The 57470-nt window shown below is 74.6% G+C and carries 47 protein-coding genes and 1 pseudogene (1 of these 48 running past the window's edge); 20 read left to right on the forward strand and 28 right to left on the reverse strand.

Features of this window, described 5'->3' with window-relative positions; all coding sequences use genetic code 11:
* The first annotated feature begins 293 nt into the window (after positions 1-293).
* Complete coding sequence (locus tag C2142_RS14420) at positions 294-1382, forward strand: ThiF family adenylyltransferase (protein WP_162002471.1); 1089 nt, start codon at positions 294-296, stop codon at positions 1380-1382.
* A gap of 424 nt (positions 1383-1806) precedes the next feature.
* Here C2142_RS14420 and C2142_RS14425 read toward each other — a convergent pair whose 3' ends face one another.
* Positions 1807-2403 carry a dihydrofolate reductase family protein gene (locus tag C2142_RS14425; RefSeq protein WP_148643014.1) on the reverse strand — a complete coding sequence of 199 codons (597 nt, stop codon included), beginning with the start codon at positions 2401-2403 and terminating at the stop codon, positions 1807-1809.
* A 327-nt stretch (positions 2404-2730) separates the two neighbouring features.
* On the opposite strand from C2142_RS14425, the gene C2142_RS14430 reads away from it, so the two are divergent.
* A complete protein-coding gene (locus tag C2142_RS14430) occupies positions 2731-4191 on the forward strand; it encodes an AarF/ABC1/UbiB kinase family protein (RefSeq protein WP_148643015.1) in 1461 nt (486 codons plus the stop codon).
* A gap of 117 nt (positions 4192-4308) precedes the next feature.
* Here the strand turns inward: C2142_RS14430 and C2142_RS14435 are convergent, their stop codons facing one another.
* The 4 genes from C2142_RS14435 to C2142_RS14450 all read right to left on the reverse strand — a co-directional run bounded on the left by C2142_RS14435 (position 4309) and on the right by C2142_RS14450 (position 8263).
* Positions 4309-4707 carry a hypothetical protein gene (locus C2142_RS14435; RefSeq protein WP_148643016.1) on the reverse strand — a complete coding sequence of 133 codons (399 nt, stop codon included), beginning with the start codon at positions 4705-4707 and terminating at the stop codon, positions 4309-4311.
* Entirely contained in the window at positions 4704-5072 is a 369-nt protein-coding gene (locus C2142_RS14440) for a WhiB family transcriptional regulator (RefSeq protein WP_174315646.1), read from the reverse strand. The genes C2142_RS14435 and C2142_RS14440 overlap by 4 nt, the downstream gene beginning before the upstream one ends.
* 169 nt (positions 5073-5241) lie before the next feature.
* Positions 5242-5721 (reverse strand): hypothetical protein, encoded by a 480-nt coding sequence (locus C2142_RS14445; RefSeq protein WP_148643017.1) that lies wholly within the window; start codon positions 5719-5721, stop codon positions 5242-5244.
* Between the two features lie 307 nt (positions 5722-6028).
* Positions 6029-8263, reverse strand: coding sequence for an ATP-dependent DNA helicase UvrD2 (locus tag C2142_RS14450; protein WP_241002574.1), 2235 nt, complete (start codon positions 8261-8263; stop codon positions 6029-6031).
* A gap of 190 nt (positions 8264-8453) precedes the next feature.
* Between C2142_RS14450 and C2142_RS14455 the strand changes: the two genes are divergently transcribed.
* Entirely contained in the window at positions 8454-8711 is a 258-nt protein-coding gene (locus C2142_RS14455) for a mycoredoxin (RefSeq protein ID WP_148643019.1), read from the forward strand.
* Between the two features lie 74 nt (positions 8712-8785).
* Here C2142_RS14455 and C2142_RS14460 read toward each other — a convergent pair whose 3' ends face one another.
* The 6 genes and pseudogenes from C2142_RS14460 to C2142_RS14485 form a co-directional block, all read right to left on the reverse strand.
* Positions 8786-9646 carry a GntR family transcriptional regulator gene (locus C2142_RS14460; RefSeq protein WP_148643020.1) on the reverse strand — a complete coding sequence of 287 codons (861 nt, stop codon included), beginning with the start codon at positions 9644-9646 and terminating at the stop codon, positions 8786-8788.
* Between the two features lie 291 nt (positions 9647-9937).
* A complete protein-coding gene (gene nudC / locus C2142_RS14465) occupies positions 9938-10879 on the reverse strand; it encodes an NAD(+) diphosphatase (protein ID WP_148643021.1) in 942 nt (313 codons plus the stop codon).
* 69 nt (positions 10880-10948) lie between these two features.
* A complete protein-coding gene (locus C2142_RS14470) occupies positions 10949-12385 on the reverse strand; it encodes a dipeptidase (protein ID WP_148643022.1) in 1437 nt (478 codons plus the stop codon).
* Between the two features lie 157 nt (positions 12386-12542).
* The gene (locus C2142_RS14475; RefSeq protein WP_346766436.1) at positions 12543-15341 is read right to left on the reverse strand and encodes an ABC transporter permease; all 2799 of its coding nucleotides are present in this window, start codon (positions 15339-15341) and stop codon (positions 12543-12545) included.
* 83 nt (positions 15342-15424) lie between these two features.
* Positions 15425-16193: pseudogene (locus tag C2142_RS14480) on the reverse strand (ABC transporter ATP-binding protein).
* Positions 16194-16266: 73 nt separating this feature from the next.
* Positions 16267-16920 carry a PadR family transcriptional regulator gene (locus tag C2142_RS14485; RefSeq protein WP_148643024.1) on the reverse strand — a complete coding sequence of 218 codons (654 nt, stop codon included), beginning with the start codon at positions 16918-16920 and terminating at the stop codon, positions 16267-16269.
* Positions 16921-16998: 78 nt separating this feature from the next.
* Here C2142_RS14485 and C2142_RS14490 point away from each other — a divergent pair, with 78 nt between their 5' ends.
* Positions 16999-17970, forward strand: coding sequence for an endonuclease/exonuclease/phosphatase family protein (locus C2142_RS14490; RefSeq protein ID WP_148643025.1), 972 nt, complete (start codon positions 16999-17001; stop codon positions 17968-17970).
* A gap of 90 nt (positions 17971-18060) precedes the next feature.
* On the opposite strand, the gene C2142_RS14495 is transcribed toward C2142_RS14490, so the two are convergent.
* The 4 genes from C2142_RS14495 to C2142_RS14510 form a co-directional block, all read right to left on the reverse strand.
* Positions 18061-19272 carry a PP2C family protein-serine/threonine phosphatase gene (locus C2142_RS14495; protein WP_148643026.1) on the reverse strand — a complete coding sequence of 404 codons (1212 nt, stop codon included), beginning with the start codon at positions 19270-19272 and terminating at the stop codon, positions 18061-18063.
* A 191-nt stretch (positions 19273-19463) separates the two neighbouring features.
* Positions 19464-22724 carry an ATP-dependent DNA helicase gene (locus C2142_RS14500; protein ID WP_241002575.1) on the reverse strand — a complete coding sequence of 1087 codons (3261 nt, stop codon included), beginning with the start codon at positions 22722-22724 and terminating at the stop codon, positions 19464-19466.
* 57 nt (positions 22725-22781) lie between these two features.
* Entirely contained in the window at positions 22782-26120 is a 3339-nt protein-coding gene (locus C2142_RS14505) for an ATP-dependent DNA helicase (protein WP_148643027.1), read from the reverse strand.
* A gap of 113 nt (positions 26121-26233) precedes the next feature.
* Positions 26234-26590, reverse strand: coding sequence for an MGMT family protein (locus C2142_RS14510; protein ID WP_148643028.1), 357 nt, complete (start codon positions 26588-26590; stop codon positions 26234-26236).
* Positions 26591-26724: 134 nt separating this feature from the next.
* Here C2142_RS14510 and C2142_RS14515 point away from each other — a divergent pair, with 134 nt between their 5' ends.
* Entirely contained in the window at positions 26725-29517 is a 2793-nt protein-coding gene (locus C2142_RS14515) for a lysylphosphatidylglycerol synthase transmembrane domain-containing protein (RefSeq protein ID WP_241002577.1), read from the forward strand.
* Positions 29518-29638: 121 nt separating this feature from the next.
* Here C2142_RS14515 and moeZ read toward each other — a convergent pair whose 3' ends face one another.
* From moeZ to C2142_RS14540, 5 genes are all read right to left on the reverse strand, one after another.
* Complete coding sequence (gene moeZ / locus C2142_RS14520) at positions 29639-30817, reverse strand: adenylyltransferase/sulfurtransferase MoeZ (RefSeq protein WP_148643029.1); 1179 nt, start codon at positions 30815-30817, stop codon at positions 29639-29641.
* A gap of 282 nt (positions 30818-31099) precedes the next feature.
* Complete coding sequence (locus C2142_RS14525) at positions 31100-32101, reverse strand: NAD-dependent epimerase/dehydratase family protein (RefSeq protein WP_148643030.1); 1002 nt, start codon at positions 32099-32101, stop codon at positions 31100-31102.
* 94 nt (positions 32102-32195) lie between these two features.
* The gene (locus tag C2142_RS14530) at positions 32196-33371 is read right to left on the reverse strand and encodes a hypothetical protein (RefSeq protein WP_162002472.1); all 1176 of its coding nucleotides are present in this window, start codon (positions 33369-33371) and stop codon (positions 32196-32198) included.
* On the reverse strand, positions 33371-35005 hold the full coding sequence (locus C2142_RS14535; RefSeq protein ID WP_162002473.1) for a DUF3492 domain-containing protein: 1635 nt from the start codon (positions 35003-35005) through the stop codon (positions 33371-33373). Before C2142_RS14535 ends, C2142_RS14530 begins: the two co-directional genes overlap by 1 nt.
* Before the next feature lie 375 nt (positions 35006-35380).
* Positions 35381-36304 carry an alpha/beta hydrolase gene (locus C2142_RS14540; protein ID WP_148643033.1) on the reverse strand — a complete coding sequence of 308 codons (924 nt, stop codon included), beginning with the start codon at positions 36302-36304 and terminating at the stop codon, positions 35381-35383.
* A gap of 208 nt (positions 36305-36512) precedes the next feature.
* Here C2142_RS14540 and C2142_RS14545 point away from each other — a divergent pair, with 208 nt between their 5' ends.
* The 3 genes from C2142_RS14545 to C2142_RS14555 all read left to right on the forward strand — a co-directional run bounded on the left by C2142_RS14545 (position 36513) and on the right by C2142_RS14555 (position 37997).
* A complete protein-coding gene (locus C2142_RS14545; protein WP_174315647.1) occupies positions 36513-37175 on the forward strand; it encodes a TetR/AcrR family transcriptional regulator in 663 nt (220 codons plus the stop codon).
* A 131-nt stretch (positions 37176-37306) separates the two neighbouring features.
* Positions 37307-37534 carry a DUF3107 domain-containing protein gene (locus C2142_RS14550; protein WP_148643034.1) on the forward strand — a complete coding sequence of 76 codons (228 nt, stop codon included), beginning with the start codon at positions 37307-37309 and terminating at the stop codon, positions 37532-37534.
* Positions 37535-37679: 145 nt separating this feature from the next.
* Positions 37680-37997, forward strand: coding sequence for a hypothetical protein (locus C2142_RS14555; protein WP_153882780.1), 318 nt, complete (start codon positions 37680-37682; stop codon positions 37995-37997).
* Between the two features lie 6 nt (positions 37998-38003).
* Here the strand turns inward: C2142_RS14555 and C2142_RS14560 are convergent, their stop codons facing one another.
* Positions 38004-38732, reverse strand: coding sequence for a ferritin-like fold-containing protein (locus C2142_RS14560; RefSeq protein ID WP_148643035.1), 729 nt, complete (start codon positions 38730-38732; stop codon positions 38004-38006).
* Between the two features lie 716 nt (positions 38733-39448).
* Here C2142_RS14560 and C2142_RS14565 point away from each other — a divergent pair.
* The 5 genes from C2142_RS14565 to C2142_RS14585 all read left to right on the forward strand — a co-directional run bounded on the left by C2142_RS14565 (position 39449) and on the right by C2142_RS14585 (position 44649).
* The gene (locus C2142_RS14565) at positions 39449-41191 is read left to right on the forward strand and encodes a DEAD/DEAH box helicase (RefSeq protein WP_241003192.1); all 1743 of its coding nucleotides are present in this window, start codon (positions 39449-39451) and stop codon (positions 41189-41191) included.
* A 189-nt stretch (positions 41192-41380) separates the two neighbouring features.
* Positions 41381-42262, forward strand: coding sequence for an alpha/beta fold hydrolase (locus tag C2142_RS14570; RefSeq protein WP_148643036.1), 882 nt, complete (start codon positions 41381-41383; stop codon positions 42260-42262).
* A 371-nt stretch (positions 42263-42633) separates the two neighbouring features.
* Entirely contained in the window at positions 42634-42780 is a 147-nt protein-coding gene (locus tag C2142_RS14575) for a hypothetical protein (RefSeq protein ID WP_153882781.1), read from the forward strand.
* Positions 42781-43096: 316 nt separating this feature from the next.
* Entirely contained in the window at positions 43097-43735 is a 639-nt protein-coding gene (locus tag C2142_RS14580) for a DUF6758 family protein (protein ID WP_148643037.1), read from the forward strand.
* A 53-nt stretch (positions 43736-43788) separates the two neighbouring features.
* Positions 43789-44649, forward strand: a complete 861-nt coding sequence (locus C2142_RS14585) for a PHP domain-containing protein (RefSeq protein WP_148643038.1) — start codon at positions 43789-43791, stop codon at positions 44647-44649.
* A gap of 94 nt (positions 44650-44743) precedes the next feature.
* Here C2142_RS14585 and C2142_RS14590 read toward each other — a convergent pair whose 3' ends face one another.
* Positions 44744-45403, reverse strand: coding sequence for a suppressor of fused domain protein (locus C2142_RS14590; protein ID WP_148643039.1), 660 nt, complete (start codon positions 45401-45403; stop codon positions 44744-44746).
* 458 nt (positions 45404-45861) lie between these two features.
* On the opposite strand from C2142_RS14590, the gene corA reads away from it, so the two are divergent.
* The gene (gene corA, locus C2142_RS14595; RefSeq protein ID WP_148643040.1) at positions 45862-46986 is read left to right on the forward strand and encodes a magnesium/cobalt transporter CorA; all 1125 of its coding nucleotides are present in this window, start codon (positions 45862-45864) and stop codon (positions 46984-46986) included.
* A gap of 69 nt (positions 46987-47055) precedes the next feature.
* On the opposite strand, the gene C2142_RS14600 is transcribed toward corA, so the two are convergent.
* Positions 47056-47931: a DMT family transporter gene (locus C2142_RS14600; RefSeq protein ID WP_241003193.1), complete on the reverse strand. Its 876-nt coding sequence runs from the start codon at positions 47929-47931 to the stop codon at positions 47056-47058.
* Between the two features lie 201 nt (positions 47932-48132).
* Here C2142_RS14600 and C2142_RS14605 point away from each other — a divergent pair, with 201 nt between their 5' ends.
* From C2142_RS14605 to C2142_RS14620, 4 genes are all read left to right on the forward strand, one after another.
* Positions 48133-48681: a hypothetical protein gene (locus C2142_RS14605; RefSeq protein ID WP_148643042.1), complete on the forward strand. Its 549-nt coding sequence runs from the start codon at positions 48133-48135 to the stop codon at positions 48679-48681.
* Positions 48682-48888: 207 nt separating this feature from the next.
* Positions 48889-50175 (forward strand): CBS domain-containing protein, encoded by a 1287-nt coding sequence (locus C2142_RS14610; protein ID WP_148643043.1) that lies wholly within the window; start codon positions 48889-48891, stop codon positions 50173-50175.
* A 67-nt stretch (positions 50176-50242) separates the two neighbouring features.
* On the forward strand, positions 50243-50788 hold the full coding sequence (locus tag C2142_RS14615) for a DUF1003 domain-containing protein (RefSeq protein ID WP_241003194.1): 546 nt from the start codon (positions 50243-50245) through the stop codon (positions 50786-50788).
* A gap of 56 nt (positions 50789-50844) precedes the next feature.
* Positions 50845-52005: an Mrp/NBP35 family ATP-binding protein gene (locus tag C2142_RS14620; RefSeq protein WP_148643045.1), complete on the forward strand. Its 1161-nt coding sequence runs from the start codon at positions 50845-50847 to the stop codon at positions 52003-52005.
* A gap of 102 nt (positions 52006-52107) precedes the next feature.
* Here the strand turns inward: C2142_RS14620 and C2142_RS14625 are convergent, their stop codons facing one another.
* From C2142_RS14625 to sigE, 4 genes are all read right to left on the reverse strand, one after another.
* Complete coding sequence (locus C2142_RS14625; protein ID WP_148643046.1) at positions 52108-52782, reverse strand: hypothetical protein; 675 nt, start codon at positions 52780-52782, stop codon at positions 52108-52110.
* A 229-nt stretch (positions 52783-53011) separates the two neighbouring features.
* Positions 53012-53461: a sec-independent translocase gene (locus tag C2142_RS14630; RefSeq protein ID WP_148643047.1), complete on the reverse strand. Its 450-nt coding sequence runs from the start codon at positions 53459-53461 to the stop codon at positions 53012-53014.
* Positions 53462-53611: 150 nt separating this feature from the next.
* Positions 53612-54625 carry a zf-HC2 domain-containing protein gene (locus tag C2142_RS39785; RefSeq protein ID WP_241002578.1) on the reverse strand — a complete coding sequence of 338 codons (1014 nt, stop codon included), beginning with the start codon at positions 54623-54625 and terminating at the stop codon, positions 53612-53614.
* The gene (gene sigE, locus C2142_RS14640; RefSeq protein ID WP_241003195.1) at positions 54622-55470 is read right to left on the reverse strand and encodes an RNA polymerase sigma factor SigE; all 849 of its coding nucleotides are present in this window, start codon (positions 55468-55470) and stop codon (positions 54622-54624) included. The genes C2142_RS39785 and sigE overlap by 4 nt, the downstream gene beginning before the upstream one ends.
* 240 nt (positions 55471-55710) lie before the next feature.
* Between sigE and C2142_RS14645 the strand changes: the two genes are divergently transcribed.
* Positions 55711-56319: an O-methyltransferase gene (locus tag C2142_RS14645; protein WP_241002579.1), complete on the forward strand. Its 609-nt coding sequence runs from the start codon at positions 55711-55713 to the stop codon at positions 56317-56319.
* Positions 56320-56470: 151 nt separating this feature from the next.
* Here the strand turns inward: C2142_RS14645 and C2142_RS14650 are convergent, their stop codons facing one another.
* Positions 56471-56638, reverse strand: coding sequence for a DUF3117 domain-containing protein (locus C2142_RS14650; RefSeq protein ID WP_014137929.1), 168 nt, complete (start codon positions 56636-56638; stop codon positions 56471-56473).
* A gap of 297 nt (positions 56639-56935) precedes the next feature.
* Between C2142_RS14650 and C2142_RS14655 the strand changes: the two genes are divergently transcribed.
* Positions 56936-57470, forward strand: partial view of an enoyl-CoA hydratase-related protein gene (locus C2142_RS14655; protein WP_148643048.1) — the 5' portion only. It continues 266 nt past the right edge of the window; only the first 535 of its 801 coding nucleotides appear in the window; the start codon lies at positions 56936-56938; the stop codon falls past the right edge of the window.

The following is a 57470-nucleotide window of genomic DNA, read 5'->3' on the forward strand; positions in this document are numbered from 1 at the left end:
CGCGACGCCGGGGGATGGGAGTCCCGTTCGGCTGCCATGGCACACGACGTTACCCGGTAGCGCTGACAGAAGTCCGCTGCCGTGGCCGAAATCTTTCGTGGAGTGATCGGGAACGAAAGGCCGACAAGAGGTGTCCGGAATACGACCCCGGGCCGGACTCCAGGTTATCCACAGGGCGTGCGAACAGATCTTCTGATCATGAGGCCGCGCCTGTGGACAACGCGGCGCACGACGTCGGGGTGATCGGGCATGCTGCCGTCAGCCGTCCGGAAACCGTCGGAAGGAAATCCGCCGTGCGCCTGCTGCTGAAGCCCGCCCTCTCCCGCGGCTGGCGGGACTCCGAGACCCTGCAGTTCGGTACCGTCCAGCGCTACGCCGGTGTGCTGGAACACGTGGACCGACCACTGCGCGACTTCCTCGGACTGATCGACGGAACGCGCGACCGACCCGCCCTGCTGGCCGCCGGCGAGCGGGCCGGCCTCGGACGCGAGCCCACCGAGGAGCTGCTCGACACACTGGAACGGACCGGGCTGCTCGACGACGCCGACGCCGCCGGCGCGGCGCTCACCCGCTTCCCGCGGCCGCACCGCGAGCTGCTCGGGCCCGACCTCGCCTCGCTCTCCCTGGTCCACTCCGGTCCGGGCGCCGGGCCCGCCGTCCTGGCCCGGCGGGCCGGCCAACGCGTGGAGGTCCGCGGCGCCGGCCGGGTCGGGGCCGCGATCGCCGCCGTCCTCTCCGCGGGTGGCACGGGCACGGTCACGGTGACCGACAACGGCCGGGTCGGCCCGGCGGACTGCTCCCCCGCCGGGCTGCCGCCCTCCGACCTCGGGCGACTGCGCGCCACCGCCGCCCGCGAGGCCGTCCAACGGGCGTCCGGACGGCGTCCCGGGCCCGACGCGCGCCGCAGCCAGGACCAGAGGCCGCCCGACCTGGTGGTACTGGCGCCCCGGGACGGCAGCGGCGCCTTCGCCGGCGGCACGCAGGCGGCCAGGGAACTGCTGCGCGCCGGGACGCCCCACCTGTACGTCGGGGTGGTCGAGGAGATCGGGGTGGTCGGACCTCTGGTCACGCCCGGGGTCTCGGCGTGCGGCCACTGCCTGGTGCTCGCGCGGGAGGACGAGGACGCCGGCTGGCCCCGGCTGCTCGCCCAGATCGCCGACGAGGGCCCCGGCCGGGCCCGCACCCCGGCGTGCGACACCGCCCTGGCCACGGCGGTCGCCGGCCTCGCCGCCCTCCACGTCCAGCTCCACCTCGACGGCGTCCGGCCGCCCAGCGTGGACGGCTGGTGCGAGCTCTCGGCCACGGACGGCATGTCGCGGCGGCTGAGGCTGCGGGGGCACCCGGACTGCGGGTGCCTGTGGCAGCCGATGCCACCGGCGTGAGGGGAGGCCGGTAACCGGCCGGGCGAGGCCGGGCGAGGCACTGATCGGTCGACGCGCTGCCCGTGCAGGGCTCTGCGCAGGCTGCGGCCCGCTCGGACGCCGCGCTGCCGACGCGCGGGGCTGCGCAACGCGAGGGTCTGGCCTGCACAGCGCAAGGACCGGGCCTGCGCAGCGCGAGGGTCTGGTCGTCGCGCGGGCCGGCTCACAAGGCGCTGCCCACGCCTGCCGTGAGGCAGGCGTGGGCAGTCGAAAAGGTGCCCTGAGCGACTCTCAGGCGGTGGAGGTGGGGCGGGGCGGGGGCCCCGGAAGACCGGGCAAGCGGCGGGCCTCGGCGCCCCTCCGCGCCAAGGCCCGCGAGCGACACGGCCGATCCCCCGCTCAGCCCCAGCCCCAGCCCCCTGCCGGGCCTTCCGCTCCCGTCCGGTTACGCAGTCGTCGCCGGCCGGTAGGTGCAGATGTTGACGCCGGTCTTGCTGGTCACGGTGGAGACCAGCTCGAACGTGCGCAGGGCGCCGTCCGCAGGGAAGATCGTCTTCCCGCCGCCGAGCACGACCGGCATGACCATGAGGCAGAGCTCGTCGACCAGGCCCTCGCTCAGCAGGGTGCGCGCGAGGGTGGGGCTGCCCATGACCGCCAGGTCTCCGCCCTCGGTCGCGCGCAGCTCGCGGAGGCGGGCGACGGCCTCGGCGCCGGGGATGCGGGTGGTGTTGTTCCAGGCCAGCTCGGAGTCGGCGAGCGTACCGGTCACCACGTACTTGCGGACGGCGTTCATGTGGTCGGCGAACGGGTCGCCGGCACGCTCGGGCCACGCCGCCGCCATCGTCTGCCAGGTGCGGCGGCCGAAGAGCAGCGCCTCGGTCCTGCCCATGGCCTCGCCGATGGCGCCGCCCATCACCTCCGGGTCGAAGAACGGGTGCGTCCAACCGCCGTGGGCGAAGCCGCCGTCGGTGTCCTCCTGCGGGCCGCCGGGCGCCTGGACGACGCCGTCGAGGCTGATGAACTCGTTGATCACGATGCGCATGGGGTGCTCGCTTCTCTTCCGCTTCGGGTTTACGGCAATAGAGACCGTCGCGCGGCCCGGAACTCATCGCTCCCACCCGACCCATTTGCCGTGATCTGGATCACACCGGGGGCCGTCGGGCCGCCCCCCGGCCGGGGGAACGATCAGGGGACCAGTCCACACCGAACGGGGAGGCCCATCGATGCCGGCCGAGACCGCCACCTCCGGGGGCCCGGCCGGGCGGGTCGGGAAATGCGGCCGGGACCGGGGTGGCGAGCGGGCACAATGGCGTAGTGACGGTCGGCCCCCGACGGCGGGGTGCCGGGGGCGTGTGAAATGGAGACCCGGGTGAGCGATCTTCCGCGCAAGGCAGTGACCCGCACGGCGCGACTCGCCGCCCTGCCGCTGGGGATCGCGGGCCGGGCCACGCTCGGGCTGGGGAAGCGGATCGGCGGGCGGTCGGCCGACGTGGTGACGGCCGAGCTCCAGCAGGCCACCGCGGACCAGCTGTTCAAGGTCCTGGGCGAACTCAAGGGCGGGGCGATGAAGTTCGGGCAGGTGCTGTCCGTCTTCGAGGCCGCGCTGCCCGAGGAGGTCGCCGGCCCGTACCGGGCGGCGCTGACCAAGCTTCAGGACGCCGCGCCCCCGATGCCGGCCGCCAAGGTGCACACGGCGCTCGCCCAGCGGCTCGGCGAGGACTGGCGCGGGCTCTTCCTGGAGTTCGACGACCGGCCGGCCGCCGCCGCGTCGATCGGCCAGGTGCACCGGGCGGTGTGGCACGACGGGCGCGCGGTGGCGGTCAAGGTCCAGTACCCGGGCGCGGGCGACGCGCTGCTGGCGGACCTCTCGCAGCTGAGCCGGGTGGCCTGGCTGCTCGGCCCGCTCATCCCCGGCCTCGACATCAAGCCGCTGATCACCGAGCTGCGCGAGCGGGTCTCGGAGGAGCTGGACTACGAGCTGGAGGCGCAGGCCCAGCGCAGACACGCCGAGGAGTTCGCGGGCGATCCGGACATCGTGGTGCCCGGCGTGGTGGCGCAGGCCGACCAGGTGCTGGTCACCGAGTGGATGGACGGGACCCCGCTGGCCGAGGTGATCGCGGGCGGCACCCAGGAGGAGCGCGACCGGGCCGGGAAGCTGCTGGCCCGCTTCCTCTTCGCGGGCCCGTCCCGGACCGGCCTGCTGCACGCCGATCCGCACCCGGGCAACTTCCGGCTGCTGAAGGACGACGGGCCGGCGTCCGGCTGGCGGCTGGGCGTGCTGGACTTCGGCACCGTCGACCGGCTGCCGGACGGGCTGCCCGCGCCGATCGGGGCCTCCCTGCGGATGGCGCTGGCCGGAGACGCGGCGGGCGTGCTGGAGATGCTGCGCGAGGAGGGCTTCGTCAAGCCCTCGATCGAGCTGGACCCGGACGCGGTGCTGGACTACCTGGTGCCGATCATCGAGCCGGCCGCAGTGGACACCTTCCACTTCACCCGGGCCTGGATGCGGGCGCAGGCGGCCCGGATCGCCGATCCGCGCTCGCCCGCCTACAACCTGGGCAAGCAGCTCAACCTGCCCCCGGCGTACCTGCTGATCCACCGGGTCACCCTGAGCACCATCGGGGTGCTCTGCCAGCTGGGCGCGAAGGCGCCGTTCCGGGCGGAGATGCTGCGCTGGCTCCCGGAGTTCGCCGACCGGCCAACGCCGCGGGAGCGGCCCGCCGAGCAGGAGCAGCCCGCGTCGCCGAAGAACCGCGCGGCGGGCACGACGACGAAGCCGGCGGCCGGGAAGACCCCGGCGGCGACCGCCAGGAAGGCCGCGAAGAGCTGACGTGGAGCCGGCGAACAGCCGGCAGGGCCGCCGCAACGGCCGCCAACGGCCGCAGGCCGCTCCCCGGATCGGGGGGCGGCCTGCGGCACGACGGGGGTGAAGCGGTGGAGCGGGCGGCTACATCAGCGCGACGGCGATGGCCTTGCGGGCCCGCAGCGAGGCCCGCTCGGCCTTCTGCTTGAGCCGCTGGGCCCTGGCGACCCGGGAGACCAGCCGTTCGTGCTCGGCCTCCTGGAGGCGCTCTTGCATATGCGCCCGGGCCAGGGATTCGTGGAGAAGTTGCATTTCGAGGGTCCTGTTCTGGATCTGAAGTTCGTGGGTCTGCTCGGCGCGGACGGTCGGATCGATGGCGGCGGCGGTCATGTGGTGGTCCTGCTCGTGGTGCGACGAAGGGAAGTGGACGGTGCGGGCCGCGTCGGCCCTGGCGGCGGCGGTTCGCACGGAGCGGCGAAGGGCGCTGTCCAGCGGGGGCTGCTCTCCCCGGCGGACGGCCTCGGCTCCGAGCGCGGAGTTCACGCTGCGACCTCGGTCTTGCGCGGACGGCCACGCGGCCGCTTGCGGGCCACGACGACGCCCTGGACGAAGAGCTCGCCACCCCAGACGCCCCACGGCTCACGCCGCTCCAGCGCGCCGGTCAGGCAGGCGTCCTTGACCGGGCAGGTGCCGCAGAGGGACTTCGCGTACTCGACGTCGGCGGGCGTCTCGGCGAAGAAGACCTCGGGGTCGAAGGCGCGGCACGGGATGGGGAGACCGAGCGCCTCGGCCTGGTCGATCGAGGTGATCTGCATCTGGGAAACCTCCGGGGGGTCGGCCTGGTCGGCCTTGGTGGTCTGGTCTGTCGGCGGTACGGACGGGATGGGCGGTGTGATGACCGTGGACACTGTGGGCGTCTTCTCTCGTCTTCTCAGTGGGTCCGGCCCAGCTGACTGGTGGGGCTGGGCCGGAGGCCCCGGGGGGCCTGGGTGGTCTTGCGTACCGGACAAAACAGAAGGGCCGCGGATCCCGGTGTGACGGGTTCCGCGGCCCTGGAGGTGCCGACCTGAGGCTGACTCAGGTTCGTTCTCTCCAGGGTTCAGGCCCGCGGAAGGCCCGCATCCGGATGGCCGTGGCGGCGCCCGTAAAGGCGGCCTTGGCCTGGTTGATCTGCTGCTCGTTCTGCCTCTGGGCGTTTCCGGCACCGATGACCTGCTCATAGCCGCCGTGCACGGGCGCGGCTACTGCTGCCTTCGGTGCCTGGGTCGGTCGCTCATCACGCGGGGAGCGCGACGTGCCGACCGACGCCCAGTCACGGGACAGACCGGTCTCGACAGAGGTGCCGTCGATACCGCCCTTGAGACCCGTGCCGCTGAGATCAGTGTGTCCAAGACCACTGACAGCGGAGCCCAGGGAGGCGGGGACGACGGAGACACCGGTGGCGTCGAGACCCAGACCGGTTCCGCCCAGTCCGGCGAGAGCCCGCAGGTGGGCGGCACGCAGGGAGGCAGCGACGACGGTCTGGCCAGTCAGTTTGGTGATCATGATGGTTTCCACTGTCTTCGCCTCCTCTCGGCGTCTCGCGGAGCCTGGTTTCCCCGGCTCCGAACTGTTCGGATGTCTGTCTCGGTGATGCAGGTGAAGCGTGGTTCGGTGAAGCGTGGTTCGGATGAAGCTGGTGGTGCGTTGCACGCTTCGGGCGCAGAAAAGCACGGCACAGGTGTCACCCCGTGCGATCGCGTCCCCTTGACCGCTCCGGCAGGCTATTGCGCTCCTGGTACAGCGCGCAAACTATTTTTCCGGCGAGTTCCCCGACGAGTTCCGAAGCGCCTCGAAGCGCCTGCTCCCACCGCCCCGGACCGGCTCAGGCCGGTTCGCCCGGCTCGCCGTCCTCGACGTCGACCGGATCCCCCTCGGGCTCCTCCCCCGCACACAACGAGAGCACGGTGGCCCCGTACTTGTCCAGCTTCATCGCGCCGACCCCCGAGATCACCGCCAGCTCCTGCCGGGTCGCGGGGACGTCCTCGGCGATCGCCATCAGCGTCGCGTCGGTGAAGACGACGTAGGCCGGCGCACCCTGCTTCTTCGCCTGCCCGGCCCGCCACTCGCGCAGCCGCTCGTACAGCGCCTCGTCCATCGAGGACGGGCAGCTCTCGCAGCGGCGCAGCTTGCGCTCGACCGCCTCGGTGAGCACCCGATCGCAGACCCGGCACTTGACCGGCCCGCGCACCCGGCGGCCGGCGGAGCGCTCGCCCGGCTCGACGCCGCCGCGCCCGCCCCGGCTCCCGGCGCGCGCTCCCGGCGCGCTGGAGCCCGGGCGCAGCCCGTCCAGGAAGCGGGTGGGCTTGCGGCTGGCCCGGCCGCCCGGGGAGCGGGAGAGCGCCCAGGAGAGCGAGAGGTGCCTGCGGGCCCGGGTGACCCCGACGTACAGCAGCCGGCGCTCCTCCTCGACCTGTTCGTCGGTCTTGGCGTAGATGATCGGCATGGTGCCCTCGGTGAGGCCGACCAGGAAGACGGCGTCCCACTCCAGGCCCTTGGCGGCGTGCAGCGAGGCCAGCGTGACGCCCTCGACGGCGGGGGCGTGCTGCGCGGCGGCGCGGGCGTCCAGCTCGGCGACGTACGCGGCGAGGTCGGCGCCCTCCCCGGCCGCGGTGCGGGTGCGCTCGAACTCCTCGGCGAGCCGGACCAGCGCGGCCAGCGACTCCCAGCGCTCGCGGACCGCCCCGGAACCGGCCGGGGGCTCGGGGGTGAAGCCGCGGGTGGCGAGCACCGCGCGGACCTGTGCGGCGAGGCCCGGGGCGCCGTCGGTGAGCGGGTCGGAGCCGGCCCGGGCGGCGCCGCGCAGCAGCACCCCGGCGTCGCGCACCTCGGGCCGCTCGAAGAACCGCTCGGCGCCCTTGAGCTGGTAGGAGACGCCGAGGTCGGCGAGCGCCTGCTCGTAGACCTCGGACTGGCCGTTGGTGCGGAACAGCACGGCGACCTCGCTGGCGCGGACGCCGGCCGCCAGCAGCTCCTGGATCCGGCGGGCGGTGGTCTCGGCCTCCGTCGGCTCGTCCTCGTACTCGGTGTAGACGGGCTCGGGGCCGGCCTCGCGCTGGGAGACCAGTTCGAGCCGGTGCCGGGCGGCCTCGCCGCGGGCCTGGGCGAGCAGCCCGTTGGCGAGGTGGACGACCTGCGGGGTGGAGCGGTAGTCGCGGACCAGCTTGACGACCGTCGCCTCGGGGTGGCGGCTGCGGAAGTTCAGCAGGTAGTCGGGGGTGGCCCCGGTGAAGGAGTAGATGGTCTGGCTGGCGTCGCCGACCACGCAGAGGCTGGCGCCGCCGCCGGGGCCGGTCCACTGGTCGAGCAGCCGCTGCTGGAGCGGCGAGACGTCCTGGTACTCGTCGACGGTGAAGTGCCGGTACTGGGCGCGGACCTGGTCGGCGATGTCCGGCCGGTCCTCCAGGATCGCGGCGGTCAGCAGTAGGACGTCCTCGAAGTCGATGACCCCGCGGCGGCTCTTGGCCTCCTCGTAGACGCGGTAGACCTGGGCGGTCTCGGCCGGGTCGCGCGGGGCCTCGCGGCCGGACTTCAGGACGGCGGCCGGGTAGTCGTCGGGGCCGATCTGGGTGACCTTGGCCCACTCGATCTCGGCGGTGAGGTCGCGCAGCTCGGTGCGCTGGACCCGCAGCCCGCAGCGCGCGGCGGACTCGGCGACCAGCTGGACCTTGCGCTCCACCAGCTGCGGCACCGGCCCGCCGACGGCGCGCGGCCAGAAGTACTGGAGCTGGCGCAGTGCGGCGGAGTGGAAGGTCCGGGCCTGGACGCCCTCGGCGCCGAGCTGGCGCAGCCGGCCGCGCATCTCGCCGGCGGCCCGGGCGGTGAAGGTGACGGCGAGGACCTGGGCGGGCTGGTAGACGCCGCTGCGCACGCCGTAGGCGATCCGGTGGGTGATGGCGCGCGTCTTGCCCGTGCCGGCGCCGGCGAGGACGCAGACGGGCCCGTGCAGGGCGGTGGCGACGGCCCGCTGCTCGGGGTCGAGCCCGGCAAGCACCGCGTCGGGGCCCGAGGCGGCGTGGTGGCTGTCGAACGGGCTGCCGCTCAAGAGGTCTTCCTGCATGCGTTCCATCTTCTCAGCCCGGTGCGACAACCCGGACGGAGTTGTCCACAGGCACGGTGTGATCGCAGGATGATCGCTGCGCGGCCGGGCGCGCGGGGTCGCCCTCGCGCCGGGCGGCCGCGGAATGACCGACGAACGGCGCGCGTTCTCCCCCGAGACCGCACGCCCCCTTCCCGAAGGAGCCCCCTCGATGTCCGGCAGCGTCACGATGTACAGCACGACCTGGTGCGGCTACTGCAACCGGCTCAAGAGCCAGCTGGACCGTGAGGGCATCGGCTACACCGAGATCAACATCGAGGAGGACCCGGCGTCGGCGTCCTTCGTCGAGTCCGTCAACAACGGCAACCAGACGGTGCCGACGGTGCTGGTGAAGCCGGAGGGCGGCGGCGAGCAGGTCGTGATGACCAACCCGAGCCTGATCCAGGTCAAGAAGGCCCTGGCGGCCTGACCCGCGGCGCACGCCCGGCCCCCGGCGACCGCCCGGGCCCCGCACCGGGGCCCGGGCCGGCGCGTCACGGCGCGTCACGGCGCGTCGGCCCGGGCCGGGTCGACGGGCGTGGCGGGGGCGGGCACCAGCGCCCGGGCGGTGAGGTCCCCGACGCCGTAGACCAGCCGGCTGCGGTCGGCGGAGTAGCGGGTCTCGATGACCCGGACCGGCCCGCGCCGGTCGTACGTCACCCGGGTCTGGACCATCAGCGGCACCCCGGGGCCGCCCTGGAACCACTGCGCCTCCTCGGGGCCGGGCATCCGGGCCACCAGGTGGTCGACGGCGCCGATCTCGGTGCGGCCGAGCGCGGCCAGCACCGCCTCGTCGCCGCCGTCGATCGGGTCGGGCTCCATCAGCGGGGTGCCGGCTGCGAGGCCGGCCCGGTAGTGGCTCTCCTCGATCGAGTACGGCTCGCGGTCCAGCAGCCGCAGCTGGCGGCGGACCACGATGGCCTCGCCGGGCCGCAGCCCGAGCCGCTCGGCGATGTCGACCCTGGCCCGGACGATCATCATCTCGAAGTCGGTGGCGAGCTCCCGGCCGGCCTCGGCGGCCTCGCCGAGGTAGACGGCGGTGGGCACGGCCAGGCAGTCCCGCGTCCCGGTCTGCGGGTCGCGCGGCAGGGGCCGCAGGGTGGGGCCGTAGGCACGGTGGTCCAGGACGGGGTGTTCCCGGAGGTAGGTGCCCTTGCCCTGGAGGCGGACCAGCCGGCCCTCGTTGACCAGGACGTCGACGGCCAGCCGGACGGTGTTGCGGGCGACTCCGTACTGGCGTTCCAGTTCGCTCTCGACCGGCAGCGCGGCCTGGGCGGTGAACTCGCCCTCGGCGATCCGGCGGCGCAGATCGGCGGCGAGTCGCTGGTACTTGGGGGATTGGGCGGTGCCCCGTGGGATTGTCACCCGAGTGAATGTAGCGAGGGCGGTGACACCGTTTCAGCCGATTCGGGCAATGTCGGCCAGGATCGGCGGCGGCCGCCCCGATCAGGCCGTCGGCAACTCCGCCCGGACGGCCGCAGGGGCTTCCGGGCAAGGCCCCTCCGGATACGAACACAAGAGCGCCCGACCTGCGGGAAATCGGCTCTGATCACCCGTTCGGCCCATCGACGCCTCCGGAAAGCGGGAGCGAACGACGGCACGAACGGGAAATAGGGGGCGCACGGCAATATGCCGCACGCCCCCTATTTGACGGAATTACCAGCGCGCCGCCGACGGCAGCGGACCGCCGTACCAGAGTTCGACCAGGTGACGCGCGATCGAAATCCCGGACGGCGGCAGGATCTCGCCCGCCGCCATCCCGGCCTTCAGCTCCTCCCGGGAGAACCAGCGGGCCTCCGCCAGCTCCTCGCCGTCCACCGTGATCGCCGTGCCGTCCGGGTGGGCCTTGCCCATGAAGCCGAGCATCAGGCTGGACGGGAACGGCCACGGCTGGCTGGCCACGTAGGAGACCTCGGCGACCCGCACCCCGGCCTCCTCGAAGACCTCGCGGACCACCGCCTGCTCGATCGACTCCCCCGGCTCGACGAAGCCGGCCAGGGTCGACCAGCGGCCCTCCGGCCAGAGCGCCTGGCGCCCGAGCAGGCAGCGGTCCTGCTCGTCGGTGATCATCATGATCACCGCCGGGTCGGTGCGCGGGTAGTGCTCGGCCGCACAGGAGGTGCAGCGCCGCACGTGGCCGGCGCCGGCCTTCTCGGTCGGGTGCCCGCACCGCGAGCAGAAGCTGTGCAGCCGGTGCCAGTGCTCCAGCGCCACGGCGTGCACCAGCAGCCCGGCCTCCCGGTCGGAGAGCAGCCCGCCGACCTCGCGCAGCCCGGCCGGGCGGGCGTCCCCGTCCAGCCGCCCGGGCAGGCTCTCGCCGGCCAGCGCGAAGTACGAGACGCCGTCCTCGTCGGTGCCGAGGAAGTAGCGGTCCCCGGTCTGCGGCGCCTCGAACGAGGGCAGCAGGACGAGCTCGGTGCCGCTCCCGGTGTCCACCACGAACGCCTCGCCGCCGGCGATCGGCAGCACCTGGGTGGTCGGGTGGCTCCAGGCGGCCGCCAGCCAGGGCTCGTCGAACCGGTGCTGGGCCGCCCGGTCCACCCCGGCCCGGGCCAGTGCCGGGCTGCTCGGGCGTTCGGTCTCAGGCACGGTGCTCACTTCGTTCCATCCCCACGTGATGAGTCGTCTGGATCGGTGGTCTGCCCGCCGGGACGGGCGGCGGCGCCCTCAGGCACCTTCGCCGGCACCCCGGCCGGCGCCGTCGCCGCCCGGCCGCCAGTTCTCGGCCAGGTCGGCCCAGAGGTAGGCGGTCGTCTCCACGCCCTTGGCCAGCAGGTCCAGCTCGACCTTCTCGTTGACCGAGTGCCAGCCGTCCGAGGGCACCGAGATGCCGAGGAACAGCACCGGCGCGCCGAGCACGTCCTGCAGGTCGGCGGCCGGGCCGGAACCACCCTCCCGGGTGAAGAGGATCTTCTGCTCGAACGCCCGCCCCATCGCCCGGACGGTGGACTGCAGCGCCGGGTGGTCCAGCGGGGTCAGGCAGGGCCGGGTCGCACCGGGGAACACCAGCTCGTACCGGATGCCCTCGGGCACCCGCGCGGCCACCCACTCCCGGACGGCCTCCCGCACCTTCTCCACCTCCTGGCCGGCGACCAGCCGGAAGGAGAGCTTGAGGTGCGCCGAGGACGGCACGATGGTCTTGCCGCCGGGGCCGGTGTAACCGCCCCAGATGCCGTTGACCTCGGCGGTCGGCCGGGCCCAGATCCGCTCCAGGGTGGAGTAGCCGGCCTCCCCCTGGGTCCCGTACGACTTGGCGACCCTCAGCCACTGCGCCTCGTCGAAGGGCAGCTCGGCGAAGAGCTCGCGCTCGCGCTCGGTCAGCTCGATCACGCCGTCGTAGAAGCCCGGGACCGCCACCCGGCGGTCCTCGTCGTGCAGCCCGGCGGCCAGCCCGGCCGCGACCGCCGCCGGGTTGGGGACCGCTCCGCCGAAGGAGCCGGAGTGGATGTCGGTGTCCGGGCCGTACAGGTCGATCTGGGCGTCGGCCAGGCCGCGCATGCCCGTGCAGACGGTCGGCGTGGTCTCCGACCACATGCCGGTGTCCGAGATGATCACCACGTCGGCGGCCAGCCGCCCGGCCTCCCGGCGGACCAGGTCGGCGAAGTGCGGCGAGCCGGACTCCTCCTCGCCCTCGATCAGCAGCTTGAGGTTGACGGCCGGCGCGGTCCGCCCGGTGGCGGCCAGGTGGGCGCGGACACCGAGGGTGTGGAAGAACACCTGGCCCTTGTCGTCGGCGGCGCCGCGGGCGAACAGCTGCTTGCCGACCACGGTCGGCTCGAACGGCTCGGTGGCCCAGCCGTCCTCCTTGGCGGCGGGCTGCACGTCGTGGTGGCCGTAGACCAGCACGGTCGGTGCGGACGAGTCCCCGGACGGCCACTCGGCGAACACCGCCGGCAGGCCGTCCGTCTCCCAGACCTCCGCCACCGGGAAGCCGGTGTCGCGCAGCTTCGCGACCAGCCACTCGGCGGAGCGGCGCACGTCGCCGGCCCGGCCGGGGTCGGCGGAGACCGAGGGGATGCCGAGCCAGTCGGAGAGATCGGCCAGGAAGGCGGCCTGGTGCTGGTCGATGAAGGAGCGGACGACGCTGTCCGGGGTTCTCGTCATACGGACGACTTTAGTTCGCCCATGCGGGTGCCTGCCCCGGCCGTCCGGCCACCGGTCGCCGGTTGACCTGTAACCTCCGTCACCCCCGGCCGCCGGTGAGAGGCGGTCGGGGGTGACGAAGAGAGCGACGGTCAGGGCGGCGACGGGGTGCCCGCCGTCAGCCGGAGCGGCGCAGCAGCGAGATCCGCGAGCGGGTGAGCAACGCGGCCAGCGCCACCGCGAGCAGCGGCAGGACGACCACGGTCACCCCGACGTTGAGCCACGGGAAGACGATGATGCTGCGGTCGGCCACCTCCTCGGCGCTCATCCCCTGGTAGACGACCGCGACGCCCTCCACCTTGCGCAGGGCCACCGCCGGGACCACCCCGGTGACGACGCCGAGCAGGGTGCCCATCGCCGCGATCACCCCGCACTGGAAGCCGGACAGGGTGCGGCGGATGCGCGGTGCGGCGCCGACCGCCGCGAGGGTGGTCAGGTCGCGCTGCGAGTCGGCGGCGGCGAGGCCGGTGGCGATGCCGGCCGCGCCGAGCGCGACCAGGGCGGCGAAGCCGGTGAGGCCGAGGCTGACCAGGGTCCCCACCGACTGGAAGCCGCGCTCGACGTTGAACTGGATGCCGTCGGTGAGCTTGGCGAGCGCGGCGTTCGCCTTCTGCTCCGCGCTGTCGGACGGCGCCTCCCCGGGCAGCCAGACCGAGCCGGAGTCCCTGGTGGTCAGGCCGAGCCGGTGGGCGGTGTCCGCGCTCATGACGGCCTGGCCGCCGCCGGTCGGGATGCCGGCGGTGACGAGGACGGCGTCGACGGTGATCTCGTGGCTGGGCGGCGAAGAGGAGTCACCCGGCTTCAGCGCGGCGGGCTCCATCTCCACCAGGTTCAGCGTGAGCTTGCCGTCCTTGACGTACTTGTCGTCGAAGACGACGACCTTGCCCGCGGCCAGCGCCTGGACGGCGGCGGGGTCGGTCACGCCGTACAGGTTGCGCAGCAGGGTGGTGTCCCCGGCCAGGATGCCGCCGAAGGAGTTGCCCCGGTAGAGGAGCCGTTCCTTGCAGCGCTCGTCCTCCTTGCGGATCCGGTTGGCCTCCGCCTCGGGGATCGCCGAGGGGTGGCCCTCGTTCAGCGGGCAGCGCCGCTCCTTGGGCATCACGGAGTTGACGTAGCCGCAGTCGGTGCGGACGACGCTGCAGTCGTTCTTGTAGCCGACCCGCTGCACGTCGGCCCGGGTGCCGAGCCCGGGGATGTTGGTCTCCACGGCGGCGCGCATCTGGGGCAGCAGCTTGCCGTCGGCGCCCGCACCCCAGCCGCTGCTGATGGTGACGGCGTTGGCCGGGGCGGCGGCGACGTACTCGCGGCGCTGCTGTTCGTCGCTGCTGGCGTTGTAGATGCCGACGGCGACGGAGCCGGCGACGGCGGCCATGACGGCGGCGACGGCGGGGGCGGTGCGCCCGCGGTGGCGGACGGAGTCGCGCAGCGCGAGGCGGGGGCCGAGCGGCAGCCAGCGGCCGATCCGCCCGAACAGGCCGACCAGGTAGGGCGTCAGGGCGACCATGCCGAGCTCGGCGATCACCGAGCCGCCGAGGACGGACATGCTGCGGTTGCCGAAGCCGCTGGTCGCGGCGAGCAGGGCGATCGCGGCGCCGCCGGCCAGCATCAGCAGGCCGAGCACGGCGAGCTTGCGGCTCGGCGGCTTGAGCGAGTCGCGGCCGGTGAGCGCGGAGACGACGTCCTGCCGGGAGGCCTGGACGGCCGGCACGACGGCCGCGAGCAGGCCGGTGACCAGGCCGATGGCGAGGACACCGAGCAGGTCGAGCGGTTGCAGGTCGAAGTGGCCGAACCGCGACCCGGCGTACTCCTCGGTCCTGGTGCGCAGCAGCGCGACCAGGCCGACGCCGACGGCCAGGCCCACGGTGGCGCCGGTGACGCCGAGGACGATGCCGCCGCCGAGGACGACCGCGCGGATGTTGGCGCGGTCACCGCCGCCCGCGGCGAGCAGGCCGAGCTGCCGCCGGGAGCGCCTGGCCCCGACGGCGAAGGCGGGGCCCGCGAGGAGCACGATCTCCAGCAGCGCCATGCCCACGACGGTGGCGAGGATGACGACGGAGGTCTTGTCGAGGTAGTTGGTCCCGCCGCCGCTCCGGTCCTGGTGGGCGTAGAACGGCACCTCGGAGCGGGGCGGCGGGTCGAGCAGGACGGTGCGGGAGACGACGGTGAAGCCGTACTTGTTGAACTCCATCACCTTGGGCCAGTCGATGACGGCCCCGGCGGGGAGCTTGACCAGCCACCGGTTGGCCTCGCCGGCGACCGGGGGTCCGCCCTTGCCGCGGTCGGGGCCGGCCAGCCTCTCCAGCGGGCCGACCAGGGTCCCGGGGCGGGCGATCAGCCCGGTGGCGTTCAGTTCGGCGGGGTACTCGGCGACGGCGGTGACGGTGAACGGCGTGCCCTCCAGGCCGCGCACGGTGGTGCGGTCGCCGAGCTTGAGGCCGGAGCGGTCGAGGAAGTCCCGGGTGACGGCGGTTTCGTTGCCGGCGCTCGGGGCGCGGCCCTCGACGACGTTGATCCGGCCCTTCCAGACCGGGTCGGTGAGGTCCGCCTCGACGGTCTGCACGTTGAGCAGGCCTTCGCGGGTGCTGGTGGGGACGTAGGGGCCCTGGTTCACCGGGACGAGCGTGGCGCCGGGCGGGAGCAGCTGCCCGGCGAGCTCGGCGGGGCCGGTGTCGAGGCTGCGGCGCTGCTCGGGGGTGTACTGGGGCCGGCCGTTCTCCTGCTTGGTGTCGCTCGCGCTGTCGATGCTGAAGTCCTCGGCCGGGTCCGGCGCCTGCAGGACGACCGAGCCGCGTTCGAGCAGGTGGATCTCGGCGTCGGCCCGGCCCATGGTGCGGACGACCCGCTCGTCGGGGTCGAGTTCGGCGCTGCGAAAGACGACGTCGGCGCCGGTGACGCCGAGGACGGGCAGCGCGACCATGGCGACGACGAGGGCGCTGCGGCCCTTGGCGCGCAGGGCGTCGCGGCGGGCGATGCGCAGGGCGACCCGCCAGGCGCTGAGCCTCACTCGGTCACCGGACCGATCGCGTTGGTGGCCGCGGAGACGAGCAGGCTGCCCGCGTCCTGGCTGACGCTCTCGTCGACCATCCGGCCGTCGCGCAGGAAGACGACGCGGTCGGCCCAGGCGGCGTGGCGGGGTTCGTGGGTGACCATCATGGCGGCGGCGCCGGCGTCGCAGCGGGCGCGCAGGACGGCGAGGACGGCCTCGCCGGTGGTGGAGTCGAGGGCGCCGGTGGGCTCGTCGGCGAGGACGAGGCGGCGGTCGCCGATCAGGGCGCGGGCGATGGCGACGCGCTGCTGCGCCGGACATGTCGTCGGGGAAGCGGTCGGCGAGCTCGGAGATGCCGAGCTCCTCCAGCGCGGTGATGGCCTCGCGGCGGGCGGCGCGGCCGGAGAGGCCGTCGAGCTCGCGGGGCAGCGAGATGTTCTCGGCGGCGGTGAGCGCCGGGATGAGGTTGTAGTCCTGGAAGACGTAGCCGACCGAACGGCGGCGGACCTCGGCGAGCCTCTTGCGGCTGAGCCCGCCGAGGGCGACGCCCTCGACCAGGACCTGACCCTCGGTCGGGCTGTCCAGGCCGCCCGCGAGGGTCAGCAGGGTGGACTTGCCGGAGCCGGACGGGCCCATCACGGCGACGAACTCGCCGGGGTGGACCTTCAGGTCGACCCCGCGCAGCGCCTGCACCTCGGCTGCGCCCTGACCGTGGACCCGGGTGATGCGGTCCAGGTGGAGCACCGGTTGGGTGGCGTTCCTGGTCGGATCGGTGTGGGACACACTTCCCCCTGCTGTTCTGGGCCCGGGCGGGGTGACCGACCGGGCCGGGTGGTTCGTGAGGTCGGGACGGGCGTCAGGCCCTGGACCTGCGGCGCCCGATCCGGGCGGCCGGCCCGGACGCGGCGCCGGGTTCCGCCTTGCGGGCCTCGGCGGCCCTGGCCTGTTCGATCTCGGCCTGCTGGGCGAGCCTGGTCTCGCAGTGGTCGAGCCAGCGGATCTCGGCCTCGGTCTGGAAGATGAGCTGTTCGAGGACGAGCAGCCAGGCGAGGTCGGCGCCCGGGCCGGCCGCCTGGCCGGCTGCGCCGGGGCGGGTCTCGCCGGCCAGCGCCCGGCCCTTGAGCCGGGTGTAGTCCTGGAGCGCCTTGACGCTGTGCCGGCGCTGGCCCTGGACGACGGCGGGCACGTCCACGCCCGGGACGGTCACCGCCATGGCCAGCTTGATCGCCAGTTCGTCGCGGGGCGGGCTGGTCCGGGGCACCGGGGTGTCGAACCAGGCGCGCAGTTCGGCGCGGCCGGCGTCGGTGACGGCGTAGAACTGGTGACCCTCGTCGTCCTCCCCCGCGGGCTCGACCAGGCCGTCGCGCTCCAGCCGGGACAGCGTGGTGTAGACCTGCCCGACGTTGAGCGGCCAGGTGGCGCCGGTACGCGCCTCGAACTCGGTTCTCAGCTGGTAGCCGTAGCGGGGGCCCTGGTCGAGCAGGGCGAGCAGACCGTGGCGGATCGACATACCGAGTATGTATACCCGGTATGCCCGGTCCGCTCAAGCGGTGCCCCCTCCCCTGCAGAGCGGGTACCGTCGTGCCCTGTGAGCCAGTTGCGCATCGCCACCTTCAATCTGCTGCACGGTCAGCCGCTCGCCCCGGACGGCGCCCCGCAGCCCTACCCGGCAGACGCGGGCGGGCCGCTCGCCGAGGCGGTGGCCGCGCTGGACGCCGACGTCCTGGCGCTCCAGGAGGTCGACCGGTACCAGCCGCGCTCCGGCGGGACCGACCAGACGGCGGTCGCCGCCAAGGCGATGGGCGCCGCGGACTGGCGGTTCGCGGCAGCGCTGCACGGCCGTCCGGCACCGGTGGCCGGCTGGGTGCGGGAACCCTCGGAACCCGCCGGCATCCAGGTGTACGGGCCGGGCGAGGTCGGCGACGACGCCCCGTCCGCGTACGGGACCGCGCTGCTGACCCGGCTGCCGGTGCGGCACTGGCGGGCCCGCCGGTTCGCCCCGGCGCCGTTCGGGCTGCCCCTGCGGGTGGCCGGGCGGCGCGGTCTGACGCCCGTCCCGGACGAACCCCGGGCCGCGCTGGCGGCGGTGCTGGAGGGCGATCGCGGGCCGTTCACGGTGGTGGCCGCGCACCTGTCCTTCGTGCCGGGCTGGAACATGGCGCAGCTGGCCGGGATCCGCCGGTGGATCGCCGACCTGCCGCAGCCGTACCTCGTGCTGGGGGACTTCAACCTGATCGGCGCGGTGCCGCGGACGGTGCTGGGCGGGGCGACGGCGCTGGACCGGACGGCCCCGCGGGCGCGGGTCCGCGAGCTGCGGGCGGCGCGGCGGGCCAGGCCGGCCCTGGTGGAGCCGCGCCGGCGGCGGGTGCGGGAGCCGCGGGCCCGGCTCCAGGGCTGGCACGACCTGGCGCGCACCCCCACCTACCCCTCGCACCGGCCGGCCGTGCAGTTCGACCACGTGCTGGCGGTGGGCGTGCCGCGGGCCGCGGTCGGCCCGGCGGCCGCCCCGCGGGCGGCGGTCTCGGACCACCGCCCGCTGGTGGTGCAGGTGTCGCTCTGACACCGCCGCCGCCCCGGGCCGCCGCCCGGAACCGCTCGGCGCCCGGTCAGTGCCCGGTCGGTGCCTGATCAGTGCCCGGGCGGCGCCCGGTCAGTGCCTGGTCAGCAGGCCGTTCTGGTGCGGCAGCTGGGCGCCGACCGCCGGGAGGCCCCCCTGGCCGGCGGCCGGGGGAGGGTCGTACTGGAGCAGGAGCATGGCCGCGTCGTCGCCGAGCTGACGGCCGACGTGGCGCACGACGTCCTCGTGCAGGCGCTGGAGGACGTCCGCCGGGCGGCCGTCCGCGCAGCGCGGCAGCCGTTCGGCGAGCGGGTAGAAGACGCCGGCCCGGTTGCGGGCCTCGATGACGCCGTCGGTGAAGAGCAGCACGCGGTCCCCGCGCCGCAGCGGGATGCGGTGCACCGGCGGCCGGACATCGGCCGGGTCGAGGACGCCGAGCGGCGGCACCGTCTCGGCGAGCTCCAGCGGCCGGACGTCCTCGCCCCCGCGCAGCAGCAGCGGCGCGGGGTGCCCGCAGTTGACGATCTCGGCGGTGCCGTCGGGCCGGACCCCGATCAGCACCAGGGTGACGAACTCCTCCTCCACTCCCGGGTGGTCGTTCTCGTGCAGGGCCCGGTCGAGGCTGACGGCGAGCCAGCCGGCCACCCGTTCCAGCGCGGGCTCCTGGTGGGCGGCCTCGCGGAAGGCGCCGAGCACGGCGGCGGCCGTCTCCACCGCCCCCAGCCCCTTGCCCCGGACGTCGCCGACCACCGCCCGCACGCCGTGCCGGGTGTTCACCACCTCGTAGAGGTCGCCGCCGATCCGGGCGTGCGCGGCGGCGGCCTCGTAGTGGACGGCGGCCCGGACGGTGCCGACCCGGTCGGGGACCGGCCGCAGCAGCACCCGGCGGGCGATCGAGGCGACCAGCTGGGCGTCGGCGAGCGCCTTCTCCTGGCGCAGCCGGAGGGTGGCGCTGACCCAGCCGATCGCGGCGACCAGCACGATGGCGAAGACGGTCGCACTGTGCACGGACTCGCCGAGCACGTCGTTGTGGAAGGCCATCAGGAAGGCGACGGCCTCGGTGCAGAGGCCGATCGCGAGCGGGTACCAGGTCCGGCGGCTGACCACGGCGGCCAGCGCGGGGACCGCGGTGAGGGCCGGTTCGACGGTCACCGCGGCATCAGTGGTGTAGTCGAGGACGACGACCAGCGCCATGCCGATGAACGGCAGCGACAGCGCCGTCCTCGGCCAGGTGCCGGTCGCGCCCGGAGCGGTCCCCGGGGTCGGCCCGGCGAACCGCTCTCTGATCCATCCGGTCGCGCTCAACTTCGGTCTCTCCAGCAGAAGACGCCGATGCCCGTGGGCACCTGCGGTGATGACTGAGGGTTAGGGACTACGGGCCTCGCTGGCGGCCGGAGCACGGGGGTTGACCGGTTACCGACCCCACAATAGGCACGAAACGTGCACTACGCACAGGTTTCGCCCGTTGCCGTGATGACTTGAATGCTCTGCGTGACTCATTCTTCACTGTTCCCGATCAGGAGCCGTTCCAACTCTTTTCGGTCAGGAAGTCCTACGGGTTGTTCGATCCGGCCGCTGCGGACGTACAGGAACGACGCCGTGACCTGCTCCAGCGGAACGCCCAACTGTTCGGCCCAGGCCACCCGGTAGACCGCGAGCTGGAGCGGGTCCGCGGTCTCCTCGCGGTGCGTCTTCCAGTCCACCACTTCGTAGCGTGACGCGCCGCCGGATTCTGACCGGCCGTCACCCTCGCGGTAGACCGCGTCGATCCGGCCGCGCACCACCCGGCCCGCGAGCACCAGCTGGAACGGCGCCTCCACCCGGTACGGTTCCCGGTGCGCGTACGGAGTGCGCAGGAACGCCTCCTTGAGCCGCTCCAGGTCCTGCTCGTCCTCGATGCCGTCGTCGTCCGCCCCGGGCAGCGCACCCGGCTCGATCAGCAGCAGCGGCTCGATCCGGGACTGCACCCAGGCGTGGAAGCGGGTGCCCCGGCGGGCCGCTGGCTGCGGCGGGCGCGGCATCGGCCGGGCCAGGTCGCGCGCGAAGCCGTCCGGGTCCGCGGCGAGCCGCAGCAGCTGGGTGGCGGAGAGCGCGGCCGGCAGCGGCACCTCCCGCACACTGCGCCGGGAACGCTCCAACTCGCCCAGCAGCGCGGTGAGATCGCGATCCCAGGACTCGACCTGCCGGCGGTCCTCGGGCGCCATCGGCTCCGGCTCGGCGGCCGGCTGCCCGGCCAGGCGCCGGTACACCACCTCGGCGACCCGGCGGCGGGCGTGCTGCGCGGTCGGGTCCAGCGGCAGCGGCCAGGGCCGCTCGGCCGGCGCGGCGAGCGCCGGGTTCTCCGCACCCTTGGGCGGCTGCTCGGCCCAGTGCTCGATCTCGCCGGCGCCGGGCCGCTCGCAGTGCTCGCGCAGCTGCTCCAGGAAGGCGGACGGGCCGCGCGGGGTCTTCTGGCTGGGCCCCCACCAGTGCCCGGAGGCCAGCAGCAGCGAGCGCGGGCGGGTGAAGGCGACGTAGCCCAGGCGCAGCTCCTCGGTGCCGGAGTGCTCGGCCAGGGCCTGCTTGAAGGCGGTCATCGACTTGCTGTTCCAGCCGCCGCGCACGTCGGGCAGGGTGGCCGCGTCACCACGCAGGGCGTGCGGGAGCACGCGCTTGGTGCTGGTCCAGCGCTCGCGCGCGCTGGACGACGGGAACGCGCCCCTCACCAGGCCGGGGACGGCGACGACGTCCCACTCCAGGCCCTTGGACTTGTGCGCGGTGAGCACCTTCACGGTGTCCTCGCCGCCGGGCAGGCTGCTGTCCAGGCCCCGCTCGTACTCCTGGGCGGCGCGCAGGAAGCCGAGGAAGGCGGGCAGGCCCGGGTCGCCGTCCAGGTCGGAGAAGCCGGCCGCGACATCCAGGAAGGCGTGCAGGGTCTCCCGCCGACGGGCGGCCAACGCCTGCGGGGACGCTGCGAGTTCGACCTCCAGGCCGGTGACGGTGAGCACCCGGTGCAGGACGTCCATCAGCGGCTCGGCCAGCGAACGGCGCAGCTCGCGCAGCTCGCGGGCGAGCCGGGCGAAGCGCAGCCGTGCCTCGGCGGAGAACGGCAGCTCGTCGGGCTGGCCGCCCTCGTCGCCGGAGGGGCCGGTGAGGAAGGTCTCCAGCGCGTCGGCCAGCGAGACCACCTCGGTCGGGTCGGTCTCCGCGACGGCGGCCGCCAACGCCTCGACGCCCTCGGGCCGGGCGGTGCGGACCAGGTCGGCGGCGCGCCGGCCGAGCAGGGCCAGGTCGCGCGGGCCGATCCGCCAGCGCGGGCCGATCAGCAGCCGGACCAGCGCGGCGTTGGCGGTCGGGTCCTGGAGCACCTCGCAGACCGCCACCAGGTCGGCCACCTCGGGCAGTTGGAGCAGCCCGCCGAGGCCGACCACCTCGACCGGCACCTCACGGGCGACCAGCGCCGCGTGGATGTCGGGGAAGGCCGCGCCGCCCCGGCAGAGCACGGCGATCCGGCCGGGCGCGGTGCCGGTGCGCACCAGGTGGGCGACCGAGTCGGCCAGCCAGTCGACCTCCTCCGCGTGGGTGGGCAGCAGCGCGGCGCGGACGTAGCCGTCCTGCTCGGCGCCGGGGGCCGGGCGCAGCGCCTCGACGCCCTCGTGCATCGCGCGCAGCGGGGCGGCCAGCTCGTTGGCGAGGGCGAGCAGCCGCCCGCCGCTGCGCCGGTTCTCGCTCAGCGCGTACCGGGCGGCGCTCTCGCCGCCCGCCTTCGGGAAGTGCCGGGGGAAGTCGTCGAGGTTGGCGACGGAGGCGCCGCGCCAGCCGTAGATCGCCTGGCAGGGGTCGCCGACGGCGGTGACCGGGTGGCCGCCGCCCCGCCCGTCCGGGCCGGCGCCGAAGAGGCCGGCCAGCATCAGCCGCTGGGCGACGGAGGTGTCCTGGTACTCGTCGAGCAGGACGACCCGGAACTGGCCCCGCAGCAGTGCGCCGACCTCGGGGCGTTGCTGGGCGAGCCGGGCTGCGGCGGCTATCTGGTCGCCGAAGTCCATCAGGCCGGCGGCGGCCTTGCGGCGCCGGTAGTCCTCGACCAGGCGGAGCAGCTCCAGCCGGGCCCGGGCGGTGCCGGGGACGGCCCGCAGGTCGTCGTTGGTCAGCCTGACGCCGGCCAGGGTGTCGAGGAGCTCCTCGTCGAAGGCGCGCAGGGTGGCCGGCTCGACCAGGTGCTCGGCGAGTTCGCCGTCCAGCGCGACCAGGTCGGCGACCAGGTTGGCGAAGGTGCCGGTGAGGGCCGGGAAGGGCCCGCGGGCGGTGCGCAGCACCTTGGCGGCGAGCTGGAACCGGGTGGCGTCGGCGAGCAGCCGGACATCCGGCTCTATGCCGATCCGCAGGCCGTGCTCCTTGAGCAGCCGGCCGGCGAAGGCGTGGTAGGTGGAGATCTCGGGTTCGCCGAGCGCCTCCTCGTCCGGTCCGGCGACACTCCCCCAGCCTTCGGCCGGGGGTACCCCCAGCCCGCCAAGACGCAGGGCGGAGCGTACGCGCTCGGCCAGCTCGCCGGCGGCCTTGTTGGTGAAGGTGAGGCCGAGCACCTCCTCGGGCCGCACCGCGCCGGAGCCGACCAGCCAGACGACCCGGGCCGCCATCACGGTGGTCTTGCCGGAGCCGGCGCCTGCCACGATCACGGCCGGTTCCAGGGGGGCGCCGACGGCCGCCATCTGCTCCCGGTTGAAGGGGATGCCGAGCAGCTCCTTGAGCTGGTCGGGATGGTTGAGCACGGCGGTCACCCCGCAACGTTAACGGGGGGCACCGACAGGACGGGCGTCCGGCCGGCGTGAGCCTCGCTACTCGACGAGCTGGGCGCCGTCCCGCTGGGCCGAGCAGCTGCGGCGGAACGAGCAGCGGTCGCAGCCGCCGCCGGTCTGCGGCACGAACCGCTCGGCGAGCACCCGCCCGGCCGCGTCGGCGAGCAGGTTCTCGATCCACGGCTCGCCCTCCGGCGGCTCCTGCCGCTGCACCTTGGGCGCGTCCGGGGCGCCCTTGTCGGGCTTGCGCAGCTGGACCAGCTCGGCGCCGCCGGACTCGGGGGCGCGGCCGTCGAAGCCGGGCAGCTCGTTGAGCGCACCGGCCCGGACGGCGAGCTGGTAGACGGCGAGCTGCTTGTGGTCGGGCAGCGACTTGTCGGTCGGCGCCTCCTTGCCGGTCTTGAAGTCGACCACGTAGGCGCGCCCGGCCTCGTCCCTCTCGACCCGGTCCATCGACCCGCGGATCCGCACCGAGACGCCGCCGGCGTCCAGCGTGACGTCGAAGCCGTGCTCGGTGGCGACGACGTCGCGGCCCCGCTGGAGCACGTGCCAGTGCAGGAAGCGCTCCAGGGCGGCCCGCGCCTCGGTCTTCTCCTGGTGGGACTTCCACGGCGCGTCGAAGGCCAGGGCGTCCCAGACCGTGTCCAGCCGCTCCATCAGGACGGCGAGGTCGGCCGGGGTGCGGCCGGAGCCGACCTCGTCGGCGAGGGCGTGCACCACGTTGCCGAAGCCCTGGGCGGCGGAGGAGGAGCCGCGCGCCTTGACCTCCTTGTCCAGGAACCACTGCAACGAGCAGTTCTCCAGCTGCTCCAGGCCGCTGCCGGAGAGCCGGACCGGCAGGTCGGCGCTGCGCAGCGGGTCGGGGGCGGCGGTGACGTCGTCCAGGCCCCACCAGCGGTCGGGGTGCGCGGACGGCACCAGCGGCTGGCCGTCCTCGTCGGCGGCCAGGGCCAGGGTGGCGAGCCGTTCGGCGGCGGCGCGGCGCAGCTCGGGAGCGCGGGCCGGGTCGACGGTGACCGCGCGCAGCTCGGCGACCAGCGCGGCGACCGCGAGCGGACGGCGCGGACGGTGGGTGACGTCCTCGACGGTGGCCGGCGGGGTGCGGCGCAGCACCCTGCCGGTGCGCGGGTCGACGTCCTCGCGGTAGAGCTCGCGCAGGAAGCGGGAGGGCTCGTCCCCGTCGTCGGCCGGTGCCTTGACGGCGGTGACGATCAGCCGCTCCCGGGCCCGGGTGGCGGCGACGTAGAAGAGCCGGCGTTCCTCGCCGAGCAGCGCGGCCGGGGAGAGCGGCTCGGCGAGGCCGTCGCGGCCGATCCGGTCGGCCTCCAGCAGTGAGCCGCGGCGGCGGAGGTCCGGCCAGAGGCCCTCCTGGACACCGGCGACCACGACCAGGCGCCACTCCAGGCCCTTGGAGCGGTGCGCGGTCATCAGCCGGACGGCCTCCGGGCGCACGGCCCGCACGGTGAGGGTGTCGGCCGCGATGTCCTGGGCCTCCAGCTCGGCGAGCAGGTCGAGGGCGCTGCGGTGGCCGGTGACCTGCTCCTCGGCGCGGGCGGCGGTCTCGAACAGGGCGCAGAGCGCGTCGAGGTCCCGGTCGGCGTTGCGGCCGGCGGCGCCGCCGCGCAGCGCGGCCCGTTCCAGGCGCTCGCGCCAGCGGCGGCTGCCGTCCCAGAGCTCCCAGAGCGCGTCCTCGGCGGTGCAGCCGCCGGCCAGCCGCTCGCGGACCTTGCGCAGCAGCGTGCCGAGGTCGCGGGCGCGCCGGGCGTAGGCGGGGTCGAGGGCGATCAGCCGCTCGGGCTCGGCGAGGGCCTCGCGGACCAGCTCGCCGGCCGGGCGCGGTACGGCGGCGGGCCGGCCGTCGGCGCGCAGCGCGGCGCGTTCCTCCTCGCGCAGGGCGCGGCCGAGGCGGCGCAGGTCGGAGCCGTCCATGCCGCCGAGCGGGCCGGTGAGCAGGGTGTGGGCCAGCTCGGTGGTGAGCGGGTCCGGTGCCTCGGGGGCGTGCCGGTCGCGGTGGGCCTGCTCGGCGCAGACCCGCAGGGCGAGCAGCAGCTGGGCGACGGCCGGTTCCTCGCGCAGCGGCAGGTCGTCGCCGTCGATCTCCAGCGGGACGCCGGCCGCGCCGAGCGCCCGCCGCACGCCCGGGATGGACCGGGCGCCGGCCCGGACCAGGACGGCCATCTCGCCCCACGGCACGCCGTCCTCCAGGTGGGCGCGGCGCAGCAGGTCGGCGATCGAGTCCAGTTCGGTGCCGGGCGTGGGGTAGGTGTACACCTCGATCCGGCCGCCCTCGCGGGAGGGCAGCAGGGCGCGGTGCTGGGCGAGCTTCTCGGCGGGCAGCCGGCCCATCGGCATCCGCCGGGCCAGCTCGCGGGAGGCGGCGAGCAGGACGGCGCCGGAGCGGCGGGAGACGCGCAGCACCTTGACGTCGGCGGGGCTGCCGTCGGCCTGCCGGAAGGTCTGCGGGAACTCCAGGATGCCGTTGATGTCGGCGCCGCGGAACGCGTAGATCGACTGGTCCGGGTCGCCGACGGCGATCAGCTCACGTCCGTCGCCGGCCAGCCGGCGCAGCAGCCGGACCTGGGACGGGTCGGTGTCCTGGTACTCGTCGACGAAGACCACGTCGTAGCGGGCCCGCAGTTCCTCCCCCACCTCGGGGCGCTCGGCGAGCAGGACGGCGCGGTGCACCAGCTCCGCGTAGTCGAGGACACCGCGCAGGTCGAGCACGTCCAGGTAGTCGGCGAGGAAGTGGGCGGCGGCGGCCCAGTCGGGGCGCTGGACGCCCTCGGCGAAGCGCTCCAGCTCAGCCTCGCCCAGGCCCAGCTCACGGCTGCGGGCGAGCACGGCGCGGACCTCGTCGGCGAACCCCCGGGTGGTCAGGCAGGCCCGCAGGTCGAGCGGCCAGGAGATCCGGCCGCCGCCGAGGCGGGCGTCCTCTGCGCCGCCGGCCAGCAGCTCGCGGACCATGACGTCCTGCTCGGGGCCGGAGAGCAGCCGCAGCGGCTCGGCGTACTCCTGCGGGTCCTGGTGGGCGCGGAGCAGGGCGTAGCTGAAGGAGTGGAAGGTGGTGGCCTGCGGCGACCGGAGCGCGGTGGCGCGCGGGGCGGCGGAGGAAGAGCCGAGCCGGGCGGACATCCGGTCGCGCAGCTCCATCGCGGCCTTGCGGCTGAAGGTCAGCACCAGGATCCGCTCGGGGTCGGTGCCGCGCTCGATCCGCCGGGCGACAGCCTCCACCAGCGTCGTGGTCTTGCCCGTCCCGGGCCCGGCGAGCACCAGGAGCGGGCCGCCCGCGTGCTCGGCCACGGCACGCTGGTAGTCGTCCAGCACGGGCGGGGCCGGCTGCACGAGGGGGCTGCGCACCAGACGGTAGGGGGAGCTCACGGATGTCCTGGGGGTTGTGCTGCGGGCCACGGAAGGCGGGCCCCGCGCGGGGGCCCGTCCGTATCGAGCCTACGATCCTGCCCCGTCATTCCCGTCCGCGCACCCGCTTCGGCTCAATCCCCCGCGGGCCCGCCGTCCCACCGGGCCCGCTTGAGGTCGACCCGGGGCGGGTCGGCGAGCTCGCGCAGCGGGGTGCCCTCCTCGCCGTAGTGGGCGAGGGCGCGGTGCTCGTGGCCGGGCAGGAAGCGGCCGTCCGCGCGGATCACCCGCCACCAGGGCACGGCACCGCCGTAGAGTGCCATCACGCGCCCGACCTGGCGGGGGCCGCCCTGGCCGAGGTACTCGGCAACGTCCCCGTAGGTCATCACCCGGCCGGGTGGAATCCGCTCGGTCAGGTCGAGCACCAGTTCGGCGAAGGGCGGCAGAACGCCCCGGCCGCCGTCGTCGTCAGCGTCCGTCACCTGGGGCATTCTTCCTTATGGGGGAGGATGCGAGGACCCGTGCGAACGATCCGCCGCGCCCGATCCGCCCCCTGTCCAGCACGGGGCGCCGCGGCATGCCACCATCTTCGGGGCGGTGAGTGGTGATACGAGGACAAGACCAGATGACCGGGACGGCAGACGTGGACGTGGACGAGGACTCCGACGAGTCCACCGACGCCATGCCCGCAGGTCCCGGCGGTGCGCCCGCCGCCGAGCCGTCCCCGGAAGTCTCCCTGATCAAGGACCGGACGATCAAGACCCCGCAGCCGACCGACACCGAGACCGAGACACCCGAGCGCGCCCCCGCCCCCGCGGACGGGCCGGCGCCGACCGGCGTCCCGGCCCAGCAGCCCGCGCCGCCCGGCGCGCACGGGGTGGCCGGGCCCACCGGCCCCACCGGCCCCTTCGAGCCCGCCGAACCCGCCGAACCCGCCGACGACACCCCGCACCTGGACGTCGACGAGCCGCTGCTCGCCGCCCGCGCGCACCGCCCGTCCGACCTGATCCGGTTCCTGGTCGGCGTCCTCGGCATAGTCGCGGTGTTCGTCCTGGCCGGCGTGGCCACCTCGACCACCACCGGCATCGAGCTGGACATCGCCTCCAACGCGCCCCGCTTCTCCCCGGTGCTCACCACCATCACCGGCCTGGTCTCCAGCGTCGCAGTGCTCGCCGTCCCGCTCGCCTTCGCGGTCGAACGGCTGATCAAACGCGACGGCCTGCGGGTCGCCGACGGCGTGCTCGCCTCGGTGCTCGCCTACGGCGTCTCGCTGGGGATCGACTGGTGGGTCGCCGAGGGCGCCTCCGAGCACATCCGGGACGCCCTCACCCGGCTGCCGCTGGACAGCAACGGCGCCCTCACCGACCCGGTGCACGGCTACCTGGCACCGGTGATCGCCTACATGACCGCGGTCGGCATGTCGAGCCGGCCGCGCTGGCGGGTCGCCCTCTGGGTGGTGGTGGTCTTCAGCGGGATCACCGAGCTGCTCGGCGGCTTCACCACCCCCCTCTCGCTGCTGCTCACCGTCCTGATCGGCTGGTCCGTCGCCTACGGCACGCTCTACGCGATCGGCTCGCCGAACATCCGGCCCACCGGCCAGCATCTGATGATCGGCCTGCGCAAGGTCGGCTTCACCCCGGCCAGCGCCCACCGCGCCCCGGACGCGCCCGGCGGCACCCGCCGCTACTTCGTCGCCCAGCAGAGCGGCCCGCCGCTGGACGTCCACATCGTCGACCGCGAGCAGCAGGCCTCCGGCTTCTTCTACCGGGCCTGGCGGCGGCTGCGGCTGCGCTCGGTGGCCGTCCGCCGCAGCCCGCAGTCGCTGCGCCAGGCGCTGGAGCAGGAGGCGCTGATCGCCTACGCGGCCGCCGCCTCGGGCGCCCGCGCCCCCCAGCTGGTCGCCACCTCGGAGCTGGGCCCGGACGCCGCGATCCTGGTGTACGAGAACGTCGAGGGCCGCACCCTGGACGACCTCACCGACGAGGAGGTCACCGACCAGGTGATGGCCTCGCTCTGGGAGTCCGTCGCCGCCCTGCACGAGCGCCGCATCGCGCACCGCCGGCTGACCGGCGAGTCGCTGCTGGTCGTCGACGAGAAGACGGCCTGCCTGGTCAACCTCTCCGGCGGCGACATCGCCGCCACCGACCTGACCCTGCGCATCGACGTCGCCCAGCTGCTCACCACCTTCGCGCTGCGGATCGGCCCCGAGCGGGCGGTGGCCACCGCCAACGCCGTGCTCGGCGCCGACCGGGTCGCCCAGGCACTGCCGCTGCTCCAGCCGGTCGGTCTGAGCCGCTCCACCCGCGTCGACCTGAAGAAGCTCGCCAAGGAGCGCAAGGCCGCCGCCCAGGCCCGGGCGCTGGAGCAGGTCGCCGCCGGCGAGCGCACCCAGCAGCAGGCCGAGGAGGACATCGCGACGGCCGGCGAGGACCTGCTCAGCCGGATCCGCGGCCAGATCCTCCAGATCGCGCCCGAGGCGCCGACCGAGACGGCCAAGCTGGAGCGGCTGAAGCCGAAGACCCTGATCATGGTCATCGCGCTCACCTTCGCCGCCTACCTGGCGCTGACCACCATCAAGCCGGCCCAGCTCAAGCTCTCCCAGATGGACTGGGCCTGGGCGGCGGCGGCCCTCGCCGCGGCCGCCTTCAGCCACGTCGCCGCCTCGATGAACCTGATCGGCTTCGTGCCGGAGAAGCTGCCGTTCGGCCGCACCGTCGCGGCCCAGCTGGCCGGGTCGTTCGTCAAGCTGGTCGCGCCGGCCGCGATCGGCGGCATGGCGCTGAACACCCGCTACCTGCAGAAGGCCGGGATCCGCTCCGGGCAGGCGGTCGCCTCGGTCGGCGCCTCCCAGCTGGCCAACCTGGCCGGGCACCTGCTGCTGCTGTTCAGCTTCGGCATGATCACCGGCAGCCAGACCAACGGGGACCTCTCCGCCTCCCGCGCGGTGATCATCGGGGTGCTGTCCGCCGCCGTGCTCGCCCTGGTGGTCGCGGCCGTCGCCCCGCTGCGGCGGTTCGTGCTGAACCGGCTGCGCTCGCTGTTCTTCGGCGTGGTGCCGCGGATGCTCGACCTGATGCAGACGCCCAGCAAGCTGGTCACCGGCTTCGGCGGCGTCCTGCTGCTCTCCCTCTCCTTCACCGCCTGCCTGGACGCCTCGGTGCACGCCTTCGGCGGCTCGATCAGCTTCTCGGCGGTGGCGGTGGTCTTCCTGACCGCCAACGCGGCCGGCTCCGCCATCCCCACCCCCGGCGGCATCGGCCCGGTCGAGGTCGCGCTGATCGGTGCGCTCACCGTCGCCGACGTGCCCCCGGCGATCGCCACCCCGGCGGTCTTCCTCTACCGGGCGCTCACCTTCTGGCTGCCGGTGCTGCCCGGCTGGATCTCCTACAACGTGCTCCAGCGCAAGGGCGCGCTGTAGCCGACGGGGGCTCCGCAGGGCCGCACCGCCGGAGGGCGGGGCACCTCGCGACGCAACGCCGAAGGGCCCGCCGGATCTCCCCGGCGGGCCCTTCGCGCGTCTTCGACGTCTCCGGTTGCCTCTAGTAGACCGGCTTGTGCGGCTCGATCTGGTTGACCCAACCGAGCACGCCGCCGCCCAGGTGGACGGCGTTGGCGAAGCCGGCCGACTTCACCACGGCCAGCACCTCGGCCGAGCGCACACCCGACTTGCAGTGCAGCACGATCTTCTTGTCCTGCGGCAGCGACCCCAGGGCGTCGCCCATCAGGAACTCGTTCTTCGGGATCAGCACCGCGCCGGGGATGTTGACGATCTCGTACTCGCCGGGCTCGCGGACGTCGATCAGGAAGATGTCCTCCTTGTCGTCCTGCCACTGCTTGAGCTGCTTCGAGGTGATCGTCGAACCCGCGGCGGCGGCCTGCGCCTCGTCCGACACGACGCCGCAGAAGGCCTCGTAGTCGATCAGTTCGGTGACCGTCGGGTTCTCGCCGCAGAGCGCGCAGTTCGGGTCCTTGCGGACCTTCACCTGGCGGTAGTTCATCTCCAGGGCGTCGTAGATCATCAGCCGGCCGACCAGCGGGTCGCCGACGCCGGCCAGCAGCTTGATCGCCTCGGTGACCTGGATCGAGCCGATGGACGCGCAGAGCACGCCCAGCACGCCGCCCTCGGCGCAGGACGGGACCATGCCCGCCGGCGGGGCCTCCGGGTAGAGGCAGCGGTAGCAGGGGCCGTGCTCGGCCCAGAACACGCTGGCCTGGCCGTCGAAGCGGTAGATCGAGCCCCACACGTACGGCTTGCCGAGCAGCACCGCGGCATCGTTCACCAGGTAACGGGTGGCGAAGTTGTCGGTGCCGTCCACGATCAGGTCGTAGCCGGAGAAGATCTCCATGACGTTGGAGTTGTCGAGGCGCTCCTCGTGGAGGATCACGTTGACGTAGGGGTTGATCTCCTTGACGGAGTCCCGCGCCGACTCGCCCTTGGAGCGGCCGATGTCGGACTGGCCGTGGATGATCTGACGCTGCAGGTTGGACTCGTCCACCACGTCGAACTCGACGATGCCGAGGGTGCCGACGCCCGCCGCGGCCAGGTACATCAGCGCGGGCGAGCCGAGGCCGCCGGCGCCGACGCACAGCACCTTGGCGTTCTTCAGCCGCTTCTGCCCGGCCATGCCCACGTCGGGGATGATCAGGTGGCGGGAGTACCTGCGGACCTCGTCGACGGTGAGCTCGGCGGCCGGCTCGACCAGGGGTGGCAGCGACACGGGGACTCCGATGGTCGTCGGTTCAGGTGGCCGGGGCCAACCTCTTGTGGCTTGTTGCTCCGCCACCGAGGTGGCTCTGCTACGCCAACAGTGTCACGCCGCCCCGGTATTCCGAGACAGCCCGTCCGACTGGCGAGACGGGCGGCATCGGATGCTGGGACCGGCCGGAAAGGCCCGCGCACGGCCGGGCCGCGGCCGGTCACGGGCGCACCGGCCGGTCGCCACCGGGCCGTTGCGCCCCCGGCCGGACCGGGGGCGCCGACCGCGGTGACCGCCCGAGGGTCAGACCCGGCAGGCCGTCTCCAGCCAGACGTCCCCCAGCGACTCCTCCAGCGGCACCTGCGTCCGCCAGCCGAGACGGTCCCGGGCGGTCCGCACGTCCGCCTGCCGCCACGGCACCGGCTCACCCGACGGGCCCCTGCCATCGGCCGGCCGCGGCTCCGGCGAACGGTGCCCGGGCAGGTGGTGCTGGCCGAGGTGCGAGCCGACGTGCTCGACCGGCCCGCCCACCTGCGCAGGCAGCAGGACCTGCCGGTTCTCCTCCACGATCGCCCCCTCGAACCCGGACGCCCGGACCAGGTGCTGGGCCGCCTCCCGGGCCCGGACGGCGTGCCCGCTGCCGATGTTGATCACTCCGGTGGCCGCCGACACCGCCGCCGCCTGGATCGCCCGGGCGACGTCCCTGACGTCCACGAAATCCCGGTATCCGGACAGGTCCGGCATCCGCACCTGCGGCTCGTCCCGCTCCAGCGCCCGCCGCAGGCCCTCGGCGAGCCGCCCGAACAGCGACGCCGTCGGCGCCCCCGGGCCCACCACGTCGAACACCCGCAGCACCGCCGCGTCCAGCCCGGAGGCCAGCACCAGCTCCGTCCCGGCGAGCTTGGAGACCCCGTACGGGCCGACCGGGCGCGGCTCTGCGCTCTCCGACACCGGCACCCCGCCCGGCACCGGCCCGTACTCGGCCGCCGAGCCGACGTGCACCAGCCGGGCCGGTTCGCGGCTGCGCCGGATCGCCTCGCAGACGGTGGCGACGGCCAGCGTGTTGGCCCGGATCAGGCTGCGGGAGCTGCCGTAGGTGGCGCCCGCGCAGTTGATCACCACCTGGGGCGCGACGGCGTCCAGGAACCGGGCCAGCGCGCCCGGGCTGCCCGCGGTCAGGTCGAAGCGGATGTCGGCCGAGTCACGCCGGCCGAGCACCGTCACCTGCAACTCCTGGTCCACGAGCAGACGATCGGTGACCCGGCGGCCGATGAAGCCGTCGGCGCCCAGCAGCAGCACCCTCATCGGGGGTGTCCTTCCACGAAGCGAGGTCGGGGACGACCTGGCGGACAGAGTGAGAACGAGCAGGAAGCAGGAGGAACGGACGGCGGCCGCACCGTCAGCGGTGCGCGCCGGCCCGGCCGAGCGCCGGCCACGCGTACGCCAGCAGCGCCAGGGCGACGGCCCCGCCGCCGAGCAGCCCGGCCACCGGCGCGGACCGGCCCAGTACGAGCGGCACCGCGGCGGCCGCCGACCCGGCGAGCGCGCCCAGCGCGGCCGCACGGTGGCGGCCGCACCGCGCCGGCAGTGCGGTCAGCACCAGCAGCAGGCCCAGCACGCCCTGCGCCGCCCACTGGGCGGGGCCGGCGCGTTCGGCCGCCAGGTGCAGCAGCCCGCCGCCGTGGCCCGGGCCGGGCCGCGGGGCCAGGGCGGTCAACACGGCGAGCGCGGCGAAGCTGAGCACCGTCAGCACGGCCAGGTGCAGCGCGACGGCCACCGGCAGCACCGGCCGCATCCGGGCGCGGAACTCGGCGAGGGTGCCCGCCGTCCGCAGATGGCCGCCACCGACGTGCCGGAACCAGCGCGCGGCCCACTCGGCCGACCCGGCCGACAGCGCCGCCGCCAGCACCAGCGCGGCCGTCACCCGGCCGTCACCCGGGCCGCCGGCCGCCCCGGCGAGCGGGAGCAGCAGCAGCCCGGCCACCCCGGCCCCGTGACCCAGCACGGCCGGCCGCCACCGCCGCGGCCCGGCCGGGTGCGGCACCTCCGGCAGGAGGGCGGCGGACGGGCCGAGCTCGGGGCCGGCGGTGGCGCAGGGCCCGGACGGGACGGGCTCCACCGGCAGCGCCGGCAGCGCCGGCAGCAGCGCGAGCGGGACGGCCGCCGGCAGCAGCACGGGCCACCGGCCGCCGAGGGCGGCGGCGGCCGCGACCGGCAGCACCGTCAGCACCGACGCCCGCAGCGCAGCGCCGCGGTTCCGCTGCCGGTTCCCGGCGGCCCCGGGGTCCGCCTCCCCGGCCGCCGGCGGCGCGGGCGGGCGGCGCGGCACCCGGGCGTACAGCTCCTCCGCGAGCCCGAACAGGTCGGCGTGCCGGCAGCGCGCGGCCGCCTCCTGGCCCAGGCCGGCCTCCTCCAGCCCGACGGCGATCTCCAACGGGTCGACCGCCCGCTCGCAGAGCAGCCGGTGCTCGGCCATCACCTCCCGGACCGGATCACCGGAGAGCCCGGGAGCACCGGGAGCACCAGGGGTACCGGGGGCGCCGGACACCCCGGCCGCCGGGCCGCCGCCCGCCATCAGACCGCCTCCGCGAGGGCGCCCGGCCGCTCGGCCACCGCCGCCGGACCGTCCTCGCCCGGCTCCGCGCCGTCCGCAATGCCGGCCGCCCCGGCGGTCTCCGGGCCCGCCGTGCCCTTCCCGCCCGTACGGTCCGCCAGCCAGTACTCGGCGGGCCGGGCGAACGGGCGCGGCTGCACGCCCGCCTCACCGCCGGCCGCCGCCGGGAACGCCGGCCACTGGGAGACCAGCTCCAGGTAGATCTCCCGGAACGCGCCGATCACCGGTTCCACGGCGAAGCGTTCCTGCGCGCGCAGCCGCCCGGCCAGCCCGAGCCTCGCCCGCCGTTCCTCGTCGCGCAGCAGCGCCAGGCAGGCGGCGGCCAGCGCCTGCGGATCGCGCGGCGGGACGAGCAGCCCGGTCGGCCCGACCACCTCCCGGGCCACCCCGACGTCGGTCGAGACCACCGCCCGGCCGCTCAGCATCGCGTCGGCCAGCAGCCGGGGGCTGCGCTGGGAGAGTGCCGAGAAGACGATCACCGTGGCGCCCTCCCAGGCCCGCGCGGTCGACTGCGGCCGCCCGGCGAACTCCACCGCGTCGGCCACCCCCAGCCGCCCGGCCACCGCCTCGCAGTGCGCCCGGTAGCCGCGGACGGCCTCCTCGCCGTGGACCACCAGCCGGGCCGCGGGCAGTGCGGCCCGGACCCGCGCGAAGGCGTGCAGCATCAGCTCGGTGTCCCGGCCCGGCTCCAGCGCGCCGGCCCAGACCAGCGTCGGCGCGGACGGTTCCGGGCCGGCCGCCGCCCGGGCCACCGCCGGAGTGCCCTCGTGGACCACCCTGGTCCGCGCCGGGTCGGCCCCGCAGCGCCGCTGCCACTGCTGGTCGTGGGCGCTGCCGGGGGTCAGTATCGCGGCCTGCCGGTACGTCTCCTCGGTGAGCGCCCGGAAGAAGGAGAGCAGCAGCGCCCGGACCGGCCACCGGTACGGCACCTCGCGGCAGCCGGCGTACTGCTCGCGCAGGTGCAGGCCGTGCTCGGTGACCACGAACGGCACCCCGTGCAGCTGCTTGGCCACCAGCGCGGGCAGCGCGGCCGGGCCGCCGCCGACCACGTGGCAGAGATCGGCGCCGCCCAGGCCGCCCGGCCCGGTGCCGTACCAGGGCGCGGAGAGCGGACGCAGGCACTGCTCCAGCAGGTCGGCCCCGACCAGCACGTCGCAGACCAGCGGCTGCCCGGCCGAGGTGTCGGCGCCGGGTGAGCGCCAGACCCGCTCCAGCGTGCGGCGCGCGTGTGCCGAGGCGAGGAACGCCGGCAGCGCGCCGTCCTCCCGGGCGAGCGCCGCCAGCCGGTACAGCCCGGCGCCGAACGAGGCCCGCTCCCCCGGCATCACCAGCGCCCGGACCAGCCCCTCGTACGCCCGTGCGTACTGCCGTCTGCGCAGCGCCCCCGGCAGGCGCCCGGCCGGGCGGCGCCCCCGGAGGGCCAGCTCGTGCACTCCCAGCCAGCGGGCCCGGGGACCGGCACCGGTCCCCGGGCCCGCCAGCACGTACAGCTCGAAGTCGTGCTCGTGCAGGCCCTCGGCCAGCCGGTCGGACCAGCCACCGGCACCACGCTGGGGGTATGGACGCACACCCTCGGTGATCAGAGCAACGCGCACGGAGACCTCCAGAGCAGAGCGGATCGGAGCGGATCGACGGATTGCCTGTGCGGCCTGGCCGGTTCCCGGGAGCCCCGCGGGACGGCGCGGGGAGGGGCCCGGGCGGAGGAGTCCGGACCGGCCGCGGCGCCCGTGGCCGGGCGCACCGCGGCACGGGCCGGCGGTCACACCGGCCCCGGCGCCCCTGCCCTCGGCCGCCCTCCGGGATCTCCGGCGGCCGCGACTCCCCCACACCTGTTCGGTCCGACAGCAGAAAGGTAGGACCGGCCCCCGGCGATCCATCGGTCACATGCCTGGCTGCCACCTGAACGAGTGAACCGGCGTGACCTCGCCCCGGAGCGGGGCGTTATCGCGCGCTCCGATCCGCACCGGCCCTCAGACCCGCGCGAGCAGCTCCCGCACCTCCCGGGCCACCTGGTCCGGGTGCTCCATCATGGCCACGTGCCCGGAGTCCGGCAGCACCAGCAGCCGGGCGTCCGCGAAGGCGTCGCAGGCCCGCCGCGCCGAGCGGTAGGAGACCAGCTTGTCCCGCAGCCCGTACACCAGCAGCGTGGGCGCCTTCACCTGACCGGCCTGGCGCCAGAGCGCCTGGTCGCCGCGCTCGGTGTAGGCGGAGACGATCCCGCGCGCCGAGGCGGTCAGCACCTGCATCGCGTACGGCAGCTCGCTGCGCCGCCGGTACTCGGCCACCGCGTCGGCCCGGGTGTCCGGCGACAGCCCGTCCGGGTCGCCGTAGACCAGCCGCAGCAGGCCCTCGGTGGCGTCCTCGGCGCTCCGCCCGTTCGCCGGCAGCCGACGCAGCAGTGCGGGCACGCCGGGCACCGCGAGCAGGCCGGTCGGCCAGGCGGTGCGCTGCGGCGGGAGCTCGGGCAGCGCGGGCGAGATCAGGGTGAGGCTGCGCACCAGGTCCGGCCGGAGCGCGGCGAGCCGGACGGAGACGGCGCCGCCGAGCGAGTTGCCGAAGAGGTGCACCGGACCGCGCCCGGCCGCCTCCAGGTAGCCGATCACCGCGCGCACGTGCCCGGAGACGGTGAGGTTGCCGTCGGCGGGCGGCGCGGAGCGGCCGAAGCCGGGCAGGTCCACGGCCTCGCCGTCGACCAGGCCGGAGAGCCTCGCCATCAGCGCCGTCCAGTTGCCGGCCGAGCCGCCGAGCCCGTGCACGAAGAGGGCCGGCTCCCGCCCTCCGGCCGCACCGTCCCCGGGCCGGTGGACCGCCAGCGCCGCACCGGGCACCTCGACCGTACGGAACGCTGCGGGCTCCCCCGCCTCTGTGCGTATCTGCTGCTCAGCGCTGCTCATGGTGGACGATGGTAGTGAGCCGACGGCCCGGCGGGGATGTCCCGTCCCTCGTCACACCACTGCCGTCACCCGTGGTCAGCGCCGTATTGTGGGCTCCTGACAAGGGAGCTGCGAGCTTTTCTGGCGCTCGCCAAGCGCGAATGCGGTTACCGGAAAGTAGAATCGGTCATCTTGCCAGCCCCGATCAACCCGTGAAGTGAGGAGCGCCGTGACGGCCATCCAGGAGGCGCAGGAGCGCCCGCGCGGTGCCCGCCTGCCGCGAAGCGCCCGCCGTGAACAACTGCTCGGTGCCGCCCAGGAGGTGTTCGTCGCGCAGGGCTACCACGCGGCCGCCATGGACGACATCGCCGATCGCGCCGGGGTCAGCAAGCCGGTGCTGTACCAGCACTTCCCCGGCAAGCTGGAGCTCTACCTGGCGCTGCTGGACAAGCACTGCGACGCCCTCGTCGAGTCCACCCGCGACGCGCTGTCGACGACCACCGACAACAAGCTCCGGGTCGCCGCGACCATGGAGGCGTACTTCAACTACGTCTCCAGCGAGTCCGGCGCCTTCCGGCTGGTCTTCGAGTCGGACCTGACCAACGAGCCGGCCGTGCGCGAGCGCGTCGAGCGGGCCTCGGAGGCCAGCGCGACGCTGGTCAGCAAGGTCATCCAGGAGGACACCGACCTCCCCGAGTCCGAGTCCAAGCTGCTCGCCGCCGGCGTCTGCGGCCTGGCCCAGATCACCGCCCGCTACTGGCTCTCCCAGGGGCTGGAGATCCCGCGCGACGAGGCCGTCCGGCTGGTCGCCAGCCTGGCCTGGCGCGGGCTGAAGGGCTTCCCGATGCACCCCGCCTCCGAGCTGCCCGAGGACTCCGCCCCCGAGCAGTGATCCACGGACCTTCGCCTCGGCCTTGATCCGGTGCTCTATGGTGAAGCCGTACGGCGCGGTCGCCGCGATCGCCTGTCCCAGGCGGCCCGGAACCGCGCGTGGATGGCTGCAACCCCGGAGGGACGGAAGTCGTGGAGGTCAAGATCGGCGTGCAGAACGCGCCGCGCGAGATCGTGATCGAGAGCTCGCAGACTGCCGATGAGGTCGAGAGCGCGGTCGCCAAGGCACTGGAGGGCACCTCGAAGCTCTTCGCGCTGACCGACGAGCACGGCCGCCGCGTCATCGTCCCGGCCGAGCGCCTGGCGTACGTGGAGATCGGCGAGCAGGCCGCCCGCAAGGTCGGTTTCGGCACGCTCTGAGCTGTACCGCGGTGCCCCGCTCCCCCTCGGGGAGCGGGGCACCTTCGCGTTCCGCGGCTGCGCGTGTACGGCCGGGAGGACAGGGGTACGGCGACAGTGCGGCCGACCGTACGCCGCGCGCCCGCACCCTCCCCGGGAGGCACCCTTGCTGGTCGAGACGCTCGCCTTCGCCCTCGTCGGTCTGATCGTCGGCGCCGGAGCGCTGATGTCACTGCCCGCGTACTTCCCGTCCGGGCGGGCACTGACGACGGGGACGGCGCTGGTCTCGGCACTGCTCGCCGGGGTGATCGCGCACTTCACGCTGGACGGCCGGTTCCCGGCGGCCAGCATCGCGACAGCGGCGATCGCCTCGGCCCTGCTCACCTCGGTGCTGGCCCGGCCCGACCTCGCGGCCGGGCGCCAGCCCGCCCACCGGCACCACCCGCACCGGGCCGGCGCGCACCGCCGGCACCGGCACGCCTGACCGGACCTACGAGGCCAGCCCCAGCGCGGCCATCCGCTTGGTGTGCGCCTCGGTGATCCGGTTGAACATCTTGCCGACCTCGACCAGGTCGAAGCCCTGCACCTGCACGCCGCCGACCAGCAGGTTGGAGAGCGCGTCCCGCTCGGCGACGACCCGCTGGGCCTGGCTCAGCGCCTCGCCCATCAGCCGCCGGCCCCAGAGCGCCAGCCGGCCGCCGGCCCGCGGGTCGGCCTCGATGGCCTGCCGCACCTTGTCGACCGCGAACCGGGCGTGCCCGGTGTCGGACATGACGCCGAGGACGAGGTCGCGGGTGTCGTCGTCGAGGCGGACGGCCACCTCGCGGTAGAAGTCGGTGGCGATCGCGTCGCCCACGTACGCCTTGACCAGGCCCTCCAGCCAGTCGGACGGCGCGGTCATCCGGTGGAACAGCTCCAGCGGCTCGACGAACGGCCGCATCGCCTCCTGCGGGTCGGCACCGACCTCGGCGAGCCGGTCGTGCAGCCGCTGGTAGTGCTGGAACTCGGCGGAGGCCATCCGGGCCAGCGCGGCCTTGTCGGCGAGGTCCGGCGCGAGCTTGGCGTCCTCGGCGAGCCGCTCGAAGGCGCTCAGCTCGCCGTACGCGAGGGCGCCGAGCAGGTCCAGCACGGCCGCCCGGTAGCCGGGGTCGGCCGAGCAGCTCGCCCAGTCCCCGATCGAACCGGCCCCGTCGTCCTGCGTCTCACCATGCTTCTCCATGACCGGCCACCTTAGTCCCGCCCGCCCTCCGGCACACGCACGGCGGCGCGGCCGGCCCCGGGCGTGCCGGTCGCCCGGCGGACGGGCCGCGGGCGGCCCCGCAGGGCCTCCGAGCAGCGATGTCATGCGCGTCACGTGTTCGAGTCGTCGCGTCACGGTATGGTGGTAGGGAGACCCGTAGTGCTCGCACGGTGTCACCGCCGTCTCGGTGCGCCGGGCAAGCCCGCTCCGTAGCGGGACCGCCCCTCAGGGCGTGTCCGTCCCGGAAGCCGGGTCCTCACGTACGCGGATGCCCGGTCGGAGAGCCGATCGGCTCCGACCATGGCTTGGACTTCAAGCCTTGGCACCGCATCAGTGGCCGAGCGAGGGCCGCCGAGACCACGCCGCCCGGCGAAGGTCCCGCGCAGGTCCCTCACGGGAATCCTCCCCGACAGCCGCCGTGACCGCGCCCCCCACCGGGCCCCGCGGACCGGCCGGCCGCAGGGACCGGCGCGGTTGTGCGTCCGCGCAGCTGTCATCAGGGCCGTACCGGCCCCTACGCAGCCGCGCGGCTGCCCGCCCGCCGCTCGCTCTCGGCCCCTCCACACGGAAGAGGCAGCACCCTGTCCACCACCGCTGAACCCACCAAGACCACTTTCCGGGACCTGGGGATCCTCCCGGAGACCGCCGAGGCCCTGGAGGCCGTCGGCATCGTCCACCCCTTCCCCATCCAGGAGATGACCCTCCCGGTCGCGCTGACCGGCCACGACGTCATCGGCCAGGCCAAGACCGGCACCGGCAAGACGCTCGGTTTCGGCCTCCCGCTGATCGAGCGGGTCGTCGTCCGCGCCGACGTCGACGCCGGCCGCGCCACCGAGGAGCAGCTCAGCGACTTCCCGCAGGCGCTGATCGTCGTCCCGACCCGCGAGCTCTGCACCCAGGTCACCAACGACCTGCAGACCGCCGGCAAGGTCCGCGACGTGCGCGTGCTCGCCGTCTACGGCGGCCGGGCCTACGAGCCGCAGGTCGAGGCGCTGAAGAAGGGCGTCGACATCGTCGTCGGCACCCCGGGCCGCCTGCTGGACCTCGCCGGGCAGAAGAAGCTGAACCTCGCGCAGGTCCGCGCGCTCGTCCTGGACGAGGCCGACGAGATGCTCGACCTGGGCTTCCTGCCCGACGTCGAGAAGATCCTCACCATGCTGCCGGCCAAGCGGCAGACCCTGCTGTTCTCGGCGACCATGCCGGGCCAGGTCATCAGCCTCGCCCGCCGGTACATGAGCCAGCCGACCCACATCCGGGCCGCCGCCCCGGACGACACCGGCGCCACCGTCGCCAACATCGAGCAGCACATCTTCCGTGCGCACTCGCTCGACAAGGTCGAGGTCGTGTCGCGCATCCTGCAGGCCGACGGCCGCGGGCTGGCGATGATCTTCTGCCGGACCAAGCGCACCGCCGCCGACGTCTCCGACCAGCTGACCCAGCGCGGCTTCGCGGCCGGCGCCGTCCACGGCGACCTCGGCCAGGGCGCCCGCGAGCAGGCGCTGCGCGCGTTCCGCAACGGCAAGGTCGACGTGCTGGTCTGCACCGACGTCGCGGCCCGCGGCATCGACGTCGAGGGCGTGACGCACGTCGTCAACTACCAGTGCCCCGAGGACGAGAAGACCTACCTGCACCGGATCGGCCGCACCGGCCGGGCCGGCGCCTCCGGCACCGCGGTCACGCTGGTCGACTGGGACGACATCCCGCGCTGGCAGCTGATCAACAAGGCGCTGGACCTGCCGTTCAACGAGCCGGAGGAGACCTACTCCACCTCGGCGCACCTGTACGAGCTGCTGAAGATCGCCAAGGGCACCACCGGTGTGCTGCCGCGGTCGGAGCGGACCCGGGCCGGGCTCGGCGCGGAGGAGGTCGAGGACCTCGGCGAGACCGGCGGGCGCGGTTCGCGTTCGGCGGGCGGCCGGGGCCGCGGCGGTGCCAAGGGCGACTCCGGCAAGCCGGCCGCCGCCGTCGAGACCCCCGAGGAGAAGCCGGCCCGCCGGACCCGCGAGCGTCGCCGCACCCGTGGCGGCAGCACGGTCGCGGCCGACGCGGTGACCGGCGCGCCCGTCGAGGGCGCCGCCGCCGTCGAGGCACCGGCGGCCCCGGCCGTCGAGGGTGCCGATGGTGAGGCCGCGGCACCGCGCCGCCGCCGTCGCCGTCCGCGCAGCACCGCCGCCGGCGAGACCGCCGTCGCCGTGGTGGCCGAGGCTCCGGCCGCGGTCGCCGAGGCCGCGGACGCCCCGGCCGCCGACGCCGCCGTGGCGGAGAAGCCGGCCCGGCGCACCCGCAGCCGGGCCAAGGCGAAGGCCGAGCCGGCCGCCGAGGGCGCTGCGGCGCCCGAGGCCGCCGCGGACGCCCCGGCCGAGGCCCCGGCCCCGCGCCGCCGCGCCCGGACCCGTCGTCCGGCCGCCGAGGCCGCCGAGGCGACGCCGGAGAGCTGACCCTCCGAGACACCGCCCGGAGGGGGCGGCCCGGTCCCGCACGACGGGACGGGCCGCCCCCTCCGGCGTTGACGGCCCGTCGGCGTCGGACGCCCCCTCCGGTACGGGCGCACGGCTACGGTGGGGGTTACCGGCGGGTCACTCCCGCCGTGCCGCAGGAAAGCCGCAGGAGATCCAGGAGATCCGCCCATGAGCACGCCTCCGTTCCTCACCCTCCCCCGCTGCGCCGGTGCGCTGCGGGTGGCGACCGCCCGCGGGGAGTTCGCCGCCCTGCGGGCCGAACCGGCGGGAGCGGTGCGCGGGTCGGCGCTGCTGGTGCCCGGGTTCACCGGCAGCAAGGAGGACTTCATCGCGCTGCTGGAGCCGCTCGCGGCGGCCGGCTACCGGGTGACCGCGGTCGACCAGCGCGGCCAGTACGAGACCGGCGGCCCCGACGACCCGGCGGCCTACGCCGTCGAGGCGCTGGGCGAGGACGTCCGCGCGCTGTCCGCGGCGCTCGCCGCCGACGGGGAACCGCTGCACCTGCTGGGCCACTCCTTCGGCGGCCAGATGGTCCGCGAGGCCGTCCTGGCGGCCGCCGCCGAGGGCCCGCTGCCCTGGCGTTCGCTGACCCTGATGTCCACCGGGCCGGGCGCGATCGACCCGGGCGAGGCGGAGCGCACCAAGCTGCTGGTCTCGGTGCTGCCCTCGATGAGCCTGGAGGAGATCTGGCAGGTGCTCCAGCAGATGGAGGAGGGCTCGGGCGACCCGGCCCAGCAGCGCACGCCCGAGGTCTCCGAGTTCCTGCACCGCCGTTGGGTGGCCAACGTGCCGCAGGCGCTCATGACCACCGGCAGCCACCTGGTCGCCGCGCCCGACCGGGTGGACGAGCTGGCCACGGCCGCCGGCGCGCTGCCCGCCCTGGTGCTCTCCGGTGTCCGGGACTACGCGTGGCCGGTGCCGGATCAGACGAAGATGGCCGAACGGCTGGGCGCCCGCCGGGTCGTGGTCGAGGACGCCGGCCACTCCCCCAACGCCGAGCAGCCGACCGCCACGGCCGAGGCGCTGACCGGCTTCTGGGGCCGTTCGTAGCGCTTTCCGGGGCCGCACCCGGGGCTCGTCCGGGCCCTTCCGCCGGCCCGGTCGGCGCCGGTGCGGGACAAAATTCGTTAGTTGCGGTAATATTTGATTCTGTCCGGGAATCATCGTCGGCATCGACGTCGGCGCGAATCAGCCGAAACCAGGACTTTACGGACGGGCAACGGCCCGGTAGCAGCACCACGACAGAGTGGGCCACGAGGGACCAGAGGTCCTCTGGCAGGGACCAGCGGTCCTTCGGCAAGCAGGGGGGAGCCCTTTTGCCGCAGCAGACCGCCGAACGTTCGGCACGACAGACCCCGAAAGGGCTGATACCCACTCAGCCACGACCGCCCCGCACCACGGGGCCAGGAAAGGAGACGCCCATGCGCTTCGAGATCCTCCGACTGGACGACGCCAACGGCACCGCCACCGACCGACTGATCGCCGACGCCGAGACCGTCCGCGAGTTCGTCCAGGCCGCCGCCCGCACCGGCGAGCGCCTGCTCATCCGTCCGTGCCCGACCGTCTGACCCAGCGCGGCGCCTCCGACCGGGAGCCCTCACCCGCCGCCGAAGACCCGGGAGCGTCCGATCCCGACGTTCCGATACCAGACTGACGCCCCGTCACCGCGATCGCCGATGACGGGGCGTCAGTGCGTCCGGGGCCTCCCCGTCCGCCGGGACCGACGTTTGCCGCCGCCCGCCGCTGGACATCCCCTACCGGGAGCCGCCCGCACCGCGCCCGCCCGGCACCGGATCAGCGCCCGCCACCGACGGGTGCCACCGAGCCCTCCGTACGGGTGATCGTCCTTGACGCGGCGGTCCGGAGGGAGGAGCGTTGTCGGCTATGAGGGGCGAGCCCAGCTGCCCGAGGTGCGCCGGTCGGGTCCGCGCCCCCGGTCTGTTCTCAGACACCTGGCAGTGCGACCGGCACGGAGCCGTGCACCCGATGCAGCCGGTGCTGCCCCCGAGCATCGAGGCGCTCGGCGTCGCCGTCGCCCGTTCACAGGTCCCCGTCTGGCTGCCCTGGCCGCTCCCGGTCGGCTGGCTCTACACCGGCATCGCGCACGTCGGCGACGACGTCTCGGGCGCCCGGGCCACCGCCGTCGCCTGCTCCGGACCGGCGCCGCTCGGCGGCTTCGGGGAGCTGGTGCTGGTCGCCGAGGAGCTGGGCGTCGGGCTCGGCGCCCGGTACGCGGGGCTGGCCGGCCCGGACCCGGGCGAGTCCGTCGGCCTCTACAAGCCCGCCGACGCCAAACTGATGGCGGCCGGGCGGCCCACCCCGATGTTCCACGTCCCGGACGCACCGGCCGACCGCGCGGTCTTCGTCGGCGAGGCCCGCGGGCTCTGGCTCTGGGCGGTGGCCTGGCCCGAGCAGTCGGCGCTGGTGATGTACGACGAACTGGTCCTCACCGACCTGCGCGAGGCCGGCGCCGAGCTGGACCTGCTGCCCTGCGGCGCCCTCTCCCCCCGCCTACTGGGCTGACCCCCGCACTATCCTGGGCCGCACCCGCCGCCCAGCCCCAGGGAGACCCCGCCGTGCGCATCGACCTGCACGCCCACAGCAACGCCTCCGACGGCACCGACACCCCGGCCGAACTGGTCGCGGCGGCGGTCGCCGCCGGCCTGGACGTGGTGGCGCTCACCGACCACGACACGGTGGCCGGCCACGCCGAGGCCGCCGAGGCGGTGCACGGGCTGCCGGCCGGCACCCGGCTGACCCTCGTCCCGGGCGCCGAACTGTCCTGCACCGTGGACGGCATCAGCATGCACCTGCTGGCCTACCTGTTCGACCCGGCCGAGCCGGGGTTCGCGCAGGAGCGCGAGCTGGTGCGCACCGACCGGTTCCGCCGCGGGCGGGCCGTCGTCGAGCGCTGCCGGGCCCTGGGTGCGGACATCAGCTGGGAGCAGGTCGAGCGGATCGCGGGCGCCGGCTCGGTGGGCCGGCCGCACATCGCCAGCGCGCTGGTGGAGGCCGGCGTGGTGGCCACCGTCTCGGACGCGTTCACGCCGCAGTGGCTGGCCAACGGCGGGCGGGCGGACGTCCGCAAGCACGAGACCGACCCGGTCGAGGCGGTCCGGCTGGTCCGGGCGGCCGGCGGGGTGCCGGTCTTCGCGCACCCGGGCGCCGTGAAGCGCGGACGGACCGTCTCCGACCAGGTGATCGCCGACCTCGCGGCGGCCGGGCTGGCCGCACTGGAGGTCGACCACGTCGACCACGACGAGCCGGCCCGGGAGCACCTGCGCGGACTGGCCGCCGAACTCGGCCTGCTGACCACCGGGTCCAGCGACTACCACGGCGGCCGCAAGACCGTCCGGCTCGGCGAGCACACCACCGATCCCGCCGTCTACGAGGCGCTGCTGGCGCAGGCGACCGGCGCGAAGCCGATCGGGGGCTGAGCGCGGGCCCGGCGCGCACGCCGGGGTGCGGAAGCGTTTTCGGAGGCCCGCCCGGCCCGGCCCGAGCGGGGGCCGGCCCGGGCCTGATCCGGCGTCAGTCCAGCGGTACCGCACGGCGGTCGGGGTCGCGCAGGTCGGTGCCATGCTGGAGCCAGCGCTCCTCCAGCGCGGCCGCGCCGTGCACGCGCTTCCAGCCGGCCTCGTTGGGCGTCATCGGCAGCAGCGGCAGGAAGCGGACCGGGTCCGCCGGCTCGTCCAGCTCCAGATCGGGCACCAGGCCGCCCGGTTCGGCGGCCAGCACCGAGGTGAACGGCGCGCCGTCCCAGAGCGGGGAGCCGAGGTCCAGCGAGCCGCCGGGGGCCACCACCAGGCCCTCCACCTGCGGGGTCGCGGCGAAGGTGGCCAGGGTGCGCAGCACGCTGTCGCGCCCCCCACGGATCGTCAGGACCAGTTCGGCGCGCGGGCCGCGGACCTGGTCGGCGACCATCGCGGTCGGGTCGGCCATCGGTGCGGCGGCCATGCCGAGCGTGGCGTAGCGGACCAGCCCCTCGGCGTCCGGGCCGAAGCGCAGCACCTCGATCCGTTCCGCGCCGAGGAAGGTGACCGCGGCGCGGCCGCTGGTCTCGCCGAAGGTGGTCAGCAGCCGCGCCTCGACGGCGGCCAGCACCGCCTCCCGGGAGAGCCCGGAGGGGTCGTGGGAACTGCCGCCGGAGGCCGCGGAGGGGTCGCCGAAGAGCGGGAAGTCGTGCGCCATGCGGTGAGCGTAACCCGGGGGCCGCGCACGGTTGTCACGAGCGTCACGAGAACTCCGCAGCGGCGATGGCCGGTCAGATGTTAGTGTGAGCGACTGGCCACCGGGGATGCTTACCTCCTCCGGGGCAGCGGCGTGAAGGAGGTGGTTGCGGTGGATACCAGCCGACCATGCAGTACCGGCAGCTCTACCCGGCCCGGACGCCTTCCCCGTACCCCTCGCCACGCAGGCTGAAACAGCCCCAGCAGTAGCTGGGCCCGCCGCGTTCGCGGGGACGACCGAGGCGGTGTCGACCGGCCCGGGAGAGCATCCTCACCGGCGTCCGGTCGTTCCAGCGCGTGCCCCAGCAAGGCCGAGGACCGACCGCAGGCGCCCTTCAAACCGGTGTTCCTTCGCCGTCGCACCACGGCCACCCCTTCACCGCGCCGCCGTGCGGCGGCTCCTGCCCCAGGGAGCCTGCCATGTCGATGATCAACAGCCTGCGCGCCGCCGTCCGCACCAACCGCCGCCGCTCGGAGTCCGCCCTGTACGACTCGATCCACCCGGGCGCGTCCGCGTCGGCCGTGGTGGACTGCGCGGTCTACCGGCACGGCCTGCGCCAGGGCGAGAGCTGCAGCCCGCGCGAGGCGGCCCGCCTCGTCAAGGCCTCGCAGCAAGTGCAGGACGGTGCAGGATCGTTCAGCTGGATCGGGCTGCACGAGCCGACCGAGGCCGAGTTCGAGGGCATCGCCCAGCGCTTCGGCCTGCACCCCCTGGCGGTCGAGGACGCCGTCCACGCGCACCAGCGGCCCAAGGTCGAGCGCTACGACGACGTGCTGTTCGCCGTCTTCAAGACCATCCGCTACGTCGAGCACGACCAGCTCACCCCGACCAGCGAGGTGGTCGAGACCGGCGAGCTGATGGTCTTCGCCGGGCGGGACTTCGTGATCACCGTCCGGCACGGCGGTCACAGCTCGCTCCAGGAGCTGCGGCTCCGGCTGGAGGCCGACGCGGACGGCGCCGGGCTGCTCGCCAAGGGCCCCTCCGCGGTGCTGCACGCGATCGCCGACCAGGTGGTGGACAACTACCTGCTGGTCGCCGACCGGCTGCAGACCGACGTGGACGAGATCGAGTTCGACGTCTTCTCCAACAAGGGCGGCCGGGGTACCGACGTCGGCCGGGTCTACCAGCTCAAGCGCGAAGTGCTGGAGTTCAAGCGGGCCGTGGCGCCGCTGCTGCGGCCCATGCAGCAGCTCTCCGAGCCGCTCCAGAGACTGGTCGACCCGGACATCCAGAAGTACTTCCGGGACGTCGCCGACCACCTCGCCCGGGTCACCGAGCAGGTGCACGGCTTCGACGAGCTGCTCAACTCGCTGCTCCAGGCCAACCTGGCGCAGGTCTCGGTGGCGCAGAACGAGGACATGCGCAAGATCACGGCCTGGGCGGCGATCTTCGCCGTGCCCACCATGATCACCGGCGTCTACGGCATGAACTTCGACTACATGCCGGAGCTGCACCACAAGTACGGCTATCCGATGGTGCTCGGCAGCGTCGTGCTGATCTGCATCGGCATGTACCGCGGCTTCCGCCGCAACGGCTGGCTGTAGCACCGCTTGTAGCGCCGCACCCGCCGGAACCGGGCACGCCGGGGCGGGGGCACGGACCCCGCCCGGACGCTACCTGCGGCCGCCGCGGGCGACCAGGACCAGGCCGAGCAGGATCAGCACCACCGCCGGATAGGCGGCCACCGGGGGCCACTGGCCGAGCCAGAGCGCCGCGATCAGCGCGGCCCCCGGGGTCTCCAACAGGATCGCGGTGGAGGTGACGGACGGGCCCAGGGTGCGCACCACCCGGTTGCTCAGCGAGTGGCCGAGCAGCTGGGCGGTGATCATCAGCAGCACGATCTGCCACCAGGCCCCGGCCGGCCAGCCGCCCATCGGCGTCCCGGCGGCCAGGCAGATCACCAGCAGCACCACCGCCGTGGTGGCGTAGCAGACCAGGGTGTACGCGGTGGTGCTGACGGTCTTGCGGACCTCGGCGCCCAGCAGCATGTACCCGGCCGCCGCGAGACCCGCGCCGAGCGCCAGCGCGTCGCCGAGCAGGGCGCGGGGCGACAGCGACATGTCGACGCCGGTGAGCACCAGCACCCCGGCGAAGGCCACCGCCATGCCGATCCAGACCAGCCGGGGCGCCCGCACCCCGGACAGCCGCATCAGCAGGATCGTCCAGAGCGGGGTGGTGGTCACCAGCGCGGTCGCCGAGGCCACCGAGGTCATCCGCAGGCTCGGCATCCAGAGCGCGAAGTGCACGGCGAGCAGCGCGCCGGCCGCCGCCGCCAGCAGCAGCGCCCGGCGGCCGATCCCGCGCAGCTCGGCCCGGTGCCGCAGCAGCGCGTACGGGCCGAGCACGCCCACCGACATGACGTTGCGCCAGAACGCGATCGCCAGCGCGGGGGCCGCGGTGGCGCTGATCAGCGGCGCGGAGAGCGAGATGCCGGAGACGGAGACGGCGAGCAGCACCAGGTCGATCTTGGGGAGCGGGTGCGGGGGCACCGCGCCGGCCGGGCCGGAGGCGGTGCGGCCGGGATCGGCGGAGGCGGGGGCGGCGGTCTCGGGCCGGGCGGCGGGCACAGCGCTCCTCTGGCTCGTGGCGGATGCGGGCGGCTCCTAAGGTAAGGCCCGTGCGGCCGTCACGGAACTGTCGCCCGACGGGTGAGACACCCCGCGGACGCCCCAGGCCTTACGCTGTCCGCCATGGACCGTACGCCTGCCGCAGCCGCGACCGCCGACGACTTCCTCGACCGGGCCCTGCTGGAGGAGGCCGCGAAGAAGTCCGGCCTGCTCTGGGTGCGCGCGGACGGCCAGGAGCACGGCCGGGCGCTCTGGCACGCCTGGTACGACGGCGCGGTCGTGGTGGTCGGCGACGGCGGCGAACAGCCGCTGCACGGGCTGACCGCCGGCGGCGGCGCGGTGGTGACCGTCCGCAGCAAGGACAAGGGCGGCCGGCTGACCGGCTGGCCGGCCCGGGTGACCGAGCTCGCGCCGGGCGGGGAGGCCTGGCTCGGCGCCGTCGAGGAGCTCAAGGGCAAGCGGCTGAACGCGCCCGACACCGACACCATCGCCGACCGCTGGGCCCGCGAGTGCCGGGTGCTGCGGCTGGAGCCGGCCGGCGGGCTGGCCGAGCGCCCCGGCGCCATGCCGGACGCCTCGCACGCCGCCGTCCCGATGCCCACCACCGCCACCACCCGACTGCCGATCCCGGCCGGGCTGCCGAAGCTGCTCCTCAAGCGCCGCAAGGGCTGAGCCGCACCTCCCCCGGACGGGAGGCCGGCCGGACCGGCTCCCCGCCGGGCGCGGGCCGGCTCCCCCGCAGGTCACGGGCCCGGCCGCGGGCCCGCGGTCGACCGTGCCTCGCCGGGCCGGGCCAGAGGCGCCCGGGTAGCCTTGGCCGCGGGGCGCCCCGCCGCGCCCGTCAGGGCGTCGAGCAGGTCGAACGAGTCGAGGGAGTCCATGGCAGGGGCAGGCAGCCGGGTCTTCATCTCGCACCTCTCCGGCGTCGCCGTCTTCGACCCGAACGGCGACCAGGTCGGCCGGGTCCGCGACGTGGTGGTCTCGCTCCGCCTCGGCGGCCGCCCGCCCCGGGTGCTCGGGCTGGTGGTCGAGGTGATCGGCCGTCGCCGGATCTTCCTGCCGATGACCAGGGTCACCAGCCTGGAGTCCGGCCAGGTGCTCACCACCGGCGTGGTCAACATGCGCCGCTTCGAGCAGCGCCCGTCCGAGACCCTCGTCCTCGGCGAACTGCTGGACCGCACCGTCACCTGGAGCAAGACCGGCCAGGAGGTCACCGTCCTGGACGTCGCGATGGTGCAGTCCCGGCTGCGCGAATGGGAGATCAGCAAGGTCTTCGTCCAGATCGGCCGGGTCGGCCGGCTGCGCAAGGCCAAGCGCGAGACGCTCACCCTCGACTGGCAGGACGTCACCGGCTTCGCCCTCCCCGAGGAGGACCAGGGCGCCGCCAACCTGCTGGCGACCTTCGACCAGCTGCGCCCCGCCGACCTCGCCAACGTCATGCACCACCTCTCCTCCAAGCGCCGCGCCGAGGTGGCCGCCGCACTGGACGACGAGCGGCTCGCCGACGTGCTGGAGGAGCTGCCCGAGGACGACCAGGTCGAGATCATCGGCAAGCTGAAGGACGAACGGGCCGCGGACGTCCTGGAGGCGATGGACCCGGACGACGCCGCCGACCTGCTCTCCGAACTGCCCGGCGACGAGGCCGAGCGGCTGCTCCAGCTGATGGAGCCGGACGAGGCCGAGCCGGTCCGCCGCCTGCTGAAGTACGAGGAGAACACCGCCGGCGGTCTGATGACCACCGAGCCGATCGTCCTGGAGCCGGACGCCACCGTGGCCGAGGCACTGGCCCGCGTGCGGGTCGCCGACAACAAGCCGGCCCTGGCCGCCCAGGTCTTCGTCTGCCGCCCGCCGAACGAGACCCCGACCGGCAAGTACCTGGGCACCGTGCACTTCCAGCGGCTGCTCCGCGAGCCCCCGTACACCCTGGTCGGCTCACTGGTGGACGACGACCTGGACCCGCTGCCGCCGGACACCCCGCTGCCGCTGATCACCAGTTACCTGGCGACGTACAACATGGTCGCCGCCCCCGTGGTCGACGAGGCCGACCACCTGGTCGGCGCGGTGACCGTCGACGACGTCCTCGACCACCTGCTGCCCGAGGACTGGCGCGAGGCCGCCCTGCACGGGCCTGCCGACGAGAGAGAGGCGACCGCCGGTGGACGCTGACCGCAAGGGCCGTCGGGAGGACACGCCCCGCCAGCGCCTCCAGGGCGAGCTGCGCCAGCTGCGCGAGGTGCGCGCCCGTGAACGCGGCCGCACCCAGCGCACCGAGCCCGCCACCACCGGAAGCGGCCGCACCCGGCTCGACCAGCCGCGCACCACCCGCCCGGGCCTGATCACCCTGCCGACGTACGACCCGGAGGCCTTCGGCAAGCTCTCCGAGCGGATCGCGCGCTTCCTCGGCACCGGGCGCTTCATCGTCTGGATGACGATCGTGGTGGTCGTCTGGGTGGGCTGGAACACCCTGCTCCCGGACGACGTGCACTTCGACGACTACCCGTTCATCTTCCTCACCCTGGTGCTCTCGCTCCAGGCCTCGTACGCGGCGCCGCTGATCCTGCTGGCGCAGAACCGCCAGGACGACCGGGACCGCGTCAACATGGAGCAGGACCGCGCCCGCAGCGACCGCAACATCGCCGACACCGAGTACCTGACCCGCGAGGTGGCCGCCCTGCGCCAGGGCCTGGGCGAGGTCGCCACCCGCGACTTCCTCCGCTCCGAACTCCAGTCCCTGCTCAAGGAGATCGACGAGCGCCGGGACACCTCCGAGGTGCTGTGACCGGCGGCACGCTACCGCCGGGTTAAGTGGTACGCCCGGAGCCGTACCATCAAGGCATGGCCAACGAGACAGAGGTCGCGGCCGGCGTAACGGAGGAGTCCGTACGCCAGGCGCTGGCGACCGTCAACGACCCGGAGATCAACCGCCCGATCACCGAGATCGGCATGGTGAAATCGGTCGAGATCGCCGAGGGCGGCGCGGTGCGCGTCGCGGTCTACCTGACGGTCTCCGGCTGCCCCATGCGCGACACCATCGTCACCCGCGTCCGCGAGGCGGTCGGCAGGGTCCCCGGTGTGACCGGGGTCGAGGTGGAGCTCGACGTGATGAGCGACGAGCAGCGCAAGGAGCTCTCCCAGCTGCTGCGCGGCGGCGCCCCCGAGCGCGAGATCCCGTTCGCCAAGCCCGGCACGCTGACCCGCGTCTACGCGGTCGCCTCCGGCAAGGGCGGCGTCGGCAAGTCCTCGGTGACGGTGAACCTGGCGGCCGCGATGGCCGCGGACGGCCTGAAGGTCGCCGTGGTGGACGCCGACATCTACGGCCACAGCGTGCCGCGGATGCTGGGCGTCGAGGGCCGGCCCACCCAGGTCCAGGACATGATCATGCCGCCGCAGGCGAACGGCGTGAAGGTCATCTCGATCGGCATGTTCACCCCGGGCAACGCCCCCGTGGTCTGGCGCGGCCCGATGCTGCACCGCGCGCTCCAGCAGTTCCTCGCCGACGTGTACTGGGGCGACCTCGACGTCCTGCTGCTGGACCTGCCGCCCGGCACCGGCGACATCGCGATCTCGGTGGCCCAGCTCGTCCCCAACGCCGAGATCCTGATCGTCACCACCCCGCAGATGGCCGCGGCCGAGGTGGCCGAGCGGGCCGGCACCATCGCGGTGCAGACCCACCAGAAGATCGTCGGCGTGATCGAGAACATGTCCGGCATGCCCTGCCCGCACTGCGACGAGATGATCGACGTGTTCGGCACCGGCGGCGGCCAGACCGTCGCCGACGCGCTCACCCGGACCGTCGGCGCCACCGTCCCGGTGCTCGGCTCGATCCCCATCGACGTCCGCCTGCGCGAGGGCGGCGACGACGGCCGCCCCGTCGTGCTCGCCGCCCCCGACTCCCCGGCCGGCGCCGCGCTGCGCGCCGTCGCCGGCAAGCTCGGCGGCCGCCAGCGCGGCCTCTCCGGCCTCTCCCTGGGGCTCACCCCGAAGAACAAGTTCTGACGGACACCAGCCCCGGACGGAACGGGCGACGGGCCGGACGGTGGAGAACCGTCCGGCCCGTCGCGCCGTTGGGGGCCGGCCTCGGGCCGGTGACGGCCGGGCTCAGGGGCGGGTGTAGGCGGTGAGGTCGGGGACGGTCGAGAAGCCCGCGCCGTAGGCGCTGACGCCGCGGCCGTAGGCGCCGAGCAGGACGCCTGGGGCCTCGCCGGCGAGCACCCAGCCGTACTCCGACTCGCGGTAGCGGAAGGGCTGCGGCAGGCCGTTCACCGGCAGGCTGAGGGTGGACCAGCCGGGGCCGGCCAGGTCGTCGGCGAGGTCCCAGGCGAGCGCGGACTGCTGGTCGAGCCAGTCCTGGCGCAGCGCGCGGTCCAGCTGGCCGGGCCAGGTCGAGGCGAGCAGTCCGGAGCCGGCCAGCCAGGCCGCGGAGGAGGCGGACGTCGCCTCCAGGGTGCCGGTGTTGTCGGCGCTGCGGCGGCTCTCCCGGCGGGCGACCGTGACGACGACGGCGAACCTGCGCACGTCGCGCGGCTCGTACTGCCTGGCCGGCTCCTCGCCGTGGCCGAGCGTGCCGTAGTCGACGCTGCCGCCCGCGCCGGCCCGCGGGCCCCCGGCGCCGGCCTGCACCAGGTAGCGACGGCCGGTCCAGCCGTCGTCCAGGCCGTACCAGGGGAAGTCCGCCGACAGGTAGGGCACCAGCGGGTCCGCCGGGCCGGCCTGGCCGCCGACCACCCGGCCACCGGCCGTGGCCGTCCCCACCGCATGACTCGTCGCGTCCATCCCCGGGCCTCCTCAACCTACGTATCCCTGCCGCAGCGCGCTCCCATCGTGGCGTACCGCGACGTCTCCGCCGTGCGTCTTCGGTCCGCAGGGGACCGGAAGTGACCGACGGCACAGCGGGGACAATCAGCACAATAGCGGCGCGAACGCCACCGCCCCGTTCAGCCGTGCGGCCGGGCGGGGCGGTGGTGTCGCCGGAGGGAGGCCCGGCGGGCGGCCGGGTGACGGCTCAGGTGGCGTCGGGGTCGAACGGGGGGCGCTCGCCGGGCTGGAGCGGAGCACCCGCGGAGGCGGCCGCCGGAGCGGCTGCGGAGGACTTGTCCATGCTGACCGTGCCGGTGCGGCCGTGGCCGTTCACCGTGGCGGCGGGCTTGTCGTCCAGCACCGAGCGGATGTCGAGGCCGTCCCGCATCTCCTTGAGGCCCAGCGGGTCCTCGTTGCCGCCCATGAGCTGCTTGCGGACGAAGGTCTTGGGGTGGAGGTCCTCGAACTCGAAGTCCTTGAACTCGGGGCCCAGCTCGCTGCGGATGTCCTCCTTCGCGTTGTCGGCGAAGGACCGGATCTTGCGGATGAAGCCCATGGTGTCCTGGATCAGCTTCGGCAACTTGTCCGGACCGAAGATCACAATGGCCATGATGACCAGGGTCAGGACCTCCATTCCGCCTACGTCGCTGAACACCTAAGCTCCCTCAGCTCGTCGGACAACGGTTCCTAACAGCGTAATGGCCACCGGCGGTTTCGCGGCCCACAGTGTGATGAAGCCGCGGTGAAGAGCCGCCGATGGCCGGGGCCGGGGCGACAGGATGCGCTCCGGGTGTGCCGGGAACCCCTAACGGTTCTCGTGGTGCAGGCCGGCCAGACCGGAGCTGGGGGTGCGGTCCGGCCCGGGGAGCGGCTGCGCGCTGCGGGTGGCCGCCACCGGGCGGACCGGGAAGTCCACCGGGATCTGCGCGGTCATCGGGACGAGCCCGCCGCTGCGGCCGGTGCCGCCGGGAGGACTGACCGTGGTGCCGTGCTGGTCCTCGCTCTGCGCGGTGAAGCCGCCGACCCCGCCGAGCGTCACCGCGGCGACCGAGAAGGCACCCGCGGCGGCGAAGACGAAGCGGCGCCCGCGCGGCGGGGCCTGCCGGGCCACGGCGGGGCCCGCGGCGGCCGCGGCCGGACCGGTGTGGGCGGAGGCCTCGGGGCGGGCGGCCCGCCGCCCCATCAGCGGGCGCAGCACCGAGCCGCCGCGCCCGAACGCCCTCGGGTCGATCCCCGGCACCGGCGCGTCGGCGCCGAGCGCGCCCGCGCCGAAGGAGGCGCCGGCGCCGCGGCCGAAGGAGCCGCCGTTCAGCCGGCTGCCGCCGAGCGTGCCCCCGGCCGCGGGGAGGCCGCCGCCGGGCAGGTCGTCGTCGTCCCGGCGCGGCCGGTCGGCCGTCGGGGAGCGGTCGCCGGGGAGGTCGTCCGGGAGCGCTCCGACGGCCATCAGCCGGGCCATCAGGCCGGAGGACGGGCCGGGGGTGTCGGTACGGGTCAGCAGGTGCTTGACCGCGCGGCCCTCGTCGGCCTCGGCGAGGCACTGCGGACAGGTCGCCAGGTGGGCCTGGACGCGGTCGCGCGAGTCGTGGCCGAGCTCGCCGTCGACGAAGGCGGAGAGCCGCTCCCCGAGATGGTGCTCCTCGACGGGCTCGGCGGGCCGGACGGCGACCGCGCGCAGCGCGGGCTCGCCCGGCAGCGCGGCGGCCGGCGGCACGGGGGCGTCGGAGCCGTCCTGGCCGCGGCGGCCCAGCTGGGGCCAGCCGCTCCGGCGGCCGGTGGGCCTGCCGGTCGCGTCCGGCCCCGGCCGGCCGGTTCCGCTCACGATCGCCTCCGCCCGCGCCCGCCCGGCACTCCGGGGGCCTCCCCGGCGACGGCGCCCACCGGCACCGGCTCCTCGGAGCCGCCCCGGCGCTCACGGCCGGGGGCCGCGCCGGGGGCGCGGTGCTTGAGCGCGGCACGCAGGTGCGAGCGGCCACGGTGGATCCGGCTGCGGACGGTGCCGAGCTTGACGCCGAGCGTGGCCGCGATCTCCTCGTAGGAGAGGCCCTCGATGTCGCAGAGCACCACGGCGGCGCGGAACTCGGGGGCCAGGGTGTCCAGCGCCTGCTGGACGTCGGCGTCGAAGTGGGTGTCGCTGAAGTGCTGGGCCGGGCTGGGCTCGCGGCTGGCCAGGCGCTCCGCCGCGTCCTCGCCGAGCGCGTCGAAGCGGATGCGCTGACGGCGGCGGACCATGTCCAGGAAGAGGTTGGTGGTGATCCGGTGCAACCAGCCCTCGAACGTGCCGGGGGTGTAGGTCGACAGCGAACGGAACACCCGGACGAAGACCTCCTGGGTGAGGTCCTCGGCGTCGTGCTGGTTGCCCGTCAGGCGGTACGCGAGGCGGTAGACGCGGGCGCTGTGGGCCTCGACGATCTCCTCCCACGTGGGCGGAGTCCAGGTCTGCGCGTCGGGACCCTCGGCGAAGCTCGCGAGGGCGGCGGGGGCCTCGGTGGTACCGGCGGCCGGCGTCGCGGCGGCCGGCTGGTCCAGGGGGGAGTGCGCAGGCTGGTTCATCACGGGCTTCGGCGTACGGACCGACGTGGTGCTGCGGACGTGCCGCCGCACGGGGACGTCGCCCTCGGCCACACCTCCTCGGTCGGCTCTTCTGCCCAGCAGGGCCACCACCATATCCACCTCACCCGTCAAGCCCGGATAAAAGTGCCCGGGGCCGTCAAGCCGGATCACGGGCCCGGGGGCGTCGGCTCGCCCGGTCCCTGTCCCACCCAACGGCCCGCCGCCGTACGCGGTTCCCGCCCGGCCAGTAATCTGTGGCAGGAAATATCGACATCCGCTTCGACATCCGCTCCGCGCCGGGCACCGCCCGGGGCTCCGAAAGAGGCAGCCATCAGCGAGTTCGGGCCCGCCCGCGTGGCCCTCGCCGACACCTACGTCGGCGAGGATGCGGTGCTGACGTACGCCCGGGCACAGTCCGCGCGGACCGGCATCAAGGCGATCGGACCGAGCGGCGGGGCCTGCCTGCGCCTGCTGGCCGCCGCGCTGGACGCCAAGGCGGTGGCCGAGATCGGCACCGGCACGGGCGTCTCCGGGGTCTACCTGCTGCGCGGGATGCGGCCGGACGGCGTGCTCACCACCGTGGACTCCGAACCGGTCCGCCAGCAGCTGGCCCGGGAGGCGTACCAGGCGGCCGGGTTCGCGGCCAACCGGTCGCGGTTCATACCGGGCCGGGCGCTGGAGGTGCTGCCCCGGCTCGCGGACGGCCAGTACGACCTGGTGTTCTGCGACGGGGACCCGGCGGAGTCCCGGGAGTACTTGTCGGAGTCGATGCGGCTGCTGCGGCCGGGCGGCATGGTCTGCTTCGAGGGCGTCTTCCAGGAGGGCCGGCTGGCCGAGCCGGAGCTCCAGGACCCGCAGACCCACGCGGTGCGGGACCTCGTGCGGGACGTCCGGGAGAGCGAGTCGCTGCTGCCGGCGCTGCTGCCGGTCTCGGACGGGCTGCTCTGCGCGGTGAAGCGCTAGGGCCCGGGCCGTCCGGGTGGTCCGGCCGCGGCCCCGGGTCGCGCAGGCCCGGGAAGCACGCAGGCCCGGAAACCACAGAGCCCGGGCCGACGAGGTCGTCGTACCCGGGCCCGGCAGCACATCTCAAGGAGATGGCGAGCACCCGCTGCGGTCAGCCGCAGGCCTTCTTCAGGGCCTCGCCGAGGGCGTCGGCCTCGTCAGGCGTGAGCTCCACCACAAGGCGTCCGCCGCCTTCGAGCGGAACGCGCATGATGATGCCCCGCCCCTCTTTGGTGACTTCGAGCGGGCCGTCACCCGTCCGCGGCTTCATGGCCGCCATGCTCGTTCCCCTTCCTGCAACCGCTCAGCTACGCACCGGCAGTCCGTCCACCGCCGGTATCGAACGCATTGATCGGAAGCCATTATCCCGCATGCCACGGCCTGATGACCAACATCACTCTCGGTGCAACCAGGGCCGGACCGGCCCCAAGCGGCACATTTCCCGCCATAAGCCCCGGCGCGGCGCCGGTCCGTACGTCACCGGAAGGTGCGATACCTCACACTCCCCACCCGGCCGCGTGCTCCGGCATCCTGACACAGGACCGACCCGTGACGATCACAAGGGAGCCCCTCGCCCATGTCCGATTCCGTGCTGTACGAGCTCGACGGCGGCCTGGCCGTCATCACCATCAACCGTCCCGAGGCGATGAACGCCCTGGACGTCGCGACCAAGGTGGCGCTGCGGGACACCGTGACCGCCGCGGCCGGGGACCCGGCGGTGCGGGCGGTGCTGCTGACCGGGGCCGGCGAACGGGCCTTCTGCGTCGGGCAGGACCTCAAGGAGCACCTCGGACTGCTGAAGCGTGCCGAGGAGACCGGCGAGGGCGCGCTGAAGACCGTCGCCGAGCACTACAACCCGCTGGTGCGGGCGCTGGCCGGGATGCGCAAGCCGACCGTCGCGGCCGTCGGCGGCGTGGCCGCGGGCGCGGGCGCCTCGCTGGCCTTCGCCTGCGACTTCCGGATCATCTCGGACACGGCAGGCTTCAACACCGCCTTCGCCGGGATCGCGCTGACCGCCGACTCGGGCGCCTCCTGGACACTGCCCCGGCTGGTCGGGCACGCCAAGGCGACCGAGCTGCTGATGCTGCCGCGCACGGTCAAGGCCACCGAGG

Origin of the sequence: Streptomyces sp. CB01881, assembly GCF_002953255.1 — a bacterium.
Lineage (GTDB): Bacteria > Actinomycetota > Actinomycetes > Streptomycetales > Streptomycetaceae > Kitasatospora.

What these genes read in the sequence shown, in the direction of transcription:
- C2142_RS14530 (WP_162002472.1), bottom strand. Translation starts at nt 33,371, where the DNA reads ATGGCGGGCGGCGGCCCGGCGGCCGGGGTGTCCGGCGCCCCCGGTACC.
- C2142_RS14540 (WP_148643033.1), bottom strand. Translation starts at nt 36,304, where the DNA reads ATGAGCAGCGCTGAGCAGCAGATACGCACAGAGGCGGGGGAGCCCGCA.
- C2142_RS14485 (WP_148643024.1), bottom strand. Translation starts at nt 16,920, where the DNA reads ATGTCGATCCGCCACGGTCTGCTCGCCCTGCTCGACCAGGGCCCCCGC.
- C2142_RS14610 (WP_148643043.1), top strand. Translation starts at nt 48,889, where the DNA reads ATGGCAGGGGCAGGCAGCCGGGTCTTCATCTCGCACCTCTCCGGCGTC.
- C2142_RS14425 (WP_148643014.1), bottom strand. Translation starts at nt 2,403, where the DNA reads ATGCGCATCGTGATCAACGAGTTCATCAGCCTCGACGGCGTCGTCCAG.
- C2142_RS14515 (WP_241002577.1), top strand. Translation starts at nt 26,725, where the DNA reads ATGACCGGGACGGCAGACGTGGACGTGGACGAGGACTCCGACGAGTCC.
- C2142_RS14470 (WP_148643022.1), bottom strand. Translation starts at nt 12,385, where the DNA reads ATGACGAGAACCCCGGACAGCGTCGTCCGCTCCTTCATCGACCAGCAC.
- C2142_RS14525 (WP_148643030.1), bottom strand. Translation starts at nt 32,101, where the DNA reads ATGAGGGTGCTGCTGCTGGGCGCCGACGGCTTCATCGGCCGCCGGGTC.
- C2142_RS14575 (WP_153882781.1), top strand. Translation starts at nt 42,634, where the DNA reads ATGCGCTTCGAGATCCTCCGACTGGACGACGCCAACGGCACCGCCACC.
- C2142_RS14455 (WP_148643019.1), top strand. Translation starts at nt 8,454, where the DNA reads ATGTCCGGCAGCGTCACGATGTACAGCACGACCTGGTGCGGCTACTGC.
- sigE (WP_241003195.1), bottom strand. Translation starts at nt 55,470, where the DNA reads ATGGTGGTGGCCCTGCTGGGCAGAAGAGCCGACCGAGGAGGTGTGGCC.
- C2142_RS14620 (WP_148643045.1), top strand. Translation starts at nt 50,845, where the DNA reads ATGGCCAACGAGACAGAGGTCGCGGCCGGCGTAACGGAGGAGTCCGTA.
- C2142_RS14565 (WP_241003192.1), top strand. Translation starts at nt 39,449, where the DNA reads ATGACCCTCCCGGTCGCGCTGACCGGCCACGACGTCATCGGCCAGGCC.
- C2142_RS14560 (WP_148643035.1), bottom strand. Translation starts at nt 38,732, where the DNA reads ATGGAGAAGCATGGTGAGACGCAGGACGACGGGGCCGGTTCGATCGGG.
- C2142_RS14590 (WP_148643039.1), bottom strand. Translation starts at nt 45,403, where the DNA reads ATGGCGCACGACTTCCCGCTCTTCGGCGACCCCTCCGCGGCCTCCGGC.
- C2142_RS14570 (WP_148643036.1), top strand. Translation starts at nt 41,381, where the DNA reads ATGAGCACGCCTCCGTTCCTCACCCTCCCCCGCTGCGCCGGTGCGCTG.
- C2142_RS14605 (WP_148643042.1), top strand. Translation starts at nt 48,133, where the DNA reads ATGGACCGTACGCCTGCCGCAGCCGCGACCGCCGACGACTTCCTCGAC.
- C2142_RS14450 (WP_241002574.1), bottom strand. Translation starts at nt 8,263, where the DNA reads ATGCAGGAAGACCTCTTGAGCGGCAGCCCGTTCGACAGCCACCACGCC.
- C2142_RS14475 (WP_346766436.1), bottom strand. Translation starts at nt 15,341, where the DNA reads ATGGTCGCGCTGCCCGTCCTCGGCGTCACCGGCGCCGACGTCGTCTTT.
- C2142_RS14625 (WP_148643046.1), bottom strand. Translation starts at nt 52,782, where the DNA reads ATGGACGCGACGAGTCATGCGGTGGGGACGGCCACGGCCGGTGGCCGG.
- corA (WP_148643040.1), top strand. Translation starts at nt 45,862, where the DNA reads ATGTCGATGATCAACAGCCTGCGCGCCGCCGTCCGCACCAACCGCCGC.
- C2142_RS14510 (WP_148643028.1), bottom strand. Translation starts at nt 26,590, where the DNA reads ATGCCCCAGGTGACGGACGCTGACGACGACGGCGGCCGGGGCGTTCTG.
- C2142_RS14650 (WP_014137929.1), bottom strand. Translation starts at nt 56,638, where the DNA reads ATGGCGGCCATGAAGCCGCGGACGGGTGACGGCCCGCTCGAAGTCACC.
- C2142_RS14580 (WP_148643037.1), top strand. Translation starts at nt 43,097, where the DNA reads ATGAGGGGCGAGCCCAGCTGCCCGAGGTGCGCCGGTCGGGTCCGCGCC.